The sequence below is a fragment of the Yoonia sp. I 8.24 genome (assembly GCF_022096995.1).
In the GTDB taxonomy this organism is placed as follows: Bacteria; Pseudomonadota; Alphaproteobacteria; order Rhodobacterales; family Rhodobacteraceae; genus Yoonia.
This window is the reverse complement of record NZ_JACXGQ010000013.1, coordinates 1-44,748: the sequence shown is the minus strand read 5'-3', so window position 1 is coordinate 44,748 and position 44,748 is coordinate 1. Positions and strand designations below refer to the sequence as shown.

General features: G+C 53.7%; 48 protein-coding genes. 24 read left to right on the top strand and 24 right to left on the bottom strand.

The genetic code is table 11. From position 1 onward, the window contains the following. Positions 1-840: 840 nt before the first annotated feature. From Yoon_RS17585 to Yoon_RS17575, 3 genes are read left to right on the top strand one after another with little or no spacing between them, the layout of a single operon-like run. A complete protein-coding gene (locus Yoon_RS17585; RefSeq protein ID WP_238114080.1) occupies positions 841-1,848 on the top strand; it encodes an ABC transporter substrate-binding protein in 1,008 nt (335 codons plus the stop codon). A gap of 52 nt (positions 1,849-1,900) precedes the next feature. After that, positions 1,901-2,692, top strand: a complete 792-nt coding sequence (locus Yoon_RS17580) for an ABC transporter ATP-binding protein (RefSeq protein ID WP_238114089.1) — start codon at positions 1,901-1,903, stop codon at positions 2,690-2,692. Then, a complete protein-coding gene (locus Yoon_RS17575) occupies positions 2,692-3,450 on the top strand; it encodes an ABC transporter permease (protein WP_238114078.1) in 759 nt (252 codons plus the stop codon). Before Yoon_RS17580 ends, Yoon_RS17575 begins: the two co-directional genes overlap by 1 nt. 85 nt (positions 3,451-3,535) lie before the next feature. Here Yoon_RS17575 and Yoon_RS17570 read toward each other — a convergent pair whose 3' ends face one another. The 6 genes from Yoon_RS17570 to Yoon_RS17545 are packed head-to-tail and all read right to left on the bottom strand — an operon-like array spanning position 3,536 to position 8,563. Next, entirely contained in the window at positions 3,536-3,934 is a 399-nt protein-coding gene (locus Yoon_RS17570; protein WP_238114076.1) for a DUF2177 family protein, read from the bottom strand. Continuing rightward, positions 3,931-4,647 carry a tryptophan-rich sensory protein gene (locus tag Yoon_RS17565; protein WP_238114074.1) on the bottom strand — a complete coding sequence of 239 codons (717 nt, stop codon included), beginning with the start codon at positions 4,645-4,647 and terminating at the stop codon, positions 3,931-3,933. Before Yoon_RS17565 ends, Yoon_RS17570 begins: the two co-directional genes overlap by 4 nt. Then, complete coding sequence (locus tag Yoon_RS17560) at positions 4,644-5,381, bottom strand: SDR family oxidoreductase (protein WP_238114072.1); 738 nt, start codon at positions 5,379-5,381, stop codon at positions 4,644-4,646. Before Yoon_RS17560 ends, Yoon_RS17565 begins: the two co-directional genes overlap by 4 nt. Beyond that, the gene (locus Yoon_RS17555) at positions 5,374-6,531 is read right to left on the bottom strand and encodes a cyclopropane-fatty-acyl-phospholipid synthase family protein (RefSeq protein WP_238114071.1); all 1,158 of its coding nucleotides are present in this window, start codon (positions 6,529-6,531) and stop codon (positions 5,374-5,376) included. The genes Yoon_RS17560 and Yoon_RS17555 overlap by 8 nt, the downstream gene beginning before the upstream one ends. Beyond that, a complete protein-coding gene (locus Yoon_RS17550; protein WP_238114070.1) occupies positions 6,531-7,286 on the bottom strand; it encodes a DUF1365 domain-containing protein in 756 nt (251 codons plus the stop codon). Before Yoon_RS17550 ends, Yoon_RS17555 begins: the two co-directional genes overlap by 1 nt. Further along, positions 7,283-8,563 carry an NAD(P)/FAD-dependent oxidoreductase gene (locus Yoon_RS17545; RefSeq protein WP_238114069.1) on the bottom strand — a complete coding sequence of 427 codons (1,281 nt, stop codon included), beginning with the start codon at positions 8,561-8,563 and terminating at the stop codon, positions 7,283-7,285. Before Yoon_RS17545 ends, Yoon_RS17550 begins: the two co-directional genes overlap by 4 nt. A gap of 211 nt (positions 8,564-8,774) precedes the next feature. Between Yoon_RS17545 and Yoon_RS17540 the strand changes: the two genes are divergently transcribed. The 3 genes from Yoon_RS17540 to Yoon_RS17530 are packed head-to-tail and all read left to right on the top strand — an operon-like array spanning position 8,775 to position 10,688. Next, positions 8,775-9,290, top strand: coding sequence for a sigma-70 family RNA polymerase sigma factor (locus tag Yoon_RS17540; protein ID WP_238114086.1), 516 nt, complete (start codon positions 8,775-8,777; stop codon positions 9,288-9,290). A gap of 1 nt (position 9,291) precedes the next feature. After that, complete coding sequence (locus Yoon_RS17535) at positions 9,292-9,927, top strand: ChrR family anti-sigma-E factor (RefSeq protein WP_238114068.1); 636 nt, start codon at positions 9,292-9,294, stop codon at positions 9,925-9,927. Between the two features lie 38 nt (positions 9,928-9,965). Further along, positions 9,966-10,688, top strand: coding sequence for a fasciclin domain-containing protein (locus Yoon_RS17530; RefSeq protein WP_370642220.1), 723 nt, complete (start codon positions 9,966-9,968; stop codon positions 10,686-10,688). Positions 10,689-10,892: 204 nt separating this feature from the next. On the opposite strand, the gene Yoon_RS17525 is transcribed toward Yoon_RS17530, so the two are convergent. Together Yoon_RS17525 and Yoon_RS17520 are read right to left on the bottom strand one after the other, a co-directional pair. Further along, positions 10,893-13,151, bottom strand: coding sequence for a choice-of-anchor F family protein (locus Yoon_RS17525; protein WP_238114067.1), 2,259 nt, complete (start codon positions 13,149-13,151; stop codon positions 10,893-10,895). A 283-nt stretch (positions 13,152-13,434) separates the two neighbouring features. Further along, positions 13,435-14,205: an IclR family transcriptional regulator gene (locus tag Yoon_RS17520; protein WP_238114065.1), complete on the bottom strand. Its 771-nt coding sequence runs from the start codon at positions 14,203-14,205 to the stop codon at positions 13,435-13,437. 220 nt (positions 14,206-14,425) lie between these two features. Between Yoon_RS17520 and Yoon_RS17515 the strand changes: the two genes are divergently transcribed. From Yoon_RS17515 to Yoon_RS17465, 11 genes are all read left to right on the top strand, one after another. Then, complete coding sequence (locus Yoon_RS17515; RefSeq protein ID WP_238114063.1) at positions 14,426-15,262, top strand: cyclase family protein; 837 nt, start codon at positions 14,426-14,428, stop codon at positions 15,260-15,262. 74 nt (positions 15,263-15,336) lie between these two features. Beyond that, the gene (locus Yoon_RS17510; protein WP_238114061.1) at positions 15,337-15,681 is read left to right on the top strand and encodes a cupin domain-containing protein; all 345 of its coding nucleotides are present in this window, start codon (positions 15,337-15,339) and stop codon (positions 15,679-15,681) included. A gap of 1 nt (position 15,682) precedes the next feature. Continuing rightward, positions 15,683-16,480 (top strand): SDR family NAD(P)-dependent oxidoreductase, encoded by a 798-nt coding sequence (locus tag Yoon_RS17505; RefSeq protein ID WP_238114059.1) that lies wholly within the window; start codon positions 15,683-15,685, stop codon positions 16,478-16,480. 3 nt (positions 16,481-16,483) lie between these two features. Then, on the top strand, positions 16,484-17,410 hold the full coding sequence (locus tag Yoon_RS17500) for a 3-hydroxyacyl-CoA dehydrogenase family protein (RefSeq protein WP_238114057.1): 927 nt from the start codon (positions 16,484-16,486) through the stop codon (positions 17,408-17,410). A gap of 46 nt (positions 17,411-17,456) precedes the next feature. Then, positions 17,457-18,734: an ABC transporter substrate-binding protein gene (locus Yoon_RS17495; RefSeq protein WP_238114055.1), complete on the top strand. Its 1,278-nt coding sequence runs from the start codon at positions 17,457-17,459 to the stop codon at positions 18,732-18,734. Between the two features lie 58 nt (positions 18,735-18,792). Then, positions 18,793-19,521, top strand: a complete 729-nt coding sequence (locus Yoon_RS17490) for an ABC transporter ATP-binding protein (protein ID WP_238114053.1) — start codon at positions 18,793-18,795, stop codon at positions 19,519-19,521. Continuing rightward, positions 19,514-20,221, top strand: coding sequence for an ABC transporter ATP-binding protein (locus Yoon_RS17485; RefSeq protein WP_238114051.1), 708 nt, complete (start codon positions 19,514-19,516; stop codon positions 20,219-20,221). Before Yoon_RS17490 ends, Yoon_RS17485 begins: the two co-directional genes overlap by 8 nt. A 1-nt stretch (position 20,222) precedes the next feature. Continuing rightward, a complete protein-coding gene (locus tag Yoon_RS17480) occupies positions 20,223-21,086 on the top strand; it encodes a branched-chain amino acid ABC transporter permease (RefSeq protein WP_238114049.1) in 864 nt (287 codons plus the stop codon). After that, complete coding sequence (locus Yoon_RS17475; protein WP_238114047.1) at positions 21,083-22,111, top strand: branched-chain amino acid ABC transporter permease; 1,029 nt, start codon at positions 21,083-21,085, stop codon at positions 22,109-22,111. The genes Yoon_RS17480 and Yoon_RS17475 overlap by 4 nt, the downstream gene beginning before the upstream one ends. A 2-nt stretch (positions 22,112-22,113) precedes the next feature. Then, a complete protein-coding gene (locus Yoon_RS17470; RefSeq protein ID WP_238114045.1) occupies positions 22,114-23,052 on the top strand; it encodes a 3-keto-5-aminohexanoate cleavage protein in 939 nt (312 codons plus the stop codon). Positions 23,053-23,075: 23 nt separating this feature from the next. After that, a complete protein-coding gene (locus Yoon_RS17465; RefSeq protein WP_238114043.1) occupies positions 23,076-23,885 on the top strand; it encodes a glutathione S-transferase family protein in 810 nt (269 codons plus the stop codon). A gap of 52 nt (positions 23,886-23,937) precedes the next feature. Here Yoon_RS17465 and Yoon_RS17460 read toward each other — a convergent pair whose 3' ends face one another. Next, complete coding sequence (locus Yoon_RS17460; protein ID WP_238114041.1) at positions 23,938-24,648, bottom strand: GntR family transcriptional regulator; 711 nt, start codon at positions 24,646-24,648, stop codon at positions 23,938-23,940. Between the two features lie 235 nt (positions 24,649-24,883). Between Yoon_RS17460 and Yoon_RS17455 the strand changes: the two genes are divergently transcribed. Genes Yoon_RS17455 through Yoon_RS17435 form a run of 5 tightly spaced genes read left to right on the top strand, consistent with a single transcriptional unit; the run spans position 24,884 to position 29,596 of the window. Beyond that, complete coding sequence (locus Yoon_RS17455; RefSeq protein WP_238114038.1) at positions 24,884-25,864, top strand: ABC transporter ATP-binding protein; 981 nt, start codon at positions 24,884-24,886, stop codon at positions 25,862-25,864. Between the two features lie 52 nt (positions 25,865-25,916). Further along, positions 25,917-27,203, top strand: a complete 1,287-nt coding sequence (locus Yoon_RS17450; protein ID WP_238114037.1) for a PotD/PotF family extracellular solute-binding protein — start codon at positions 25,917-25,919, stop codon at positions 27,201-27,203. A gap of 58 nt (positions 27,204-27,261) precedes the next feature. Continuing rightward, complete coding sequence (locus Yoon_RS17445; protein ID WP_238114035.1) at positions 27,262-28,125, top strand: ABC transporter permease; 864 nt, start codon at positions 27,262-27,264, stop codon at positions 28,123-28,125. 2 nt (positions 28,126-28,127) lie between these two features. Continuing rightward, a complete protein-coding gene (locus tag Yoon_RS17440; RefSeq protein WP_238114033.1) occupies positions 28,128-28,964 on the top strand; it encodes an ABC transporter permease in 837 nt (278 codons plus the stop codon). Beyond that, complete coding sequence (locus tag Yoon_RS17435) at positions 28,964-29,596, top strand: aspartate/glutamate racemase family protein (RefSeq protein ID WP_238114031.1); 633 nt, start codon at positions 28,964-28,966, stop codon at positions 29,594-29,596. The genes Yoon_RS17440 and Yoon_RS17435 overlap by 1 nt, the downstream gene beginning before the upstream one ends. 185 nt (positions 29,597-29,781) lie before the next feature. On the opposite strand, the gene Yoon_RS17430 is transcribed toward Yoon_RS17435, so the two are convergent. Together Yoon_RS17430 and Yoon_RS17425 are read right to left on the bottom strand one after the other, a co-directional pair. Beyond that, on the bottom strand, positions 29,782-30,258 hold the full coding sequence (locus Yoon_RS17430) for a hypothetical protein (protein ID WP_238114029.1): 477 nt from the start codon (positions 30,256-30,258) through the stop codon (positions 29,782-29,784). A gap of 42 nt (positions 30,259-30,300) precedes the next feature. After that, positions 30,301-31,017 (bottom strand): DAPG hydrolase family protein, encoded by a 717-nt coding sequence (locus tag Yoon_RS17425; RefSeq protein WP_238114027.1) that lies wholly within the window; start codon positions 31,015-31,017, stop codon positions 30,301-30,303. Positions 31,018-31,168: 151 nt separating this feature from the next. Between Yoon_RS17425 and Yoon_RS17420 the strand changes: the two genes are divergently transcribed. Next, positions 31,169-31,861 carry a TetR/AcrR family transcriptional regulator gene (locus Yoon_RS17420; protein ID WP_238114025.1) on the top strand — a complete coding sequence of 231 codons (693 nt, stop codon included), beginning with the start codon at positions 31,169-31,171 and terminating at the stop codon, positions 31,859-31,861. Between the two features lie 85 nt (positions 31,862-31,946). Here the strand turns inward: Yoon_RS17420 and Yoon_RS17415 are convergent, their stop codons facing one another. The 9 genes from Yoon_RS17415 to Yoon_RS17375 all read right to left on the bottom strand — a co-directional run bounded on the left by Yoon_RS17415 (position 31,947) and on the right by Yoon_RS17375 (position 40,282). Continuing rightward, complete coding sequence (locus tag Yoon_RS17415) at positions 31,947-32,735, bottom strand: creatininase family protein (protein WP_238114023.1); 789 nt, start codon at positions 32,733-32,735, stop codon at positions 31,947-31,949. Beyond that, the gene (locus tag Yoon_RS17410) at positions 32,735-33,658 is read right to left on the bottom strand and encodes an isopenicillin N synthase family oxygenase (protein ID WP_238114021.1); all 924 of its coding nucleotides are present in this window, start codon (positions 33,656-33,658) and stop codon (positions 32,735-32,737) included. Before Yoon_RS17410 ends, Yoon_RS17415 begins: the two co-directional genes overlap by 1 nt. Before the next feature lie 16 nt (positions 33,659-33,674). Further along, positions 33,675-34,274 (bottom strand): NAD(P)H-dependent oxidoreductase, encoded by a 600-nt coding sequence (locus Yoon_RS17405; protein ID WP_238114019.1) that lies wholly within the window; start codon positions 34,272-34,274, stop codon positions 33,675-33,677. Between the two features lie 3 nt (positions 34,275-34,277). Then, entirely contained in the window at positions 34,278-34,877 is a 600-nt protein-coding gene (locus Yoon_RS17400) for an NAD(P)H-dependent oxidoreductase (protein ID WP_238114018.1), read from the bottom strand. Continuing rightward, positions 34,874-36,280: an FAD-binding oxidoreductase gene (locus tag Yoon_RS17395; protein WP_238114016.1), complete on the bottom strand. Its 1,407-nt coding sequence runs from the start codon at positions 36,278-36,280 to the stop codon at positions 34,874-34,876. The genes Yoon_RS17400 and Yoon_RS17395 overlap by 4 nt, the downstream gene beginning before the upstream one ends. Beyond that, positions 36,277-37,557, bottom strand: coding sequence for a cytosine deaminase (locus tag Yoon_RS17390; RefSeq protein WP_238114014.1), 1,281 nt, complete (start codon positions 37,555-37,557; stop codon positions 36,277-36,279). The genes Yoon_RS17395 and Yoon_RS17390 overlap by 4 nt, the downstream gene beginning before the upstream one ends. Continuing rightward, positions 37,557-38,417, bottom strand: coding sequence for an ABC transporter permease (locus tag Yoon_RS17385; protein ID WP_238114012.1), 861 nt, complete (start codon positions 38,415-38,417; stop codon positions 37,557-37,559). The genes Yoon_RS17390 and Yoon_RS17385 overlap by 1 nt, the downstream gene beginning before the upstream one ends. Continuing rightward, positions 38,414-39,220, bottom strand: coding sequence for an ABC transporter ATP-binding protein (locus Yoon_RS17380; RefSeq protein WP_238114010.1), 807 nt, complete (start codon positions 39,218-39,220; stop codon positions 38,414-38,416). Before Yoon_RS17380 ends, Yoon_RS17385 begins: the two co-directional genes overlap by 4 nt. Before the next feature lie 66 nt (positions 39,221-39,286). Beyond that, positions 39,287-40,282, bottom strand: a complete 996-nt coding sequence (locus tag Yoon_RS17375; RefSeq protein ID WP_238114008.1) for an ABC transporter substrate-binding protein — start codon at positions 40,280-40,282, stop codon at positions 39,287-39,289. A gap of 250 nt (positions 40,283-40,532) precedes the next feature. Between Yoon_RS17375 and Yoon_RS17370 the strand changes: the two genes are divergently transcribed. Then, positions 40,533-40,928 carry a RidA family protein gene (locus Yoon_RS17370; protein WP_238114006.1) on the top strand — a complete coding sequence of 132 codons (396 nt, stop codon included), beginning with the start codon at positions 40,533-40,535 and terminating at the stop codon, positions 40,926-40,928. Positions 40,929-40,989: 61 nt separating this feature from the next. Here the strand turns inward: Yoon_RS17370 and Yoon_RS17365 are convergent, their stop codons facing one another. From Yoon_RS17365 to Yoon_RS17350, 4 genes are read right to left on the bottom strand one after another with little or no spacing between them, the layout of a single operon-like run. After that, a complete protein-coding gene (locus Yoon_RS17365; RefSeq protein ID WP_238114004.1) occupies positions 40,990-41,742 on the bottom strand; it encodes an ABC transporter ATP-binding protein in 753 nt (250 codons plus the stop codon). Continuing rightward, positions 41,739-42,680: an iron chelate uptake ABC transporter family permease subunit gene (locus Yoon_RS17360; protein WP_238114002.1), complete on the bottom strand. Its 942-nt coding sequence runs from the start codon at positions 42,678-42,680 to the stop codon at positions 41,739-41,741. The genes Yoon_RS17365 and Yoon_RS17360 overlap by 4 nt, the downstream gene beginning before the upstream one ends. Beyond that, on the bottom strand, positions 42,673-43,632 hold the full coding sequence (locus Yoon_RS17355; protein WP_370642216.1) for an ABC transporter permease: 960 nt from the start codon (positions 43,630-43,632) through the stop codon (positions 42,673-42,675). Before Yoon_RS17355 ends, Yoon_RS17360 begins: the two co-directional genes overlap by 8 nt. Beyond that, on the bottom strand, positions 43,633-44,523 hold the full coding sequence (locus Yoon_RS17350) for a siderophore ABC transporter substrate-binding protein (protein ID WP_238114000.1): 891 nt from the start codon (positions 44,521-44,523) through the stop codon (positions 43,633-43,635). Positions 44,524-44,748: the final 225 nt, after the last annotated feature.

The window sequence follows — 44,748 nt, the reverse complement described above, 5'->3', positions numbered from 1 at the left end:
TTAGATAAGTAATATCAATACGTTAACGCCCTACGGGGCGATATTTGCGTTTCGACCGAAATGCGTGGTGCTACAATGGTGCTACATTGTAAGCGTTGCATCTGACCCCATAGATAGCAACTTACCTCAAGAACGTCCTGATTTTATGATGCGTCCAAGAGGACACGAGCATCATGAACGCACACAGCCTCGCTTGGCACGACACGGTCCAGCAGATCAAGAGTTGCCTCGGGGTATGTCACCGGTAAGTTCGAGTCGTTTTCCGTATCATCTTTTTCAGAGTGTAGTGGTGCATATCAAGACGTTTGATTGGCACCAGAAACGGCAGTATTGCGTAAACAATTTCGTCAAAATTGTCCGTGGCCTCCTCTGCCAATGACATGAACCTTTGCGAAGTTTCAGATGTTTGGCAGATAGCCTCTCTTGGCCACGCCTTGTCCAGAAAGGACTTTCCTCGAGTTCGCCACTTCTTCTTGTGCTTGACCAAACGAGCCAAGAACCAAATGGAATGGGATCGTCCTGCACGGTGCTGCCGATCTGCGACCGCATCTCGCTTGAATTCATCCGTAAATCTAGCCCCTGACGTCACTGTTTCTACGCTTCCAAAATCATCAAGCAAAGCGTCTACAATGCTAGGGGTTATTCATTCCTTCTGAAACTGGCGACATCCGTTTCGGCTTCATGGTTTGTTGAAAAAATAGGCATATCTGAGCGATTTGCTCATTTTGCGTCACAAAAATTGAATTCCGATAAATATGGGTACACCTTTTCTGGGAACCCAGAGGCGTTTCTGACCAAATCGCGGGCGAGCTATAAATCGCCCAAACTTGAGGACATCTAATGAAATTGGAAAAAACGCTGCTAGCGGCTTTTGCCGCAGTACTCACAACGCCTGCACTGGCTGAGACCGAGATACCATTTGCACTAGATTGGAAATTTGAGGGACCGTCGGCTCCGTATTTCCACGCATTGGATTCAGGCTACTTCGCCGAGGCTGACCTAAACGTGACAATTAGCGAAGGTGCCGGTTCATTAGACGCGATTCCAAAGGTCGCGACAGGGGCATTCCCGATGGGTTTCGCAGATATCAATTCGCTGATGCGTTTCCTTGATCAGAACCCTGACGCCCCTGTGACTGCCGTGATGATGGTTTATGATAAGCCGCCTTTCGCAGTCGTTGGTCGCCCGTCCTTGGGGGTTAGCGAACCATCCGACCTCGAGGGCAAAATCCTTGGCGCGCCACCCCCCGATGGGGCTTGGGCGCAGTTCCCGATCTTTGCGGCTGAAACCGGAATTGACGTGGATGCGATCACAGTCGAACCCGTCGGTTTCCCGACGCGCGAACCGATGCTGGCCGAAGGCAACGTCGCCGCGATCACTGGCTTTTCATTCTCGTCAACGCTCAATCTGAAACGCTTGGGCGTCGAAGAGGAAGATATCTCAGTGCTGCTGATGGCGGACTATGGCGTTGATCTGTACGGCAACGCGATCATCGTCAACACCGATTTCGCAGAGGCCAACCCAGAGGCGGTCACTGCGTTTCTTGGCGCGGTCGCGATGGGGTGGACAGACGCCATTGCAACGCCAGATGTGGCCATCGAAGCACTGATGGAGCGTAACCCTGCCGCAGACGCCGCGCTTGAAACCGAGCGACTGCAAATGGCAATCGACGCAAACGTCCTGACTGATTACGTCATCGAAAACGGCATGGGCGGTATTGATACCGACCGTATGGCAAACGCAATCGAGCAGACGAAGTCGGTTTATGAGTTCGTGAACGATCCTGATCCTGTGCTCTATTTCGATCCAAGCTATCTGCCGACAGATGGCAGCCTCATGCTAAAATAAGATATTGAGGGGGTGCTGTCGTGGTGCCCCCACATTCAAAGGCACCCTTCCCATCGAAAATCTCATTGAAATCAAAGGTGCGCGCCATGCGTATCAAACGGCAAGCGGGCCTTTGCCTGTGCTTGACGGGCTGGATGTGGCTGTTCCCGCGGGCACCTTTGCCGCTGTTGTTGGCCCATCTGGTTGCGGAAAATCCACGCTGACCAAGTTGGTTGCTGGCCTCATGAAACCCGACGAAGGCGAAGTTTGGCTACATGGCGAACGCGTCACCGGTCCGCGTAAAACCGTGGGTATGGCGTTTCAAAATCCAGTGCTGCTTGAGTGGCGTTCCATTCTGGACAACGTGATTTTGCCGCTTGAAATCGTGGCGCCCAAGATGCCCACAAAAGACCGTACCGCGCGTGCGATGGAATTGCTTGAAATGGTTGGGCTTGCCGGATTTGAAAGCAAGCGCCCTTCTGAATTGTCCGGTGGTATGCGTCAACGCGCATCATTATGTCGCTCGATTGTGCATAAACCCGAGGTCTTGATCCTTGATGAACCCTTCGGTGCGCTTGACGCATTTACCCGTGAAGACCTGTGGCAAACTATGCGCGACCTGCGTGCTGCGGAACCGTTCACGGCCGTCCTGATCACCCACGATCTGCGCGAAAGTGTCTTTCTTGGCGACCAAGTGATCGTGCTGTCGGGACGCCCAGCGCGCACGCAATACGTGATGGATGTCGATCTGCCCGCCGATAGAACACTGGACGCTTTGTTTACCCCGCCAGCCGCCGAAATGCTGCACATCCTGCGCGATCAGATCAAGATCGCTCAAGGGCGTGCCGATGAGGGAGGGGTCTAATGCTTCGCAAAATCGCCACCCCCGTCCTCGCCATTTTGATCTTTCTTGGATTATGGGAGCTGTTGGTTTGGGCCAACGGCTGGCCCAACTATAAAATGGCGTCCCCCTCGGACCTTCCGCCAGCGTTCTGGAAGTACAAAGAACTGTTTTTACTCATGGGATGGCAGACGCTTTGGCGCACGGTTGTGGGGCTGTTATTGGCCGTGATCGTTGGCACGTTGATCGGGATGATTATCGGCTTCTCAAAGCTTGCGCGAGACGCGCTATATCCTTTGCTCGTGGGTTTTAATGCGATCCCAAAAGCAACATTGGTGCCGGTTATTTCGCTTATTTTTATCGGCCAGCATGATTTTAACACCATTCTCATGGCCTTCATGATTTCCTTCTTTCCGATCGCGGTCTCTGTCGGCATCGGCCTCTCGACGTTAGAGCCTGAATACCGTGACATTTTGCGTGCGCTGGGTGCATCTCGGTTTACGATCTTTCGTAAGATTGCCCTGCCAAAGACGCTACCAGAATTCTTCGGCGCTCTCAAAGTATCTGCAACGCTGGCCTTTATTGGCACGAACCTCGTCGAGATCGTCAGCCCACATGGGCGTGGGCTTGGGGCCCTATTCAAGTCTGGTGAGACGAACGGTGATTACCCGTTGATGTTCGCCGTGCTGATCGCCTTGGCCGTTCTTGGCATTGTTTTGTATTATGCGGTGATCTTTTTAGAACGCACATTCGCGGGTTGGGCGGATCGGGAAGGCCACTAAACTGACGTGGACGCGTGTTTTTGTGTTCAAACGCCACTGTTTTTGGAATTTAGGGACCACGTTTCTAAGGCATCTTCGCGTTCCCTCATCCCATCGTGCGGGTCACCATTACGCCTGTCCAAGCAGCAAACCCTGTCAGGGCGCCTCCCCAAATCGTATCGACAGCTACTTGTTCGAACGACCAATCGCGTAATGTCGCATAGTTCGTGAACTCATAGGTGCCATAAGCAAAGACCCCCAATGCAACGCCACCCAGTAATGCCGCTACCGGATCACCAGCACGTAGGGCTGGAACCGACACGAACCACAAGATGCCAGCGATATAACCAAGATAGAATATAGCGGCCGGTACGATACGAAACGGATCAACGAACAGATGTTCAACATGGCGATCGAACACCGGCTTGACGATGAAGCGCAATCCAACGACGTCGGCGACCAAGAAGATCACCGCAGTTGAAATGTAGAGTATCAGGATGTTCATGTGCTCGGGCCTTTCATTAATGAGAGCATGGTGCGAAGCACCAGTGCAGCGATGCCAAGGGTGGCCAACGCGATCACCGGCCAATTCGCGTTGGATGCGTTTTGAACAATTACCCCAAGCAGTGCCCACACGACGGCTATGGGGTAACCCCATTCGCGCGGTCGGGCTGATTGCACTTTCAAGGCAACGGCCAAAACGCAAATGAGACAGATGATCGCCGCGCTCTGTGCTGACACTACTGCGTATCCTCCCAGCAAGACGCCGATTGCCACGCCGGAGGCCGCAGTCAGCCAGCCCGCATAGAGCGCAACAGGTCGCACTTGCAACCAAGGATGGGAATTGCCTGCGCGCAGCATGGCTAGGATTGCCAGAGCAGCCATCGCCACAATCATGAACGTGGCGAGGATTGGCGCGGCGTTCGCGGCTGCTATCCAAAAAGTTCCAATGATCAGGCTGATTGCAAGCGGAGTTCGCATCGCTTGCCAGCCAGGGTCGTCCGCTGCACGCCAGACCCCATACCCCGCCCCGATAAGAAGCCACAGATAGATCACCCCCCAAATCGAAAAGGCGTAACCAGCCGGCTGCACAGGTGGATCGATTTGTACGACAGGAAACTGATCTGGCGTGAAGCCGTTGAACCCGCGTGTTGCCAGTGGCGAAAAGACGAACGTCAGCGTGCTAATCAGCACAACGAGAGCGAGGTGTCGTTTCATTTTGTAAGCCTATTGGTGAGCGGCATAGCGGCCCAATAAGGTAGGGCGCTCAGAAGTTTCAGAGCCCAAGTCAGACGGCGCGGGAAATGGACTTCGAAACGCTTTGAACAGAGCTCATCAATGATCGCACGCGCCGCGCGTTGCGGCGTTACCATCGCGGGCATGCGGAAATCGTTGCGCTGTGTCAGTCGGGTGTCGACAAAGCCGGGGTTGATCAGGCGCACATCGATTTGACCGGAAAGTTCTGCGCGCAGAGATTCCGCCAAGTTGATCACACCTGCCTTGGTTGCCGAATATATTTGACCTTGGGGCAACCCGATATAACCCGCCACCGAGCCGCATAGCGCCAGTTGTCCGCCATCCTTCAGCAACTTTGGGCCGACCTGCGCAATATGAAAACTACCGGTCAAATTGGTTGTAACAATTTGCGCCGCCCGCTCAGCGTCGAGATCGGCGATCTTTCCGGGATCATAAATGGCCGCCAGATGCACAATACGGTCCAAAGCGCCGATCTTGGCAATCTTGGCGGCGGCGGCATCAATGCTGGAACGGTCTGAAACATCAAGGGCAAGCGGTACGTGTTCTGGCCCCAAGCCTGTCGCCAGAGCCTCCAGCCTGTCATATGTGCGCGCCGATAGGATCAGGCGCGCGCCACGATTGGACCATTCTTGCGCGAGGGCGGCACCGATTCCGTCACTGGCACCAATTACCCATATGGTTTCACGTTCAGGCATGGGCTAGTTCCACTTGAACGACATCCGTCTGTTCCACCGCAAAAGACGCCGCACAGATACCGAGGTAAAACTGCCAATTGCGCAAGAATTCGTCACCGTAGCCCAGTTTTTTTACGTTGGCCGACTGCCGGGTTAGTCGATCGCTCCATTGAGCACAGGTGCGGGCATAGTCTTGGCCAAACCCATGACTGGCCCTTACCGCGAGGCCTGCACGCTGCGCTTGATCGGCGATCACTGCATTTGACAACAACATGCCACCTGGAAAGGTATATTGCCGGATGTAATCAGCACTGCGCCGATATGTTTCAAAATAGTCATCGGGTACAGTAATCGCTTGGATAACGGCCCGCCCACCTTCGGCTAGCCGGGCCTTTAACGTGGCGAAATAAGTAGGCCAGTAGGCTTCACCGACGGCTTCGATCATCTCGATGGAGACGATGCTGTCATATTGCCCCGCGCTGTTGCGATAGTCCTGTAGTCGGATTTCCGCCCTGCCGTCGAGCCGCGCATCGGCATAGCCTTTTTGGCTTGGGGAGATTGTTAACCCCGTCACGTGACGGCCGGTTTCGGCGGCTCGTTCGGCAAAGCCGCCCCACCCACAGCCGATCTCTAGCACCCGTTCGGCATCGCTGATCTGGTTCAATACACGGTCATATTTGCGCGTTTGGGCGCGCCCAAGGTCATTGTCGTCCGGCGCAAACATCGCTGACGAATAGGTCATGCTCTCGTCGAGCCAAAGCTGATAAAATTCATTACCGACGTCGTAGTGCGCCCGAATATTGCGCGAGGCACCTTTCAAAGAATTGGAGCGCAGCAGGCGGTTTGCCACGCGGAACTTTAAACTGGCCCAGAACCCAGCGTAGGCGAAGCCGTGAAATTCTTCGAGGTTTTTCAACGCAACAGCGGTAAGGTCCTCGACCGAGGATGTATCCCAGAGCCCTGCAACATATGTTTCGCCAAGACCGATGTCGCCGCGCGATGCGATAGCCGTGACCACGGACCAGTCGTTGATCTGCATGTCAGCGACTGGAGCGCCTTGGCCAAAGTTGTAAATCTCGCCTTCAGGTGTGCGCAGTTGTAGGCTGCCCGAACTGATCTGGCCGCAAGTGTCCAAGAAATCGCGCTTCACGCGTTTTGTCAGGAAAAGCATTATGTGACCTCAGTCTTTGGGGGTGTTGGGCGGGTCCGATATCGCGCGCCCTTTAGCTTTAGGCGAAGTGCCTGCCAGTGGATCAGCGTGATTGTTCGAAGCGCACCCACGGGCCGGCGCATTACAGCTTTGATCAAACCGACGTTTGTTAAAGGCGCACGGGGGCCGGAAAGCGTGGCGATGACGCCCTCTGCACCATTGGTGTGAAGGATGCGAATAGCGATCTGGTCTGCTTGAATAGAAAATCTGAACTCATATTGCCCCTTAACTTCCTGAAATGGCGATACATGTAAGGATTTCGGGGTGGTAATGCGGCTAGACGAAGTGATGGGTGCAAAGCCCGGTAGGTGGCACAAATACGAGTGCCGGTCGCCAAACGGTGTTGACACCTCGGCGATGACTGCAACAAGTTCAGAGCCCTGCACCGCCATCCAGAAACTGACCGGATTGAAGACGTAGCCAAGAATGCGAGGCTGGGTCAGAAGCAAGATTTGGACGTTATCTTTAGCAAGCCCATGCGCTTTGAGAACCTCGCGCGCCCATGCAGCCCCACGACCTTTCTTCAACAACCCGCCATGGTCTCGGTCCTGCACAGATGCCAAATTGAAGCGATTACGTGAAAATAACCTCGGCCCAAGGGTAGGCGCTTCGGCGTCGATCAAAACGTAATCGACGCTATAGCGGAACCCATGCTTAATATCGCCGCGGCGGGTGTGTGTCGTCTCACCTGAGATATGTTCTATCTGTCTTATCATGCGATTTGTTGATCCATCATGCGGGCGATGCGAACAGCGCTGGCAAACCCGTCTTCGTGAAAACCGTGCCGCGTGTACGCCCCAGCATACCAAGTGTTGTTTTGGCCCTGCATTTCGGTCAGCTGCCGCTGCGCGGCTAGGGCCGATACGTCAAACACCGGATGTCGAAACACTTTCTGATCGTAGATGTGTTCGTCAGGCACGGGCACGGATGGATTCAACGAAACGAAAAGTGGGTCAGTAGATGGAATATTTTGCAGGCGGTTCATCCAATAGGTTACACCAATTGCGGGTTCCGGTTTGGTCGTGTCTGCTTTGTAAACCCAGCTCGACCAGACTGCCCGGCGTTTTGGCATCTGGGTCGTATCTCGGTGCAGGATCATCTGGTTGTCTTGAAATCGGATAGCTGACAACGCTGCCCGCTCCCGAGGCGTCGGCTGTTCCAAAAGGCGGAGGGCTTGATCCGAATGGCAGGCGAAAATCACCTGATCGAACGGTGCAAGTGGCCCAGCGCTACTGTGTATGATGCTTTGATGCGCGTTACGGCTGACACTTTGCACGGCGGTTCCCGTGCGGATCGCTACACCACGCCCGCGAAGGCTATGTTCCAACCGACGCACGTATTCGATGCTGCCGCCGTCCACCGTCCACCACTGATGCTGTCCCGAAGGGCTCAGCAATGCATGGTTGCGGAAGAATTGGACCAATGCGCGGGCTGGAAAGCCGCGAATTTCATCCGGCGGGGTCGACCAGATCGCCCCACAAAGCGGCATAAGGTAGTAGCGTTGAAACCAGTCGCCTAACTGCAGATCACGCATCAAATCGCCGATGGTGGCGCTATCGTCCGTGGCCAGCGCTTCGGCTTTGTCATTGAATCGCAAAATGTCCCGTACCATCCGGGCAAACCCCGGCCGCAGCAGGTTGCGTTTTTGCGCGGTCAGCGCTTTCAGGTCGCGCAACCCGTATTCGATCTCTCCGCCATTTATCGAGGCACCGAAGCTCATATCACTTTTCACGACCGGTACGTCTAGATTCTGAAACATGCGCGTCAGGTGCGGGTAGTTCGCGTAATTGAAGACAATGAAACCCGTATCGACAGGCTGATCACCATTGACGCCGGCCATCACTGTCCGCGCGTGGCCGCCCAACCGTGCCGAGGTCTCAAATAGGGTGACCGCGTGATGGGGGGCAAGAAGATGTGCGGCGGCTAGGCCAGATATACCGCCGCCGATGATGGCAATGCGCTGCGGACGGATCGGGGCGGCATCTAAAGACATTGAAACTCCGGTTGGTTGTTTAACTAGTTTACGTGCCTTCACGCAATTCGGATCAAAAAATGATCCAAAATTTAGTCGCTTCCGTAATGGGGGTATGTTGACAGAATGCACACTTATAGAACAAGCTGATCGGCGCCCTATATTGGCTCCGCGAAAGGACCGTTCACAGGTGAAGCAATCGCCCCCACAGATATCGTCTCTGACGGCAGCAATGATTGCCGTACGCAATGATCGGGACCGCGATGCTTTTGCCCAATTGTTCGATCATTTTGCGCCCAGGCTCAAGGGTTTCATCATGCGCTCTGGCACTGGATCTGGGCAGGCCGAAGAGATTGTACAAGAGGTCATGCTGACCGTTTGGCGAAAGGCAGACCAATTCGACCCTGAACGCGCGCAGGTGTCCGCTTGGATCTATCAGATTACGCGCAATCGCCAAATCGATGTTATCCGCAAGGAAAATAAGCCGCTACCAGAAGAGTTGGGTGAAGATCCAAGCGCAGAGCCCGACGCCAGCCAGATACTCGCGGTTGAGCAAGAAGCTGGGCAGTTAAAAAATGCATTGGGGCGACTGAAGCCGGACCAACGCGAAATGATTGAAAAAGCCTACCTTGGCGAGCTTACGCATCAAGAGATCAGCACTCAAACCGGCCTGCCGCTTGGCACTATCAAATCCCGTATCCGTCTGGGCCTTGAAAAGCTACGGCACGAGCTGAAGGAACTACGATAAGATGACTACGATCACACACCACGTCCCTGACGCCCTACTGGCGGCCTATGCAGCAGGAAGTCTACCGCAGCCCTTTGCGTTAGCCGTGGCCGCACATATTTCGCTGTGTTTGGACTGTCGTGCGACATACGAAGCGCATCTGGCCTCAGGTGGCGCGGTCTTGGAAACGAGCAGCGCCGAAGTCGTATCAGCAGGATTGAAAGCCAATGTGCTTGATTTGTTGGATGCGCCGATTGACTCAAAACCGGTTTACCAACGATCAGGCGTTTACCCCGGCCCGGTGATGGAAGCATTGAATGGTAAGCCGCCGCGCTGGAAATCCCTTGGATTGGGGGTCCGTCAGAGTATTTTGTCGGATGGGACAGATGGGTCTGTACGTCTGCTTTATATTCCGCCGGGGCGCGCCGTGCCTGATCACAGCCATAGCGGCTTGGAACTGACGTTGGTGCTGCAGGGCAGCTTTAGCGATGAAACCGGACGGTTTGGTGTCGGTGATCTTGAAGTGGCGGATCAAGCCGTTGAACACACACCGGTTGCCGATGCTGGTGCACCTTGCATTTGTCTTGCTGCCACGGATGCGCCATTGCGGTTCAATTCGCTTCTACCACGCTTACTTCAACCTCTCTTCCGCATTTAACGCGCAAGATATTACCCATGTGACCCAAGTTTCTTCGGATTCTCATCGGCAGTGGCGGCGTAACGATTGCTGATGGAACTGGTGCAAGGGCAAATGTCGTAATTGCTGACATTATGGCCAACAATGGAGTTACCCACGTCATCGACAAAGTGCTGTTGCCAGGGACGCGTCCTGCTTGCCACTCGTCTAAGATTGCGCCCAGCAAAAACAAGCGGTGCGCCAACTCAAACGATTTTTACAGAGCCGAGCCGAACATGAACAAGACGACTGAAATCTTTGTCAGCGACCGTATGCAAACCGGATATCGGTATCAATTGGAAGAACCTACCGGTAAGAATTTCGCTGGTGATTTCAATCCCTGCTACACCCCACAAGAAATGCTTGAAATGGGGGTGTTCGAGGGCCGCTACCTGAACGATTGCCGCAACGAGTTTCCACCCGAATGGTATCGAAACGCCAAGATCAGCGAAAAAGCGGACCCCCGTTTGAATTTCTTTGGCGTTAAGAGCCGCCAACCCTTGGGTGTCTGGCAAGAAAAGGGCTGGATCTACGGTCCGGACCCTCGCGGTTGGTTTCAATGGTATTGCCGTTATTACCTCGGAAGACGGTTACCCGACACCGATCAAACTCAAATCCGCCGATGGCGAGGGTTTGCTAGGCATGCTGGGCAAGTGCGAGCCAATTGCTATCCGGGTGACGTATTCTGTAGACCACGGCAACGTCAGGCCCTACTGCAATGGTCTCATGATCCTTTGATATAACTGCTGATCCCGAAAACACAGCGCGAAGCTGAAGTTTCTTGATGATAGGATCTTAGCCCCAAGTATCCCTAAATACCTCCTTGGTTTATATTTTTCTGCCTGTTCTCGAAGTCGACAAGTGACAGCATTTTGTTTCTCGCACTGACCCGCACCCAATTGAAAACGGCACCAAATGAGGTGCCGTTTCTTAACCATTTAGTCGATTTAGAATGAAGCGCTTAAACCGACGTGAACCCCTTGGCTTTCGTAGTCATCGCCAAACGAACCGCGGTACCCGGTTTGCAGCGAGATTTCACCATGCGCACCTGACGAAATAACACTCTCAAATCCAAGACTGACGTCGACCAGATTTTCGTCCATGCCGTCCACGATGTAAGACGTGCTGGGGAGACCGACAAACCCGCTTGCAACGACAAGGTCATCGCCAGACGCCTTTGTGAATTCAATGCTCCCGCTCAGGTGGCTCGGATTGTTGCCATAGTCAAAGCGATATTCACCGCTTACCCCAACCGACGCCAAGACGGTTCTAGAAGTTTGTGCGTCGACCTCTAGGTTCCATAAATCGGCACCAGTCTCAGTAAAGCTATCAGTTGAACCATTGTAGAGTTCCACTGAAGCAGTTGGGCCGACCTTAAAAGACCCAAAGTCTTTCAGGTAATCGACTTTCAGCGCGGCAAATATCTGCGAGCCATCAGGGGTTCCTGATGCCGTCTCGCCCATCACGGATCGTTCAGATTCGTAAGATAGGTCTTGATAACCAACAAGCGCTTGTACCAAGCCCCCATTCCCGAAACGGGTGCGTGAAAACCCAGTGAGAGAAAAGCCTTCACTGTCGATTTCACCGAGGTCCTGATATGCGCTAGCCGATCCATTCGCATAGCCTAGCGCCAGACCAATTGACGAATTGCCGTTTGCGAGACGTTTCTCCATGCCAAGCGTGAACGCGGTAAGTGCGATATCATATCCAATCGAAGATGACGTCGACGCATACGAAGACTGGGACCCGCCCAATGAAACAAACCCATATAGATCGTCGCGTACCAGCCAGCTATCCACGCCTGCGCGAGTTGCCGCCACGTCAGAAGCTTCATCGTCTTGTCCCCAAGGCATTGCGCCCATCACGGCTGCAATTTGATCGCGGGATGCTTCGAATCCGCTGTTAGAAAGTGCTGCGGCATAGCCAAAGCCCACGGATTCAATCGCCTGCAAGCTTTCCGTGGTTTCCATTGCCAGAATTTCTGCAATTGCGGCTTCGTAAGCTGTTGCGTTCCCTAAATCCCAATAGGGCACATTCGCAGCCGCATCGAGATATCCAGCTGTCTTAAACTGATACTCGGAACTTGTGTTTTCAACGATTGGTGCAAAGGTCGGTACGATCCGCACGATCACTTCGCCACCGTCGATAGTGCCAACTGTCATCGTGTAGTTGAGGTTCGCATTGCGCAAATCCTCAATTGCGCCGACTGAGAAAAGCCCATTCGCCTCAGCGGTAGCAACAATATCTGCCGGAACGAGCCCACCAGCTACATAGCCAAGCGCCGCTACATCGACACCAAGCGAAGTGGCAAGTTCTGCAAGCCGCGCGTCAATGCCTTCGTCTGTACTTAATGATCCGTATGTCCAGCCACCGCCAGCGATGTTATTCCATGCAACGAGTGATGCTTCGTCGTTTGGATCATCGTTGTCATCCCAGAAAAGGCCGTCTGGAACCATCGAATCATCAAGATAAGCCGTTCCGAAATGTTCGTTGAAGACGGTGTTGCTTAAGGCCCCGAAAGTAAGCGCATCGTCCGATGTAGTCCGGTCAAACGCCGCGCGTTCGTCAGAGAAGAACCCAATATCATTTTCTTGGCCGCCTTCACCAAACAGCCCATCAACTAATCTAGATCCGATACCAATATCGGTTGCGTCAAGATTAAACAGAACGGCATTTTCCGGTGCTAATTCTCCCATTGGATTGCCATCCGCATCCAATAGTTCAAGGCTAAACCCTGTCATCCGAGCCCCGGAATAATTCGACGTCTTGCCGAAGGTAAAGTAGTCGACCGAGGGGTGATCGACGCTTGCTGTTGTGCGCAGACGGATATTTGTGGCGTCTCGCCCGGTAAGCCATATCTTGATGCGCTTGCCTGATCCGCTCTCGGAATCACAGTAGACGCCCGGATTGCTTGCCTTCAGGCAGTTCGTAACTTCGCCACGCGACACCAAGTCAGAAAAATCCGTGATGATAGATTCGAAGGGGGGAACAAAATTATCGTTTTCATCTCGTGTCGCCGTGAACGTCACTGCGCCGATACCCGGCTCGACGACGCCCTCAGTCGTGTCGACATAGATAAACCCGCCACCCGAGGTTTCGATCAACGGGTTATCATCAAACGTATCCGCGAACGCGGGACCACATATCAAGGCGAAAAGCGCTGCAGGCGCGACTGTTCTGTTCAAATAGCTTCTATTCGTCATCATAGGGTCCTCCGGTTAAATTACCAAAAGCTGGCAAGCACCTGCTTTCGCCGCATTCACACACATATGCAAATGCTGGAATATGTTAACGGAGCCCTGCCAGTTTAGAATTGATCTAGATCAGTATCTGGAAGAGGTTTTTTGAACTTTTACTCCCTGCGACGGCATATGCGTCAGATGAACCGCGAATACATCTTGGCCGATGGGACGTTAGTGACCTTGGCTAAAAGTGGCGCACGCGGAAGGCATGGGTGACTTTGGCGATATTCTCGCCTCCATTTTTCGCTTAAGGGAATTTCCCGCGATCCATCATTTTCGCGATATTCTTTTGTGTCGTTCGAATTGCAGTTTCGATTGCTTCGCTCTGGCGGGAAAAGCGCGACGTAGGCACGGGCACGGAAATCGCGTGGCTATTGCCGAGCCAATCCTCAAACGCGAAACCTATGGCGCAAATCCCATCCGTATGTTCGTTGTTGTCATGGGCGATACCGTTCTTTGCGACTTCGTCCAAAACGTGTTCGAGCTTGGCGGAATTAGGCTGCACATTTTGACGTGCCCATTCTTGTTCCGCGAGTTTAAGCGCTTCGTTGCGCGGCAGATTTGCCAAACATGCGCGCCCATTTGCGGTTGTCGTGATCGGGAACACCTCGCCGACAGACGAAATTGCACGCAAACGCTGGGTGCCGGGAACTTGGTCTAGGAAAATCATTTTATCACCGCGCAGCACAGATAAATCGGCTGTCTCACCTGTGGCTTGCGATAATTCAGCCAAATGAAGCCGGCACTGTTCGACGATGTTATAATGCGTGGCGTCTGCAAGCGCGCCGAGCTCTGGGCCAAGTTTCAGCCCGCCGCCATTTGCGACGGCAATGACAAAGCGTTCCGTCTGCAAGGCGCCCACAATCCGCTGCACCGTAGAACGGGGGAGCGATACAGCAGCGGCGATTTGACCAAGGCTCATACCATCGGGCTGATCCCGCATTGCGCGCAGAATCGCGGCTGCCCTAGCGATTACCTGAATGCCCGTTTTGCCATTTTCTGCGTTTTCGACAGCCATGCTTTTGTTCTCACTCGTTTCTTGTCGCTTGTAACACCCAATAAATAAGGGGGTGTCAAGGCGTATGACCGCTATGCGATACAGGGGTACCGTATAGTGATTAATTTCTTGACGCAACGCCGGGTCGTGTGTTTTAGTTTCCGAGACGGGACGGGAGGATCCATCCTGACATATTTATTCAACAACGCGGCCATGGCCGCGAACGGAGGAGTTGTATCTAATGGTCGAGATACGTGGCATTGAATTTCAATCGAACACTGACAACGACATGGGGTTGGAGTTCTATAACCTGAGCCACCGCTTTGGTTTCCAGAACCCAAACTGGCCGTATTTTCAGGACACCAAGATTGAGCGCATCCATTACATGGCGAAATCTGGGGTTCTGAGCCAACGCATCACAACGACCATGCACGCCACAACCCACATCGACGCGCCTGCGCATGTGGTGCAAGGCACCCCATTTATTGACGAAGTTCCGCTGCCGCATTTCTTTGGCACCGGCATTGTCGTGTCACTGCCCAAAAAGAAGTGGGAGCCGATCACAGGTGAAGATTTAGAAAATGCATGTGGCCACGCGATCCGCAAAGGCGATGTGTTGATCATCAACACCGGATGGCATCATGACTATGAAGACGGCGATTACTTTGCCTATTGCCCCGGATTTGTGCCTTCAGCGGCCGAATGGATGGTCGAAAAAGGTGTGAAGGTTGTTGGCCACGACACCCAAGCCAATGACCACCCGCTCGCCACAGCGATTGGCCCACAGCGCAACGGTCCTTTGCTGCCGCATCTAGAAGAAGAATACAAAGAATGGTCCGGCGGTAATGATTGGAAAGATGATTTTCCGGATTGGGAGCCATGCCACCAAATTCTGTTCAAGAACGGGATATTGGGCATCGAAAACGTCGGCGGCGATCTTGATGCTGTGACAGGCAAGCGTTGCACATTCGCCTTCTTCCCATGGAATTGGGACCGTGGTGACGGCTGTATCATCCGTCTCGTCGCGATGATCGACAAATCCCAAGACTTCCGGATTGAAGACGGCTCTGACTTCTAAAGAAAAACAATGCGCGGCCCCCATCATTGGGTGGGGTCCGCAATCTATTGGCAATATTCTGGGGAGGAGAAGCCATGCATCTTAAGCGTTTCCAAGACGCGCAGCCCTATGTTGCGCCTAATCATTTCGAATGTCACGGGCTACGCCTGCAAGGTTTCGAAGAGGGCGGGCCAACCAACCAATGGGTCGGGTTTAGCCAGTTTCTGCCGGGCGGTGGTGCTGGTCCAGATTTCACTCCGTTCGAAAAAGTCTACGTCATGCTTGAAGGCGAGATGACCCTGATCGTTGACGGCACTGAAACCGTGATCCGCAAATACGACAGCTGCACCATCCCCGCTGGCGAAGTTCGCAAGATTGAAAACCGCAGTAATGACACAGCCAAGATGCTGGTCGTTATTCCTTACCCGCCGGAGGCCTAAAATGAACGCGATGCAAAACCCACTTTCGATGTTTGACGTCAAAGGTGACGTTGCGCTGATCACCGGGGCGTCTGGCGCCTTTGGCATGGTCGCCGCCCGTATTCTTGCGGGCGCTGGTGCGAAACTTGTTCTTGTTGCGGGAAATCAATCCGCGTTGGACGATATTGCCGTTGAATGCCGTGAAATGGGCGCAGAGGTCACTGCCATCAACACGCGGCCCACGGACGAAGCAATTTGCGCAGATTTGGTCGCACAGGCCGTCGCCGCCTACGGCCAGCTTGATATTCTTGTAGTCGCGTCTGGGATGAACAAGGTGGCATTGATCAATGATATGCCGCCCGAAGATTTTGCTGCCGTGATGGACGCGAATGTGACCCAAACTTGGCTCTTGTCGCGCGCAGCGGCAGGTCAGATGAAAGCCCAGGGGAGGGGCGGTAAGATCGTTCTTGTTTCTTCAGCGCGTGGTCTTCTTGGTCATCCGGCTGGCTATACAGCCTATTGCACGTCCAAATCCGCGACTGACGGTTTGACCAAGGCGCTTGGATGCGAGTTGGGGCCGACAGGCATTACTGTGAACGCAATCGCGCCAACAGTGTTTCGCTCGCCATTGACCGCATGGATGTTCGAGGACACCCCAGAAGCGACCAAAGTCCGTGAAGGGTTTTTGTCACGCGTGCCAAAGGGACGTTTGGGCGAACCTGAAGACCTTGCAGGGCCGCTACTGTTCCTCGCATCGAAAGCTTCTGACTTTTACACTGGGCATATTCTTTATGCCGATGGCGGATATACGGCGGGCTAATTGATGAGAAAGAATAGACAAATCGCCGTCATTGGCGCCGGACTTATGGGGCATGGGATCGCGCTGACACTCGCTCGCGCCGGACAATATGTACGCATCACCGACCCTGTCGCAGATGCCCGCGCGAGTGTGGCACAACGGATCTCTGATAGCTTGAAGGCACTAGGTGAACCGGTTGAGAATATCCCAGCGATCTTGAAGAAGATTGAAATCATCAGCACAACGGCAAAAGCCGTAGCTGAGGCAGAGGTCGTGTTCGAAGCTGCGCCCGAAAAGATGGATCTCAAGCAAAAGATCTTTGCGGAAATCGAAGCGCATGCACCCGACGATTGTATCTTGGCGTCGAATACGTCGGTGATGCCGATAACAAAGATCATGGGTGAATTGCGCCTTAAGAACCGCGCGCTGGGCACCCATTGGTGGAACCCGCCACACATGATCCCGCTGGTCGAAGTTGTCAGCACCGAATGGACAGATGCTGCCGTGGCGGATGACATGATGGCGCTCTTGGCGGATGCGGGCAAAACCCCTGTGCGGGTCAAGAAAGACGTGCCCGGCTTTATCGGAAATCGCCTGCAACATGCGCTTTGGCGCGAGGCGATTAGCCTTGTTGAAAATGGCATTTGTGACGCGAAATCGGTTGATACCGTCATCAAAGCCAGTTTTGGCCGCCGCCTCGCGGTGCTTGGCCCATTGGAGAACGCAGATCTGGTGGGGACCGATCTGACGCTCGATATCCATGAAAATGTGCTGTTCGACCTTGAGAGCAGGCAAGGCCCATCGCCCTATCTTGGACAGCTCGTCGCGGATGGGCGGCTCGGTATGAAATCGGGCGAGGGTTTCCGCAAGTGGACGCAACAAGAAGGTGACGAAGTGCGTGCACGCGTGGCGCAACATCTGAACCGATTAGACGGGATTTTGGATAACTAGACACTAAATCGACCGCCCTAAAGGGCACCAAACGGGAGGAACTAACATGAACAAACGCTCACCTTGGACCCGCCGCGGGTTTCTTGCCGGTGCGTCAACCACATTGGCCGCGCCTGCGATTTTGACATCCACACGGGCCTATGCCCAAACGCGCACATTGCGCGTGGGGCATGTCAGCCCACAAACGGGGCCGTTGGCCGCCTTTGCAGAAGCCGATGAATATATCTTGCAGGGCGTCGTGGATGCCTTTGCTGGCGGCATTGAAAACAACGGAACGGCTTGGAACATTGAGGTCATTTCTAAAGACAGCCAGTCCAACCCGAACCGCGCTGCCGAAGTCGCAGCCGACTTAATCCTTGATGATGAAGTTGATATTATCGTTGCGGCCTCAACACCGGATACAGTGAACCCCGTCGCCGATCAGGCGGAAATTAACGAAGTGCCTTGCATCAGTACCGATTGCCCGTGGCAGCCTTATTTCTTTGGCCGCAACGGTGTGCCGGGTGAAGGGTTCCAAAATACCTATCACTTCTTCTTTGGGATCGAAGATTGGATTGGTGCGACCCTAGGAATGTGGAGCCAAGTCGACGTTGGCACGCAAGTAGCCGGAATGTTCCCCAATGATGCAGACGGCAACGCCTTTGGCGATGCGCAAAACGGCCTGCCACCTGCGATGACCGCCGCTGGATACAACATTACCGATCCGGGCCGCTATCAGCCGCTGACGGATGATTTTTCCAACCAGATCGCCGCCTTCAAAGAAGCTGGATGTACGATTGTAACCGGCAACATGATCCCGCCCGATTTTGCAACTTTCTGGGGGCAATGTGCGCAGCAAGGGTTCAATCCGCAGATTGTGACTATCGGCAAGGCGCTCTTGTTCCCGTCAGTCATCGAAAGCCTGGGTGATCGCGGTGATGGGCTGACGACCGAAGTTTGGTGGTCACCTGATCACCCGTATTCATCGTCGTTGACAGGTGTCAGCGCGCGTGAATTGACCAACGGTTATACCTCATCGACGGGGCGCCCATGGACTCAGCCAATTGGCTTTAAGCATGCGCTATTCGAAGTTGTGGCTGATGTTGTGCGCCGCGCAGAGGATCTCGAAGATCCGGCAGCCATCGTTTCCGCCATTGCGTCAACGAACCTTGATACGATGGTTGGCAATGTGAACTGGGACAATGGCCCGATCAATAACGTCACCAAAACCCCACTTGTTGCCGGACAATGGCAGAAAGATGGCGACGCATTTGACCTAAAGATCGTGGGCAATGCCGGTCAGCCAGAAATCGCTTTGACGGGCGAACTCAAACTCCTGTCGTAAACAAAAATGGCTGCGCCATGCGCTTGGCGCAGCTGACATCCCAGTGACCGAGAACAAAATGACGGCATTTCTACAACTTGATCAGGTTTCAAAATCCTTTGGGGCCGTCACGGTCGCCGAAGACCTGAGCTATGGTGTGCAAGCGGGCGAAGCGCTTGGCGTCATTGGCCCAAATGGTGCAGGCAAGACCTCGATGTTTAACCTCATTACCGGTACGCTGCGACCAAACAGCGGGAAAGTCTGGTTTGATGGGCAAGACGTCACCGGCATGAACGCGGCAAAACGCTGCCGCGCGGGCATGGCGCGCAGCTTTCAGGTTCCGCAACCGTTTTCGGGCATGACGGTCTTTGAAAACGCAATGATTGCCGCGACGCAGGCCGCCGGGTTGTCCGGCCAAGCTGCCGAAAAATTCTGCCTCGAAATTCTAGAACAAACTGAATTGCTCGACCGCGCAAACACATTGGCAGGCGGGCTTACCCTGCTTGGGCGCAAGCGGCTTGAATTGACCCGTGCGCTTTGTGCCAAGCCAAAGCTTTTGATGCTTGATGAAATCGCGGGCGGGCTGACAGAATCTGAGTGCGCGTCGCTTGTGAAGACCATCAAAGATATTCACGCGCGTGGCGTCACGATAATCTGGATCGAACATGTCGTGCATGCGCTGCTTGCGGTGGTAGACCGCCTAATTGTGATCGATTTCGGCATGAAGATCGCCGAGGGAGAGCCAAAGGCCATCATGCAAAGCCCAGAAGTCCAAGAAATCTATCTGGGGATTGAAGCTGATGCCTGACCCAATCTTACAAATTAGCGGGCTTGACGCCCACTATGGTGATTTCCAAGCTCTGTTCGGTGTCGATCTTGATGTCGCTGAAGGTGAAGTGCTTGCGATTATCGGTGCAAATGGCGCAGGCAAAACCACGCTGTTGCGGTCGATTTCTGGGCTGACCCAAAACGCCCCTGATATGATCCAATATCGCCGTGCGCCAATTGGCGGCTTGCGCGCAGATGAGGTCGCTAATTTGGGGATCGCGCTAGTCCCCGAAGGTCGCCAGCTGTTTCCATCATTATCAGTCGAAGAAAACCTGATTATCGGTGGTCAAATCGGGCGTAAAGGCCCGTGGTCGCTACAAGCCGTTTATGACCTGTTTCCAATCCTAAAAGAACGCCGCGCGCAGCAATCGACATCATTGTCAGGCGGCCAACAGCAGATGGTTGCGATTGGGCGTGCGCTGATGGCGAACCCCGATCTGATCCTATTTGATGAGATCAGTCTTGGGCTTGCGCCCATCATCATCAAAGACATCTACGATGCGCTGCCTGGCATTATTGGCGAAGGCATGAGCGCGCTGATCGTTGAGCAAGATATCTCAAAGGCGCTGTCGGTTTCGAGCCGCTTTTACTGCCTGCAAGAGGGGCGCGTATCACTATGCGGCGCTTCGGCAACTGTCGCCCGCGAAGATATTTCGCGCGCATATTTCGGAGTCGCATAATATGGAATGGGTCAACGCAATTGTGCAGGGCACCTTATTGGGCGGGCTTTATGCCCTATTTGCAGCGGGGCTGTCGCTTATCTTTGGTGTGATGCGGCTGGTGAATATTGCCCATGGTGATTTCATCGTCCTTGGGGCCTATCTTGGCCTTAGCGTGACAACGATCTTAGGTATTCATCCGCTTGTCGCATTGGTTTTTGTCGTCCCTTGCATGGCCATGATTGGCTATATCTTGCAGCGTGGAATTCTGAACCAAACCTTGGGTGGTGATCTTTTGTCGCCGCTCCTGGTGACGTTTGGATTGTCGGTGATCTTGCAAAACGCACTGCTGGAAATCTATTCAGCTGACCCACAAAAAATGAACGCGGGCGCGTTGGAAACTGCAAGCGTATCACTCGGTGATCTCTCTCTTGGGGTTCTCCCGCTTTTGACATTTGGGATCGCGGTCGCAGTGATCGCAGCCCTACAGTGGACGTTCTACCGCACAGCGCTTGGGCGCGCATTTCGGGCAACGTCCGATAACCAAGAAATTGCGCAACTCATGGGGCTGAACAGGCGTCACATCTTTGGCATGGCAATGGCGCTGGCGCTTGCCGTTACTGCGATTGCGGGCATCATGCTTGGCATCCGGACAAGCTTCGATCCCTCTGTTGGCGGCGGGCGGCTGATCTTTGGCTTCGAAGCCGTGATCATCGGCGGGCTTGGCAACCTTTGGGGGACACTCGCTGGCGGGGTTATCCTAGGCGTAGCCCAGACCATCGGCGCCAAGATTGATCCGGGGTGGCAGCTACTGGCAGGGCACATTGTGTTCTTGGCTATTCTTGCTGTCCGTCCCAATGGGCTATTCCCGAGGGTAAGCGGATGAAACATCTCGATTTTCACGTCACGCGCAGTTCTGGGGCTACCAAGATTGCGGCACTCCTTGGTATCATCATTATTCTTGGGCTCATCGCGGCGCCTTGGTGGGCCGGGCGCGCGGATATGCGGCTATTGGGTGAACTGTTCTTGTATCTTGCATTGGCGAGCCTTTGGAACCTGATGGCAGGATATGCGGGGCTCGTATCCGTGGGGCAGCAGGCCTATGTCGGATTTGGCGGCTATATGTTGTTTGCCCTTACAATATTCGGCGGGTTGCACCCCGTAGCCGCGATTGGGGTTGCGGGCGTATTGGGCGCGCTGATCGCAGTACCTGTAGCGCTGTTGATCTTTCGCCTGCGCGGCGCCTATTTCGCCATCGGCACTTGGGTCATCGCCGAAGTTTTCCGACTGTCGTTTGCACAGGTGAGTTCGCTTGGCGGAGGATCGGGTTCATCGCTACCTGTGGGTATCGTGAAATCCTTGTCCGCATCGCGCTCTGGCCGCGAACATCTTAGCTATTGGCTTGCGCTTGGGTCGGCGTTGATTGTGATCACGGCTGTCTATCTTTTCTTGCGGTCCCGTAACGGGCTGGCCCTGACGGCTATTCGCGATAATGAACTCGCCGCGGGATCACTTGGGATCGATATTTGGCGCACCAAATTCGTGGTCTATGTTGTGACGGCTGCACTGACCGCGATGGTCGGCGCCCTGATATTTCTACAAAAGTTGCGAATTTCGCCCGACGCAGCATTTTCGGTAAACGACTGGACGGCCTTTGTGATTTTCATCGTTGTTATCGGCGGTATTGGGACCATCGAAGGGCCGATACTAGGCACGCTCATCTTCTTTTTGCTGCGTGAAACGCTAGCTGATCTTGGGACGATTTATCTGATGGTCCTGGGCGTCGTCGCGATCGTCATCATGCTGAAGGCACCAAATGGTATCTGGGGCCTGATCCGGAGCAAGTTCGATCTCGAACTCTTTCCGCTCAGCTTTCGCGTCAAGAAATCGCATTCCTCAAAAGGAGCCTAACCATGGCTAAGAAGCAAAAAACCATCATCACATGCGCGATTACAGGGGCTATCCATACCCCCACAATGTCAGACGCGCTGCCCTATACCTACGATGATATCGCGCAGCAGGCGCTGGACGCTGCCGAAGCGGGCGCATCGATCCTGCACCTGCATGCGCGCGACAATGAAACCGGCGCGCCATCAGTTGCGATTGATGATTTTGCGCCGTTTCTGCCGCGCATCAAACAGGCGACGGATGCGGTGGTCAATATCTCAACGGGTGGGTCACTAACCCTGTCCATCCAAGATCGGATTAATCCTGCCAAGACGTTCTCTCCGGAAATGTGTTCGATGAATATGGGGTCGATGAATTTCTCTTTCCATCCGCTTGCGAACCGCTACAAAGATGATGACTGGAAGTTCGATTGGGAAAAGGATTATGTTGCCAATTCTGACGGCAACATCTTTCGCAACACGTTCAAAGACATCAAAGAAGCCGCCGAAACGCTGGCACCGCATGATGTCAAATTTGAACATGAATGCTATGATGTTGGGCATCTGTATAACCTGAAATTCTGTATGGATATCGGGCTGTTTAAAGCCCCGGTATTTATCCAATTTATCTTTGGCATTTTGGGCGGTATCGGGCCAGAGATCGACAATCTGGTGTTTATGAAACGCACGGCGGACCGCCTATTTGGCGATGATTACCGCTGGTCCGTGCTTGGGGCGGGCGGATCACAAATGACGCTTGGCACGACGGCGAGCCAGATGGGCGGGCATGTGCGTGTTGGGCTCGAAGACAGCCTGTTCATTTCGCGTGGCAAATTGGCCGAAAGCAACGCGCAACAGGTCGCCAAGATCCGCCGCATTGTTGAGGATCTAGGTTGTGAAGTCGCGACACCAGACGAAGCACGCGAAATCTTAGACCTAAAGGGCGGCGATCGAGTCAATTTCTAACGCCGCACCGTTGAGGAGCAAAGATGCCACTGATTGAAACACAAAACCCCGCGCTCAAAACCCTAACCGGTCTGCACCTATGGCACGCGCCGTTGTCGAGCTGTTCCCAAAGGGTACGGCTGGTACTATCCGAACTAAACCGTGATTTTGAGAGCCACTTGGTGAACCTAGAAGCGGGAGAGCATGCAAGCGAAGCCTATCAAGCCATTCATCCCAAAGGGGTGGTGCCTGCGCTGGTAGACGATGGGCGCCTATACATCGAATCTGTCGATATCATTCAGCATTTGGCGCAGGGGCACGCCGATCTCATGTGCGCCGACGCAGACTTGCTTGCGCTGGCAGATGGGGCACAATTGGATCTGAAGTTGCTGACGTTTGAGTTCCTGTTTCGTGGCGCGCCGCCGCCAGACCCCAAGCAGGTGCAAGCCTTCCAAGAAAACCACAAGAATGCTTGGCTGCGTCAGTTCTATCGTGACTTTCAAGCCGGATTTGACCGCGCACGGGTTGATTACGCAGTACGCAGGACCGACGCCGCACTGAAGCTTCTAGACGCGCGACTAGCGGATGGGCGCAAATATCTATCCGGCGAGGCTTTTTCACTATCCGATATCGCATGGCTGCCTAACATCCATCGGTATGCAATGATGGGATGGTCCTATGAGAACACACCTCGCCTGTCGGCATGGTTTGCAGGCATGAAAAACCGTCCAAGTTACGGCACAGCTTTGATAGATTGGCAGCCAGTCGAAATTCGGAATGCCTTCGCTACATATACCCAGCGGCGCAGCGAAGAAGGGACTGATATTCGTGCCTTTGGCGGAGTGTACGAATGATGGTAAATGGCGCGCGTGTAGTTGCGCGCTGAATCCTTGCTCATGTCGGTTCTTATGCCGTTGGATCTCCCGACAACATGGCCTTCAAGTTCTGCTTCACTGGGGGCAATTCGTGCAGGTTAAGTGCCGAATGAAGATCGACGAGATGGCTTTGCATCAGCTCTTCTGCAAGCGTGCCATTGTTATCGGCAATCGCATTTATCAAGGCATGGTGGGCTTGGCTTTCACACAAGGCGCTTTCGCGCCGCCAGTATAGTGCGATGATCAGCGATGAGCGGGCGATCAAAACGTTGATCATATCCGCGATGGTTTGTTGTTTGGCGATTCGCGCAATTTCTAAATGGAACTGACCGGACAGGTACAGCGCGCGCCCACGGTCGCCGGCTGCCAGCGCAGCATGCTCTTGTGTGATGTGATCGTTAAGAAGCACAATGTCATCCGGTGTGGCATGCAAAGCAGCACTTCTGGCCGTACGTGGTTCTAACAATTCGCGGGCCTCAAAGACCTCATGGGCTTCTGTAAGGCTCGGCTGTGCCACAAAGGCACCGCGGTTGCGTTTGATTTCAACGATTTGCTGATGGGAAAGGGATTGTAGCGCTGCGCGCACCATTGTGCGTGACACGCGGTAAATATCTGAGAGTTCATCTTCGCCCAACTTGGTGCCCGGGGCCAATCGGTGTTCATGAATGGCTTGTGACAACGCATTGGCGATAGACTCTGTCGTGACGTTGGTCGTATCGGCTTTGGGTGTGTTTAACGTCATTTCAGTCTCCTGTAGATCGAAATGCCAGAGCCAGATTCGAGACACAACCCCATTCAAATTTACAACAATAAAGAAGTTTATTGTATACAATATTGTGCGCAATTAACAGTCACGCCCGTTTTTGTTCGCTCAAATACTAGGCGCGCCTTTCAAATCGCTTTGCTCCAAGTCCCAAAACGATTGCGTCATCCGTGCTTCAAAGCGCTGCTAGACCCATCTGCGATTGGGGGCCTGTATGGGAAATCAAGATTTAGAACTCGTTGCTGTGACCAAACGCTACGGCGCAACGGTTGCTGTCGATGCCATCAACTACCGTTTCAAATCTGATAGCTACACCTGCTTGCTTGGCCCTTCGGGGTGCGGAAAATCTTCTACATTGCGCATGATTGCTGGCCACGAAAGCGTGAGTGACGGCTCAATCGTGCTGGCGGGGCGTGATGTGTCGCATTTGCCGCCCGCACAGCGCGGTACAGCGATGATGTTCCAGAATTACGCATTGTTTCCACATCTCAGCGTTCTGGACAACGTTGCCTTTAGCCTCAAGATGAAAGGGACAGAGACAGCCAAGCGGCATGTTCAGGCCCGTGAGATGCTGGAGCTGGTTGACCTCACAAATCTTGCTGGCCGGCTACCCGATCAACTTTCCGGGGGGCAGCAACAACGTGTCGCTCTTGCGCGTGCGCTCATTACCCGTCCTCAGGTTTTGCTGCTGGATGAACCCTTATCCGCGCTTGATCCGTTCTTACGGATCCGTATGCGAGGAGAATTGCGTAAACTGCAAAAAGAGCTGGGCATCAGCTTTATCCACGTCACGCATGGCCAAGACGAAGCACTGGCTTTGGCCGACGACATTATTGTGATGAATAACTCGGTTATTGAACAAGCAGGTCCCGCACGCGACGTGTTCAACGCACCGCAAACCCAATTCGTCGCGCAATTCATGGGCGGGCATAACGTGGTTGCCCTGCCAGCGGGGCATTTCGCAATTCGTACCGATGCCGTTTCAGTTACGGAGCCCAAACAAGGCGGGATCGAAGGAAATGTGACATCCGTCGAATATCAGGGCACCCATGTGTCCCTGTCCGCGCGGATTACGGGCGACCAAGAGGTGCTGGCCCTGATCCCTGATGCCACCTTTTTTGCTGACCCGCATTACCCCGGCGACCGGATCGGTCTGCACTGGGACGCCAACGACCAACACAAACTGACCGCATGAACTGTGGCGCCTTTACTTCCAACAAAGACCTGTCTGACAAGGAGACTGACCAATGACTAAATTTACGCAAAGAAACGGCCTGAGCCGTCGTACCCTGCTGAAAGGCGCGGCTTCCACTGCGATTGCAGCGGGATCCACGACCCTCGGCGCTCCGATGCTATGGGCGCAGAACATTAAAGACGTGACGCTGCGCCAATTCGGCACCGGGGTGTCCAACTTGAATGATGTTGCCAACAAAGTTCAAGAAGACCTTGGCTTTACACTTGAAATGACTGCGCTTGATACCGACAGCGTCACACAACGCGCAGCCACACAACCAAATAGCTTCGACATTGCCGACATCGAATACTTTATCTGTAAGAAGGTCTGGGCAGCAGGAAACCTGCAGGCGATGGATACCAGCAAGATCGACAACTACGACAAAATTGCGGGTACCTTCCGCAGCGGTCTTTTGACACCTGAAAGCACAATCGCGCAAGGTACAGCGCCGCACACGGTTGGTTTCACATCTGGTCAAAACGGCACCGATTTCGTGCAAGAGGAATCCGGTTGGATGACCCTGATCCCAACGATCTATAACGCTGATACATTGGGCATCCGCCCCGACCTAATTGGCCGCCCAATCAGCAACTGGTCTGAACTGCTGAACCCTGAATTCAAGGGCAAAGCCTCGATCCTTGATATTTCGTCCATCGGGATCATGGACATGGCGATGGTTGTGGAATCCATGGGTGAATACACTTACCCAGACAAAGGGAATATGACCAAAGAAGAGATCGATCTGACGATTGGGATCTTCACAGAGGCCAAAAAGAACGGCCAATTCCGCGCGTTCTGGAAGTCGTTCGATGAATCAGTCAACCTGATGGCTTCAGGCGAAGTTGTGATCCAGTCAATGTGGTCGCCTGCGATCACCGCCGTGAAATCGCAAGGCATTCCATGCGTCTACCAACCACTTGAAGAAGGATACCGTTCATGGGGCGGCGGCTTGGGCATTTCGGCCGCACTTTCTGGCATCGAATTGGAAGCGGCTTACGAATACATCAACTGGTATCTGTCCGGTTGGGTTGGCGGTTACCTGATGCGTCAGGGCTACTATTCAGCGGTGCCTGAGACATCTAAAGAGTTCATGTCCGCGGACGAATGGGGCTTCTGGTACGAAGGCAAGGCCGCCGAAGGCGATATCCTGTCACCAACAGGCGACAAGCTCGCCGGTGCGGGCGAAGTCCGCGATGGTGGTTCGTTCCTAGACCGCATGGGATCTGTTGTTTGCTGGAACTCCGTCATGGACGAGAACCAGTACATGGTCCGTAAGTGGAACGAGTTCATCGCCGCTTAAGAAGACTATCGGGTGCGCCATATTATGGCGCACCTATCCCCCAACTCAAGAATGCCCAATGAAAAAGTTACGCAAGAATCCCGCTATTTCGAACCTGCTCATGGTGTCGCCTTTGGCTGCCGTGCTGTTTGTTTTCTTAGTGCTTCCGATTGTCTTGATCGTGATTGTCAGCTTCTGGCGGGCCACGGAATTTTCGATCATTCCGGCATTCGAATTTGACAATTATGCCTTCCTCTTCGGGTCGCCTGTGACCTACACAGTCTTTTTCAACACATTCAAATACGCAGCCATCACCTGGGCCTGTACGCTTTCGATTGGGTTCACCGTCGCCTATTATCTGGCGTTCCATATCCGCAGTCAGACGTGGCAAATCGCACTATTTTTGCTTTGCACGATCCCGTTTTGGACCAGTAATATTATCCGTATGATTTCGTGGATTCCGTTTCTGGGCCGCAACGGGATTGCCAATTCGACGCTGATGTCTTGGGGCGTGATTGACGAACCGATCGAGTGGCTGCTGTTTTCAGATTTTGCCGTCATCCTCGCCTTCGTGCATCTTTATACGCTGTTTATGGTTGTCCCTATCTTCAACACGATGATGCGGATCGATAAACCTTTGATCGAAGCTGCCCGCGACGCTGGCGCGAACGGTGCGCAAATCTTGTGGAATGTAATTATCCCGCTCACCAAGCCCGGGATCATGATCGGTACGATCTTTGTGGTCACGCTGGTGATGGGTGATTTCATTACCGTCCGGTTCATGTCCGGCTCGCAATCGGCGAACGTTGGTCGTCTGATTTCAAACGATATCGCTTTGCTGCAATACCCCAGTGCCTCGGCCACGGCGATTGTATTGCTGCTGACGGTGCTCCTTACTATCGGCATCCTGCTGCGTTTCGTTGACATCCGGAAGGAGCTTTGAACATGGAACCTCGCCCTCGGTCATTCTACGTGCTCAGCACCTTTTTTGCGCTTTTCATTCTGTTCCTTTACGGACCAACGATTACAATTGGCATCTTGTCGTTCCAAGGCGAGGGAGGAGGGCTGACCTTCCCCATGCGTGGCGTATCGTTGCACTGGTTCTACGACTTGTTCGAACAGCAAGCCGTCGGCGATATTTGGGGAAGCTTCCGGCGCAGTTTTGTGCTTGGCCTGATGGTCATGGTCGTCACGGTCGTCGTTTCCGTGATGGGGGGGCTGGCGTTTCGGCGCAAGTTCCCGGGATCTAACATCCTGTTCTACCTGATCATTACATCACTGGTCATCCCATCGATCCTAATCTCTTTGGGTGTGGGGTTGCTGTTTTCCCAATCGGGTCTGAACGTGCATTGGTCGACGTCTGGCTTTGGGGCGCAACTGACATGGACGCTGCCTTTTGGCCTACTGATCATGTTCGCCGTCTTCAATCGCTTTGACAAAAGCTATGAGGAGGCAGCACGTGATCTCGGCGCGACCCCTTGGCAAACATTGCGCCACGTGGTGCTTCCGATCATTGCGCCGTCGCTGATCGGGGTCGCCTTGTTCGGTTTCACGCTCAGCTATGATGAATTTGCCCGGACGCTTCTGACCTCTGGCAGCTACAACACCCTTCCACTCGAAATCTACGGTATGACAACGAATGTCACTTCACCCGTGCTATACGCGCTGGGAACACTGACGACCGTGTTCTCTCTTGTCATCATTGGCGTTTTTCTTTGTGTCGCTTTGATCGCGAACCGTCGCCGCGCACGCCAAGGTTCTGATGCAGGAAAAGGCGTTTAATGATCGTCATCATCAACCCCAACTCAACGGCTTCGATGACAGATGCGATGGTCGAAACGGCCCGCAAAGCGGCGCCCAACGCAAACGTCACTGGCTGGACATCCACAGGTGGTCCACCCGCTATCGAAGGTGAACTGGATGGGAACGCGGCCATACCTCCCATGCTCAAACTCGTGAAACAGGCGGATGAGGCGGGGGCCGCCGCAATCATTATTGGTTGCTTTGATGACACTGGTCTAGATGCAGCCCGTGAACTGGCAAGCTGCCCGGTCATCGGAATTGGGCAAGCGGCCTACCATCTGGCGTCGCTTTATGGGGCGCGGTTTTCTGTTGTAACGACGTTGGATGTTTCAGTTCCCGTTCTCAAGGTGAATATCAAGAACTATGGCCTAGAAAGGAACCTTGGACGGGTAAGGGCAAGCGGTGTGCCCGTTCTAGCACTAGAGAACGATCGCGAAAATGCGACGCAGCAGGTCAAAGCAGAGATTAGAGCCGCATTTCGTGAAGATCGCATCAGCGCTGTAGTGCTTGGGTGTGCTGGAATGGTGCACATCATCGAAGACAGTGACGACCTTCCTGTGAAGCTGATAGACGGTGTTTTCGCTGCGGTAAGTGTCGCGGCTATGTTTTGACGAAACCTTACGCGGCGTGTTAATTCTCAAAATTGCTTCAGTCGACATCGCTGACATTAGCCGCGATGCGGAATGCTAGTGTGGAAACGATGTCGAATTGCCGTGCGAGGTTCGCCTGCGACACCGAACCTAAGCGTTTCAACGCATTCTAATATCGGCCGTATGGCTAAGGAAATGCGGGTGGTTCAGCCGAACATATGTTTAATCGCGGTCAACCCTGCGGGTATGTCAACCAGCATGGACCCAACGTAGAAAAACAGCGAGAGGCAGGCCCAAATGCCATAGGCGGTTGGGATTTTGATTTCTGCGCGGCGGCGAAGAAGCATGATCGCACCCGGTGCCCAAAATACGACATGTAACAATGATATTTGCCCCGCGAGAACAGGAATATTTTTTGACCAAAAAAACATCCCGATTGCGTGGCTGATCGCAAAGCCAACAAACACCCACCGTGCGGCCACATGCTTCTTAACGAACGCGAGCGCCGCAATATTGGTAAGCAGCATCATCCCAAGCCAAATTTTTACGTAAGTTGGCAAGGCAAGCCGAGCGACATTGTTCCATTCTTCTAACGCAGGAAGCGCGCTTGCCACTGCCGGAATAAGGACAAAGCATGCCGCCAAAGCCGCGATGGTTAGGTTCGATTTGACGTTCATTGTCATTGCTCCCACGATTGTCGTGTAATTGCGATGTTTTGCCTGCTGTTATCTTTCGGCGTAAATTTCAGGAAGAAAACCAGCCAGAATGGTCATTTCATCGAAGCAATGATCCATCAAAGCCAGCGCGGCAGTTTCTTTTACGGTTACTACCCGTGCCAGATAGGTGTTTCCGACGGTGCCGATGATGGATGGTACCGCTTCGTTGCCTTCACGGGATGCAACCATTCCCAACCAAAAGCGGCTGCGCATCTCTGCGCCGCCTTCGACGTTCCGTATGATGTGGCACATTTCTCCGGCATACAGCGGCTCTTCGAGCAGGCCGACACGGGCGCAAACTGCGACGTCATCATCAGCTAAGTCGACTTTACCCAAAATTTCTTCGGGCTCAACAAACTGGATTCTTAGTTTTGCCAAATCTTCGCCGATATACTCATGCACCAAATGGCTCGCGCCAATCAATTCGCCCGGAACCTTGTTTTCCCAATCCATCCAAACATGGGCGTCGGGGAACCAACGTTTGTAGTGTTCGGTTGTTTGCAAATAGTCAGAAAACCACCAGCCCACCATTTCGGCGCTGACACCAGGCATTGGAGTCAGCGCTGAGACCTCGTAAATGCCGTTCGGGAGACGTTTCACACCCGTTTCAAACCCAGGCTCACCTTCCGCAAAGCCTGGCGTAGGCTGACCACTAAAGGGTGGCATGCCAAACACTGCAATGCCGAGCGCCAAGATGACGGCGCCACCGAAAATCCGTTTTTTCATATCGCTGACTTCCTTTTACGCATTTACGGTTAAATATTCCCCATTCGCAGAATGTGTCAACATTATTCTTCAGTCGGGGAATATGGCTTGAAACAGATCCCACAGGCAAACTACACTCACCTAAGCTGGAGCCATTGAGATGCATTGAAAAATGGCGGAGCAACACGCGCGTTTTGAAGTGGAGAATGTGATCATCATGCCAGAGGCAACCGAAAGAAAACGTGGCCGTCCACAGGCCACCCAAACTACGGACCTAAAACTGGCTCTGCTGCACGCCGCAATTGATCTATTTGCTGAGCGCGGCTTTGACGGTGTCTCGCTGAGCCACATCGCTGAAAAAGCGGGGGCCGACAAAGGCCTTTCAAGATATTATTTTGGATCAAAAGAGGCGCTGTGGAACGCAGCTATGGCACACCTTGCAAATTGCTTTGCGCGGGATCTTGGCAAGTCACTTGATGTTGAAAACGCGAGTGAAACTGATGCATTAAAGTCTCTCATTCGCGCCTTCATTGCAGCATCCGCGCTTTGGCCACAGGTAAGCCGCGTGATCGTTCACGACGGCGCGAAACACAGCGAACGCAGTGAATTTTTGCAAGATCGCTTGATCACGCCGTTCTACAACACGCTGAAAGTCTTGATTACGGGCGCGAAATCTGAGGGTGCCCTCCCGAATGTTTCTGACAGAACCATCTTCTTTATGATCACCCATGGCGGGTCGTTCCCAATGGCGCTTCCCATTCTCACCAACGCGATTGAGGGCGGGGACATCGGCTCGCCCGACGCTCTCGAAGCCCATTCTGACGCTGTTATTGAGTTGTTGTTTCGCCGGACTTCAGGAAATTAACACGAGGTTAGTTGTGTCAGTGAAACCACTTGGAACCACTGACTTGTTCTTTGTACAATAAGATCATGTTACTCGCAGGAATGGCCTAATCTGGGATCGTTGGTGTGTAGCCATCAGTGGGTAAGTCACGCAATTTAGCGAGCATCTCGATGAAACCTGCCACCTGAAGCTTACAGGTCGTTTCGCCTTTCTGTGCCGTTGCAAGATGCGCTTCACCGACGGTGCCGGCCGCGTTTAAATCTTTGGAAACCCATGCAAGGTTCACGGGACCGATCGGAGAAATCGGCGCAGTTTCTGCTGTCGAACGGAAATCGTTGGCCTGTTCCATGTCGACCAGATGCGGTTTGAAATGCAGCATGAGCGAGGTTTCGTAATCGCCGCCGTGAATGCCAAATTTGTTTTCTTGTTCGGAGAACATTCCCTCTGGCTTGCCGAAATTTCCCCATTGGCATTTGACGACCATCATCCCTGCCAGCACCCGTAACTCGCGTCCCAAAATGGAAATGAGATCAAGGTTGCCGCCGTGAGAATTCACGATCACCATTTTCTTTATACCTGCACGCGCAACAGATAGCCCGATTTCGGTCCATGCGTCCAAAGCGGTTTTGGCGGTATAGGTCAACGTGCCTTCGGCGTGGATATGTTCGTTAGATTTACCAACCGTTTGCACCGGAAGGATCAAAATAGTGATGTCATCAGGCAGCGATGCGCGTAAGCGTGCCAGCATCCCTTCGTTGATAAAGGTGTCGACGCCGACAGGCAGGTGCGGTCCGTGCTGTTCAATCGCGGCGGTCGGCAGAATTGCTATCGTTTTCTCAGGGTCAAAGTCGGCGAATTCTGTTGTTTTGAATTCGAACCAGTCGAGGCGTCTCATTATTTTGGCTCCGGTGTGTAGGTGGCATCAAGGCGGGAACGTAGATAGTCAGCGGCGCTTACCGGGGCGTATTTTGCGGCCCCAGTGCCCGGAAGGGCGGTGATCACGCTTTCTGGGTTCGGGTCGAGGAAAAACGCAATTGAGCGGCGCGCTGATTTCGGCGGCAGCACGCGGTGCGGCGTGGATACGTACAGATCATTGGACCAGCGCATCAGGCTATCCCCGATATTAACGATATAGGCATCCTGAATGTGGGGCACGTCCGTCCAATCGCCGCCACGTGGTTTGACTTGTAAACCCGCAACGCCATCCGTCATCAACAACGTGATCGACCCGTAATCACTATGCGCACCCGCGCCGATGCCTTCACCATCAGGCGCTGCCGGGTAGGATAGCACGCGCAGGGTCGCCATTGGTTCGGTGAAATGCGGGTCGAAATAGTGTGGTGGCAGGCCAAGGTCGATTGCAATCGCACTGTGTAGCGCACGCCCGAGGTCTAGAGCGTCGGCGTAGTAGTCAAGCATCACATCCTTAAAGCCTGCAATATCCGGCCAGACGTTTACGCCGCGAAACGGCTCACCTGCGATCACGCGGGGGTCGTCAGCAGGCAAATCGAGCCCGACATTAAAGGCCTCTTTGCGATCTTTGAGACCTGAAGCTTCGTCCAAGGCTTCGCTACCCTGCTGCGCCCAGCCGCGATTGTGCGGGTTTTTGGAAATCGCGACTTCGGCCTTTGTCGCGGCCGGAAGAGCAAAGAACCGATCTGCCACCGCGTAGACATCCGCAATCAGATCTTGCGAAATCCCGTGCCCTGTTATCACAAAAAAACCAGTCTCGCGGCACGCCTTGCCAAGGTCGGCAACGAAACCCGTTGGATCATCACCGCTTGCGAAACGGTTCCAGTCGAGTACGGGAATATCCATGGTGTGTCCTTTTGATCTAGGAATTGATGAGTTGATCGAGGCGCGTTTTGACCACGTTAAGGTGGGCCGCACGGCTTTTTTCGGTCGAACTATCCATCAGGAAATGCGCCGCGAACTTCGTTTTGGCGCGTTTGGCCAGCAAAAGGCGCACCCCGCGCATGAGGGTTCGCTTGCCCGGCGCACCGACAAAGAACGTGAGCCAACGCGACGCACCGCAAGTTGTGAAGACGCCAAGCTTTTTGATGTGCGTCAGTCCGGGTTTAATATCGCCGCCGTCAGTTTCAGGCATGATGAATGACACGCCGGGCACCATGACGCGGTCCAACCAGCCTTTGAGCATAGCCGGCATGCCATACCACCATGTCGGGTAAACAAAGATCAAGGCATCGCACCATTCCAGATCCGTGCAGTCCCGATCAACGCGCGCGCGGTTTTCCGGCACTGTTTCGTAAATTTCGTGGTCATGGGCAGAAAGCGTCGGGTCAAACCCTTCGCCATAAAGATCTCGCAAACGATATGCGACGCCCTTTGCCTGCAACCGTTCAATCACTAAATCCCGGATCGCAGCGTTATAGGATCCTTCCCTTGGGTGGCAGTAAATAACAAGCGCTTTCATGCCTCAGAACGCCTCCATCTCGCGGCGTACTCGTTCTAAGTGCGCCTTGAGTTTCGTTTCCGTGTTGCGGTTCATATCGTATAGGCCGATGTATTTTTTCTTAGGCATTCCGCAGGCGTACCAAACCGCGCGGGTAACAGTTTTGCGGGGTGGATCAGCGTTTTGGATTGCGCGCCACCGGGTGCCGCCATAGGTCGTGCACGCATAAAGCTTCTTAATGTTGGTCAGGCCGGGTCGCACTTTACCATCAACCAGTTTGAAAGAAATGCCGGGCAGAAACACCCGATCTAAAAACCCTTTGAGAATTGCAGGATACCCAAAATTCCAAACGGGAAAGACCATGACAATCGCGTCAGCCGCTTTGATGCGGTCGACATAGGGCTTCACTGGCGCGATGTTTTCGGGCTCTTCGTGGTATCCCCGCCGCTCAACTTCGGTCAGGACGGGTTGAAAACCCTCTTTGTTGAGGTCACAATCATCCACCTCCCAGCCCGATTTAGTGAGCGTTTGCACAACAACATCATGCACCGCAGCATTGAAACTTTCGGGGCAAGGATGGGCGAACAGAACCATGACGCGCCCTTTGGAAGATGCGCTGCTCATGCGTCAGTCTCGGGTTTGGGGAGAATGTTCTTGTAGGAATACATATCCGCGTAGTCAAAATCGGGCGCGTCCCATGCGATCATTTTTCCGGGGTTGAGCAGGCCCTTTGGGTCGGATTCGCGCTTAAAATCAAGTTGACGTTTGTCAGTGGATTGCCGCCCGCCTTCTTCAAGCGTGTAGCGATGTGGATTGAATATCATGCAATCCATCGCCTCATGCTCTGCGACCAATGCATCAAGCGCGGCTTTGTCCATAGGTTCGACAATTGGCAGCCCTGCAAACGAAATACCCGCGCCTTCGCGCATGACCTCAAGGTGCATGTGCAGCTTGCCTTTGAAGGTCTCATAGGCCGCGATGACCTTTTCGATGTCATTGCCGTAGCGCACCTGCAAATAGGTGAGACCCTTGTTGAATTTCATGGCCCGAAGCGTCGTGTGGTTCCAGCCGAACTCATACATCGGGCCGGGGTTGCGGTCCCATGTGTCATCATCTGAGCGGTAGATCACATTGGCACCTTCAAAGCGTTCGAGCAAAGTCAGCATCCCATCCATATTGTGGGGCGCGACCATCAAGCCGACAAGATGATCATCTTCAGTGACGTGGGGTTTCACGCGTTGGAAAAAGGCGTGTGCGATTGGCGCTGCATAGACCGACGCGAGCTTAACCAAGAGCCCAGGTTCGGCAGTTACTGCCCCGGCGTACTCTGTCGCGGCGCGAAAGCTGTCGAAACGAACGAACATTTCCGTCCAATCGTAGGCCGGGGCGAGAGGCAGCTCCAATTCAGTGATGATACCGTTGGTGCCATAGGCGTGGGACACACGGTGGAGCTCTTCGCCGGTGAACTCCAAAACGCGTGGCTCGGCCTCCATCGTGACAACGCGTAGGCGTTTGATGTTGCCAATGTCGCGCAACGCCCCCCAAGTCGCAGAGCCAACACCGCCAGACCCGCCAGCGATAAACCCACCGATAGTGGCCTGCGAATAGGTTGAAGGGAACATCCGCAGTTCTTGGCCGCTTGTTGCTTTTAGTTCATCGTCGAGTTCTTTGATAACCGCACCCGGTTCGACAACGACGAACCCCGTACCAATTTCCTTGATCTTATTCATTCTGGCGACGTGAATGACGCAGCCCCCGGCAAGCGGCATCGCTTGGCCATAGTTGCCAGTTCCACCGCCACGCATGGTGACAGGCACGTCGTGGGCGTAACAAACACGCAAGATTTCGACGATCTCGGCTTCGGATTTTGCGTTGATAACAAAATCCGCTTCAAGGTGGTCCAGCGCGTCCTTCAATACAGGGGAATACCAAAAGAAATCGCGCGATTTGTTGCGGATGGTGGCGGGGTTTTGCTCCATGTCGAGATGCGACAGTGCGGCTTTTGCGGCTTGGATATTGGGGGTCATTGTTTGCTCACAATCGGGTCGAGTTCAGAGTAAGAAGGAAGCGTGCGATCTATCGGATCACCGTCACGCAAGACGATGCGATCTGATTGCGGCCGGGCGAAAAACTCGGTCCAAGTCCGCGCGTTGCACAAGATCAAATCAGCGGGAGAGCCAGCGATCAGACTAGGTGCGTCAATTCCACAAGCCTTTGCGGGATTGGTGACAAAAGAAGAAGGCCAATCGGTTTGGCCGTGATCAAGGTGCGCAATCCGCGTTGCTTCGCGCATGACTTCGATCATATCGAGGTCACCGTAAGCGTAGAACGGATCACGGGTGTTGTCCGACGCAAAGGAAACGCTGACGCCAGCCGCCTTCAGCTCGTGCGCCATTGTGACACCGCGCCAACGCGGTGTACGGCCCGCCTCGCGGTCTTGCAGGTACATATTGCACATTGGAAGTGAGACGACATGCAGCCCCGCCTTAGCAACCAGCGAAATGATCTCTGCGGCGACATCATCCGGCATAACGGAGATTGAACAGCAATGGCCCACAGTGACCTTGTTCTTGAACCCAAGCGCAAGCACCGTTTGCGCGATTGTGCGCAGGGTGTCCGACGTTGGGTCATTGGTTTCGTCCACGTGAAAATCCACGTCGAGGTCATATTTTTGCGCGAAGTAGAAAAAGTCGTTGAGCCGCTCTTGCAGGTCGGGCACGGGATAGGTCACCGCACCAAGGATATTGCCCGTGTCTGCGACGAGTTTGGCAACCTCAGGGAATAAGTCTTTGTCGCGAAACACGCGGTCAATCGCAACAAGACAGGATGCTTGTATCGCGACCTTGCCTACCCATTTCTTTTGCAATTTTGCGACGACACCAAATGACGATGCGGCAAGTTCGTCGGCGCTGTCGATATGGGTGCGAATTGCCTTGGTGCCGTGGGCATAGGCGCAACGCAGCGCGAAATCCATCCGCGCCTCGACGTCAGCGGCGGTCCAATTCGCATGGTCTTCGCGCACGGTTGTCAGTGCGCCCATGAACGATCCGTCAGGGTTCGATGCCCGCGGCCAAATGTGCCCCTTGTCCAGATGCGTGTGCATATCGACAAAGCATGGCAAGGCCATTGCGCCGTTCATTTCGATTACAGTTTCGGCCGGTTGCCCAGCGTCCGTTGATGTAATCATACCATCTTTGATGGTTAGGTCTGTTGTAATCAGGTCTCCGCCTTGACCCATAAGACAGGCTGGGACGGTTATGTTTCGAAGTGTCTTCGCGCCGCTGGGCAAAACGCAAAATTCCATTAATTCTCCCGTTTGATGGCGCTTTCGTGCCATTTGTGTAAAAGTGCGTGGCTTAGTAACGAAGCCAGCGTAAAAATCACGACACCCGTCGCCGCGATCAAAAGTAGCGCCGCGAACATACGTGGGATGTTCAACCTGTAACCCGCTTCGAGGATCCGAAACGCGAGCCCAGATCCAATACCGCCTGTTCCGGCGACATACTCTGACACAACTGCGCCAATCAACGCCAAGCCCCCCGCAATCCGCAATCCACCAAGGAAGTACGGCAGTGCAGTCGGCAGTTGCAGGTACCGAAGCCGCTGCCAGCGGGTCGCGCCATAAATTTTATAAAGGTCACGCAGATTATGATCGGTCGAATTGAGCCCAAGTGTCGTATTAGACAAGATCGGGAAAAACGCCACGATCCACGCACATAGCAACAGTCCGGCCAAGCGATTGTCGACATAGATAAAGATCAGCGGTGCAATCGACACGACGGGCGTGACCTGCAAGATGACCGCGAACGGGTAAAACGCCATTTCAAAGTACCGCGACTGGGTAAACAAAACAGCCAGCCCAACACCGCCCAGAACAGCAACCGCAAGGGCCATCAACGTGATCTTGAGCGTCACCCAAAGCGCGTCCGACAGCATCCCCCAATCTTCGATCAAGGTTTCAATAACAAGCCCCGGCCCCGGAAGAATATAATGGGGAATCTCATTCCAAACGACGAGCCTATCCCAAAGAAAAATGGCAAGAAGCAGCATCAATACAGGAAGGGTCCATTTCGCTATTTTGTCCCGGCGTTGTGCACGGGCGTATTGCAATTCTTCTAAGTCGACCACGGGTGGCTGGATGTTTTGCATTTCTGGGGCGCTCATGCGGATGCCCTTTCACCATGTTGGTTCATCGCGCCATGCAGCGCATCGGACGCCTTACGGCACAGTTCGGCATATTGCGCAGAGGTGCGGAATTCTTCGGTGCGCGGGTAGGGGGCATCAACGGTAACCTCTGAGGAGACCCGACCGGGGCGCGCGGCCATAACGACAATGCGGTCGGATAGAAATACCGATTCAAACACCGAATGGGTCACGAAAATAACGGTGCATTTTAGTTTATCGCGCAGCATCAGAAGGTCGTTATTCAGCTTGTGACGCGTGATTTCATCGAGTGCGGCAAACGGTTCATCCATTAGGATCAAACGTGGTTGCGTTACCAGCGCGCGGGCAATCGAAACCCGCATCTTCATGCCGCCCGACAATTCGCGCGGATAGGATTTTTGGAAATTCTCCAAACCCACCATCTTAAGTGCCCACATAATATCACCGCGCACATCATCCAGTGACTTTCCACGCAAACGGTGCGGCAGCCAGACGTTTTGCTCAACCGTTGCCCAGGGCATCAAAGTGGGTTCCTGAAAGACCACACCAAGGTCCCCTTCATTTAGGCCCCCGTTCCAAACAATTTGCCCCGACGTCTGCCGCATCAGCCCCGCGATAAGGCGTAGCGCCGTCGATTTTCCGCAACCCGATGGGCCAAGCAACGAAATGAAATCGCCTTGGTTAACTGTCAGATTTAGATTTTTGAGGGCTTCGACGTTGCCATTAAAGACCTTGTCGACGTTAGCCATTTGCAACAGCTCGTCGCGCTGCCCCAAAGGTGGGATGGATGAGGTATTGGACATTTCAGACTTTCTTGAGCAATGACAAGGGCGAATAAATGCCGCCCCTGTCTTCAGTTCACGAGCGCATTACCGAAGGTCCATGCCAACCCGTGCATTGACAAATTGCGTGGTGTACGCCGCTGAATAATCGATATCGCCTTCGATGACGCCAGCTGCGACCATTTTTGTGTAGAAGCCGTCGATCTGCTCGTCTGTCATCGCGCCGATCCCAAGTTCAAGTGCGTCACCACTGTCGACGATGCCTTCTGACAGCATCTTTGCAATGGCGAAGTCGATCTTGTCCTGCGTCATGTCAGGATTGGCTTCCATGATCATCGCATCGGCGGCAGCGTGATCATTATAAAGGTAGTTGTACCAGCCCGTGATTGAGCCTTCGACAAAACATGCAACCTGTTCAGGGTTTTCAGCGATGGTGTCGGCCATTGTTTCAACGGTCGTTGCGTAGGTGGTGTAGCCGGCATCTGCGATCAAAAAGATGTCGGGCTCAAAGCCGGCTTCTTTTGCGATCACATAAGGTTCGGACGACAGGTAGCCCTGCATCGCCATGCCTTCGTCCGCAACGAATGGGGCGGGGTTAAAGGTATAGGGCTCGCGTTGCTCTACGGTGAAACCGTATTCTGCGATCATCCATTGGTAATAAGACGCAAATCCATTGTCACCGATCAGCAACGTCAGATCCTTAAGATCTGCAAAGGTCTCTGCCTGACCTGGGTGAGAGATGATAACCTGTGGGTGCTTTTGGAAAGTTGCCATGACAGCAACAACAGGGATGCCTTCTTTGGCAGCGTTGAACGCCTGCAACAGATCGCCACCCATGTGGTAATCAATGCGGCCAGCCAACATAAGCGCGCGGTTGTTCACCTGCGGTCCGCCAGACACGATCGTGACGTCCAATCCGCATTCCGCATATGTGCCGTCGGCTACGGATTGGTAAAACCCGCCGTGCTCGGCTTGGGCCAGCCAATTGGTTCCGAATGAAACGGGCGTAAGGTCTTGCGCGATAGCGCTGCTTGCGGTCACGGCAGCAAGCGTGGCGAATGTTAAAGATTGCTTGGGGGTCATAAAAGTCTCCATGGGTGAATTCCGAAAACGATCCTAGCTGGCTGTATTTGTGCTGAGCACGGAGCGACAGGCAGTTCTTATGACTCAGTGAATGGTTTAGATTAAACATTGAGCACTGATAGCGTGGCTGCTGACAAATTGAGCGGAGATGACCGCGTTCGACCATCTTTAAAGCGCACCCTATGCGTGCGTGCACAATACGTGGCATCAGGTAACGACTCACATTTAACGCACGAGGAATCCAAAAATCATGACCATAGCCGTCAATCCGACCACGATCGCGCCGCCATTTGGCAATTATAACCACGGCGTCATAAGCCCTACATTCGGTCGTTTGGTTGTCACGTCTGGTCAACTTGGGCTCGCCCCTGACGGAAGTTGCGCTGCTGATGTACGTACACAGGCTGAACAGTGCTTTGCCAACATAGACGCGATCCTGAATGGCGCTGGCTGTGGTCGCGCTGATATCATTCGCCTCAGCGCCTTTGTAACGGACCGTGCCTTTTTCGCTGATTATATGGCCGTGCGTGACGTATGGCTGGCCGGGGTAGCGATCCGTCCTGCGTCGACTTTGTTGATCGTGAGCGGCTTCACCCGCGAAGAGTTCAAAGTCGAAATCGAGGCAACGGCTGTCTGTCAAAGCTGAATTGCCAAATCCATGTCGCCCCCTCCATCGCAGGCAAGAGCCATGGATCTGGTATGGTCGTTTACATCAACACCAGATTTGTACCTTCGACCTTCACCACAGGTGCATCGGTTTCAAAGACATCTTGCAATAGCGATGAATCGACAATCTCAGCGGGACGGCCTTGTTTTATGACGCTGCCGTCTCGCATGGCAATGATGTGATCCGCGTAGCGGCTGGCCACATTGATATCATGCAAGACAATGACGATTGTCTTGCGGTGATCCGCACACATGCTTTGCAAGGTTTTCATTAAGGATCTGCCGGCTGCGATATCAAGATTGTTCAGGGGCTCGTCTAGCAGGACATAATCTGTGTCTTGGGCAAAAATCATCGCGATATGCGCGCGCTGCTTTTGGCCGCCTGAGAGTGTATCTAAAGTACGGCCCGCGAATAAGTTTAGCCCGAACATATCCAAGGCCTGTGCAACTTTGGCATCGTCTTGTGCCGTAGGCCGACCGCGATTGTAGGGGTACCGCCCAAAGCCGACCAGCTCTTTTACAGTTAGGCGTGGGGTATGATCTGCCATTTGTGGGAGGATCGATAGATGCTGGGCCAGAACCTGATCAGAACAGGCCCCAATTTCCAGCGCATCCACAAGGATACGGCCCGTTTGCAGTGGTTCTAGACGTGCGATGAGCGACAAAAGGGTCGACTTGCCGGCCCCGTTGGGTCCAATAAGTGCGGTAATGCCACCTTGCGCGATCTGAGTTGTCACATCATTGAGAATACGCTTGCCGCCAATTGCGTGGGACACGCCTTGAATGGAAATCATCGCCCGGATCCTTTCAGTAATAGTGCCAGAAAAACTGCGCCGCCGAGTAGATCAATCACAACAACAAGCGGTGTTGACAGGGCCATGACATGTTCCATGACCGCTTGCCCGCCGACCAATGTGATGGCTGCGATCAGACCCGCACTTGGGATGAGGATCGCATGTTTTTCGCTTGGTGTGACAAGCCGAGCGAGACTGAGAACCAGCAACCCAAGAAATGCGAGCGGCCCGACCAATGCGGTGGAAACTGATACGAGTATTGCAATGAGGATCAAGCCCTCTAATTCCAAGCGGCGCGGCGGTTCGCCCAGCGACGTCGCGGTGTCACGACCAAGTGCCAATACATCGAGGCGATGACGGATTGCCCAACATCGCAGCAATGTTATTCCTGAAATACAGGCTGACAATGCTAGAAGATCGGTCTCGATTTGGGTGAACCGCGCAAAGGACGCTGCTTGAACCACGGCGAATTCGTTTGGGTCAATCATCCGTTCAAGAAAGCTGGTTAATGACCGAAACAGTGCGCCAAAAATAATTCCGGTCAGGACCATACGCAACAGGTCCCCTCGTACAGACCGCATGAGCGTTCCAAACAGCAATAGTGAGGCTATGATCAACGCCGAGGCCGTGACCAAGAAGACGATCTGTGGGCGCGCGCCAGCCACCGTCATCCCACCTAGCCAAAACACGGCACCGCTGAGCAACAGCAGATAAAGGGCGTCAAACCCCATAATAGATGGGGTCAAAATGCGGTTTTGCGTGATTGTTTGGAACAGAAGACTTGCCGTTGACACTGTGCAGCCGACGAGGATCAATGCACCAAGTTTGACGCCACGGAAGGGGAGAACAAAACTCCACGGTGCCCGCACGCCCCACAGCATGTAGAACGCGCAGCTTAGCAACAGCAAAGCGAATAGACCCCACAAACGTCTATTCATGGCGGGGCTTTTGGGACAGAAGCCAGAGAAATAGAAGTGTCCCGATAACGCCAAAGACGGTCCCCACTGGGATTTCAAACGGATGACGTAAAACGCGACCGACAATATCGGACGCCAATGTCAGTAAAGCCCCTAAAAGCGCAATCAAGGGGAGGGTGTTGCGCAGGTGATCCCCCACGAGCCGCGAAACAATATTAGGTACAACTAATCCCACAAATGGAATCATGCCGACGGTTGTAACCGTCAATGCGGCCACAATGGAAATCGCAACCAATCCAATCAGCATCACTTGCGTGTAGTTGAGACCAAGGTTGATTGAGGCCGTGCGGCCCAAGCCAACAATCGCGAATTGATCGGCGGCAAAATAAGTCACCAAGGCAACAGCTGCGGCGATCCACAGCAATTCATACCTGCCCTGAATGACCCCCGAAAATTCTCCGTTCATCCAAACGCTAATGTATTGAATCAGGTCCGCTTGATAGGCGACAAAGGTGACGCCAGCACCGATGATCCCGCCATAGACAAGCCCCACCAACGGTACGAGCAATGGTTGGGTTGGCGGCAAACGTTGGACGATGGCTAAAAACCCAAGGCTTGCGCCGAGCGCGGTGAGAGAAGCCAGTACCATTTTGACGATCAGCGGTGCTGCCGGAAAGAAAATTGTGACGATCAGAATACCCAATCCCGCCCCGGGCCCTGTTCCGGTTGTCATGGGGTCAACAAAGCGGTTGCGGACCAACATCTGCATGATCGCCCCGGCGATCGCGAGCGATGATCCACAAATCAGTGCTGCAGCTGTGCGAGGAAAGCGGCTTATCACTAACAGCTCGAATGCCGCGGGATCGTGCCAAAGGTCAGCCAAAGACAGCTCAATCACACCGATAAACAGAGAAAGGAAGGACAAAAGGGCGAGGCCAAACAGGCCCGCCCAAATGTAGATTTTCAGGGTCAATTAGGTGCCAGAAAACACGTCAGCGAACTGACGCAATGTGCTGATCATTGATTGAATGCCGCCACCGGCGATGTAGATATTCGCACTATTGAGGTAGATGACGTTGCCAGACTGCCATGCAGATGTTTCTTGCACCAATGCGTTGTCGAGCGTGGCGGCAGCGGCTTCGCTCTCTTGCCCGACGGCAGCAGCTCTGTCGATGACGATCAAGATTTCAGGGTTGGCATCACGAATGAACTCAAAGCTGATCGCCTCGCCATGGGTGGTGGTTTCAACGTCGACAACTGCTTCGGGCAGTTCCATCGCGGTGTGCAACCAGCCAAACCGGCCCGCCGCGCCATAAGCGGAAACTGTTGGCCCATTTGTCATAACGATCAAAGCACTGCCTTGGTCTGCAACAGCGTCTTGGGCGGCGGTCAATGCGGCATCAAAATCAGCACGCAATGCGGCGGCTTCAGCTTGTTTGTTAAAAATTTCGCCGTAAGCTGCAAGGCGGGCAAGACCCTGCCCAACCGTATCTTCCCAGATCGTCATATCGACAGTTTGTGTAATTCTGGCCAAATCAGGGGCCACAGAAGAAGACCGCCCGCCAGCGATCAAAAGGTCGTAGCCGCCTGCCGCGATTGCTTCGAAGTCGGGCTCGAATAGTGAACCGACGCTCTCGGCGCCTTCAGCCGTGTCCGCGACATAGTCCACAAACAACGGTGCGACGACGCCATCAACACGGATGCCTAGAGCATCCAAAGTATCTAGTGCGGCAATGTCAAATACAGCGATACGTTCGGGATCGGTCGCAACTTTCACAGGTCCGGTGTAGGTTTCGACAGTGACGGTGTCAGCTAATGCTGGCGATACAGCCAACATGAATGCGAAAAGCGAATAGCGCAGCATAAGATGTTCCTTTGGGGCTAAAGCGTGGCTCACCGGGCGGCTGGCTGCGAAAATCACAGTCTGATTAGTTCAAGGCTATGGAAGAGTCTAGATAAGTTGATTGTTTTTGTCAGAAATGAACTGGCATCCTTGATATTGACCTGCGCGCCTAAAACTCCTCCAAATTTGTGTAGAGTCCGCTCAACAAATGGACGGACAAATGAAGGCACGATTTACGGATGAACA

Coding starts and splice junctions, on each gene's coding strand:
- Yoon_RS17460 (WP_238114041.1), bottom strand. CDS start 24,648: ATGACGTTAAACACACCCAAAGCCGATACGACCAACGTCACGACAGAG.
- Yoon_RS17515 (WP_238114063.1), top strand. CDS start 14,426: ATGGTCGAGATACGTGGCATTGAATTTCAATCGAACACTGACAACGAC.
- Yoon_RS17480 (WP_238114049.1), top strand. CDS start 20,223: ATGGAATGGGTCAACGCAATTGTGCAGGGCACCTTATTGGGCGGGCTT.
- Yoon_RS17495 (WP_238114055.1), top strand. CDS start 17,457: ATGAACAAACGCTCACCTTGGACCCGCCGCGGGTTTCTTGCCGGTGCG.
- Yoon_RS17425 (WP_238114027.1), bottom strand. CDS start 31,017: ATGAAAAAACGGATTTTCGGTGGCGCCGTCATCTTGGCGCTCGGCATT.
- Yoon_RS17385 (WP_238114012.1), bottom strand. CDS start 38,417: ATGAGCGCCCCAGAAATGCAAAACATCCAGCCACCCGTGGTCGACTTA.
- Yoon_RS17365 (WP_238114004.1), bottom strand. CDS start 41,742: ATGATTTCCATTCAAGGCGTGTCCCACGCAATTGGCGGCAAGCGTATT.
- Yoon_RS17410 (WP_238114021.1), bottom strand. CDS start 33,658: ATGGATATTCCCGTACTCGACTGGAACCGTTTCGCAAGCGGTGATGAT.
- Yoon_RS17485 (WP_238114051.1), top strand. CDS start 19,514: ATGCCTGACCCAATCTTACAAATTAGCGGGCTTGACGCCCACTATGGT.
- Yoon_RS17380 (WP_238114010.1), bottom strand. CDS start 39,220: ATGTCCAATACCTCATCCATCCCACCTTTGGGGCAGCGCGACGAGCTG.
- Yoon_RS17455 (WP_238114038.1), top strand. CDS start 24,884: ATGGGAAATCAAGATTTAGAACTCGTTGCTGTGACCAAACGCTACGGC.
- Yoon_RS17490 (WP_238114053.1), top strand. CDS start 18,793: ATGACGGCATTTCTACAACTTGATCAGGTTTCAAAATCCTTTGGGGCC.
- Yoon_RS17435 (WP_238114031.1), top strand. CDS start 28,964: ATGATCGTCATCATCAACCCCAACTCAACGGCTTCGATGACAGATGCG.
- Yoon_RS17560 (WP_238114072.1), bottom strand. CDS start 5,381: ATGCCTGAACGTGAAACCATATGGGTAATTGGTGCCAGTGACGGAATC.
- Yoon_RS17400 (WP_238114018.1), bottom strand. CDS start 34,877: ATGAGCAGCGCATCTTCCAAAGGGCGCGTCATGGTTCTGTTCGCCCAT.
- Yoon_RS17465 (WP_238114043.1), top strand. CDS start 23,076: ATGCCACTGATTGAAACACAAAACCCCGCGCTCAAAACCCTAACCGGT.
- Yoon_RS17535 (WP_238114068.1), top strand. CDS start 9,292: ATGACTACGATCACACACCACGTCCCTGACGCCCTACTGGCGGCCTAT.
- Yoon_RS17370 (WP_238114006.1), top strand. CDS start 40,533: ATGACCATAGCCGTCAATCCGACCACGATCGCGCCGCCATTTGGCAAT.
- Yoon_RS17375 (WP_238114008.1), bottom strand. CDS start 40,282: ATGACCCCCAAGCAATCTTTAACATTCGCCACGCTTGCTGCCGTGACC.
- Yoon_RS17575 (WP_238114078.1), top strand. CDS start 2,692: ATGCTTCGCAAAATCGCCACCCCCGTCCTCGCCATTTTGATCTTTCTT.
- Yoon_RS17570 (WP_238114076.1), bottom strand. CDS start 3,934: ATGAACATCCTGATACTCTACATTTCAACTGCGGTGATCTTCTTGGTC.
- Yoon_RS17450 (WP_238114037.1), top strand. CDS start 25,917: ATGACTAAATTTACGCAAAGAAACGGCCTGAGCCGTCGTACCCTGCTG.
- Yoon_RS17545 (WP_238114069.1), bottom strand. CDS start 8,563: ATGTCTTTAGATGCCGCCCCGATCCGTCCGCAGCGCATTGCCATCATC.
- Yoon_RS17565 (WP_238114074.1), bottom strand. CDS start 4,647: ATGAAACGACACCTCGCTCTCGTTGTGCTGATTAGCACGCTGACGTTC.
- Yoon_RS17430 (WP_238114029.1), bottom strand. CDS start 30,258: ATGACAATGAACGTCAAATCGAACCTAACCATCGCGGCTTTGGCGGCA.
- Yoon_RS17550 (WP_238114070.1), bottom strand. CDS start 7,286: ATGATAAGACAGATAGAACATATCTCAGGTGAGACGACACACACCCGC.
- Yoon_RS17360 (WP_238114002.1), bottom strand. CDS start 42,680: ATGAATAGACGTTTGTGGGGTCTATTCGCTTTGCTGTTGCTAAGCTGC.
- Yoon_RS17520 (WP_238114065.1), bottom strand. CDS start 14,205: ATGGCTGTCGAAAACGCAGAAAATGGCAAAACGGGCATTCAGGTAATC.
- Yoon_RS17405 (WP_238114019.1), bottom strand. CDS start 34,274: ATGAAAGCGCTTGTTATTTACTGCCACCCAAGGGAAGGATCCTATAAC.
- Yoon_RS17445 (WP_238114035.1), top strand. CDS start 27,262: ATGAAAAAGTTACGCAAGAATCCCGCTATTTCGAACCTGCTCATGGTG.
- Yoon_RS17555 (WP_238114071.1), bottom strand. CDS start 6,531: ATGCTTTTCCTGACAAAACGCGTGAAGCGCGATTTCTTGGACACTTGC.
- Yoon_RS17585 (WP_238114080.1), top strand. CDS start 841: ATGAAATTGGAAAAAACGCTGCTAGCGGCTTTTGCCGCAGTACTCACA.
- Yoon_RS17350 (WP_238114000.1), bottom strand. CDS start 44,523: ATGCTGCGCTATTCGCTTTTCGCATTCATGTTGGCTGTATCGCCAGCA.
- Yoon_RS17475 (WP_238114047.1), top strand. CDS start 21,083: ATGAAACATCTCGATTTTCACGTCACGCGCAGTTCTGGGGCTACCAAG.
- Yoon_RS17395 (WP_238114016.1), bottom strand. CDS start 36,280: ATGACCCCCAATATCCAAGCCGCAAAAGCCGCACTGTCGCATCTCGAC.
- Yoon_RS17505 (WP_238114059.1), top strand. CDS start 15,683: ATGAACGCGATGCAAAACCCACTTTCGATGTTTGACGTCAAAGGTGAC.
- Yoon_RS17440 (WP_238114033.1), top strand. CDS start 28,128: ATGGAACCTCGCCCTCGGTCATTCTACGTGCTCAGCACCTTTTTTGCG.
- Yoon_RS17390 (WP_238114014.1), bottom strand. CDS start 37,557: ATGGAATTTTGCGTTTTGCCCAGCGGCGCGAAGACACTTCGAAACATA.
- Yoon_RS17500 (WP_238114057.1), top strand. CDS start 16,484: ATGAGAAAGAATAGACAAATCGCCGTCATTGGCGCCGGACTTATGGGG.
- Yoon_RS17420 (WP_238114025.1), top strand. CDS start 31,169: ATGGCGGAGCAACACGCGCGTTTTGAAGTGGAGAATGTGATCATCATG.
- Yoon_RS17540 (WP_238114086.1), top strand. CDS start 8,775: ATGATTGCCGTACGCAATGATCGGGACCGCGATGCTTTTGCCCAATTG.
- Yoon_RS17510 (WP_238114061.1), top strand. CDS start 15,337: ATGCATCTTAAGCGTTTCCAAGACGCGCAGCCCTATGTTGCGCCTAAT.
- Yoon_RS17470 (WP_238114045.1), top strand. CDS start 22,114: ATGGCTAAGAAGCAAAAAACCATCATCACATGCGCGATTACAGGGGCT.
- Yoon_RS17525 (WP_238114067.1), bottom strand. CDS start 13,151: ATGATGACGAATAGAAGCTATTTGAACAGAACAGTCGCGCCTGCAGCG.
- Yoon_RS17415 (WP_238114023.1), bottom strand. CDS start 32,735: ATGAGACGCCTCGACTGGTTCGAATTCAAAACAACAGAATTCGCCGAC.